53 protein-coding genes and 1 tRNA gene (1 of these 54 running past the window's edge) are annotated in these 55,925 nt (G+C 64.5%); 31 read left to right on the top strand and 23 right to left on the bottom strand.

The window, feature by feature from the left end:
• The 3 genes from YU9_RS0114325 to YU9_RS0114335 form a co-directional block, all read left to right on the top strand.
• On the top strand, positions 1–286 hold a 286-nt coding region (locus YU9_RS0114325; RefSeq protein ID WP_027573464.1), incomplete at its 5' end, for an IS630 family transposase.
• Between the two features lie 27 nt (positions 287–313).
• A complete protein-coding gene (locus tag YU9_RS49875) occupies positions 314–523 on the top strand; it encodes a hypothetical protein (RefSeq protein ID WP_036017280.1) in 210 nt (69 codons plus the stop codon).
• Between the two features lie 398 nt (positions 524–921).
• Entirely contained in the window at positions 922–2,067 is a 1,146-nt protein-coding gene (locus YU9_RS0114335) for a DUF3095 domain-containing protein (protein WP_027573466.1), read from the top strand.
• 142 nt (positions 2,068–2,209) lie between these two features.
• Here the strand turns inward: YU9_RS0114335 and YU9_RS0114340 are convergent, their stop codons facing one another.
• The 3 genes from YU9_RS0114340 to YU9_RS0114350 all read right to left on the bottom strand — a co-directional run bounded on the left by YU9_RS0114340 (position 2,210) and on the right by YU9_RS0114350 (position 4,746).
• On the bottom strand, positions 2,210–2,644 hold the full coding sequence (locus YU9_RS0114340) for a DUF2147 domain-containing protein (protein WP_027573467.1): 435 nt from the start codon (positions 2,642–2,644) through the stop codon (positions 2,210–2,212).
• Positions 2,645–2,751: 107 nt separating this feature from the next.
• The gene (locus YU9_RS0114345) at positions 2,752–4,137 is read right to left on the bottom strand and encodes an MATE family efflux transporter (RefSeq protein WP_027573468.1); all 1,386 of its coding nucleotides are present in this window, start codon (positions 4,135–4,137) and stop codon (positions 2,752–2,754) included.
• An 81-nt stretch (positions 4,138–4,218) separates the two neighbouring features.
• Positions 4,219–4,746, bottom strand: a complete 528-nt coding sequence (locus tag YU9_RS0114350) for a GNAT family N-acetyltransferase (RefSeq protein WP_027573469.1) — start codon at positions 4,744–4,746, stop codon at positions 4,219–4,221.
• A gap of 245 nt (positions 4,747–4,991) precedes the next feature.
• Here YU9_RS0114350 and YU9_RS0114355 point away from each other — a divergent pair, with 245 nt between their 5' ends.
• The 11 genes from YU9_RS0114355 to YU9_RS49000 all read left to right on the top strand — a co-directional run bounded on the left by YU9_RS0114355 (position 4,992) and on the right by YU9_RS49000 (position 13,171).
• Positions 4,992–5,588 carry a superoxide dismutase gene (locus tag YU9_RS0114355; RefSeq protein ID WP_027573470.1) on the top strand — a complete coding sequence of 199 codons (597 nt, stop codon included), beginning with the start codon at positions 4,992–4,994 and terminating at the stop codon, positions 5,586–5,588.
• A 266-nt stretch (positions 5,589–5,854) separates the two neighbouring features.
• Positions 5,855–6,466, top strand: coding sequence for a permease (locus YU9_RS0114360; protein ID WP_027573471.1), 612 nt, complete (start codon positions 5,855–5,857; stop codon positions 6,464–6,466).
• Positions 6,463–6,963, top strand: a complete 501-nt coding sequence (locus YU9_RS0114365; protein WP_027573472.1) for a hypothetical protein — start codon at positions 6,463–6,465, stop codon at positions 6,961–6,963. Before YU9_RS0114360 ends, YU9_RS0114365 begins: the two co-directional genes overlap by 4 nt.
• Positions 6,964–7,109: 146 nt before the next feature.
• Positions 7,110–7,364 (top strand): hypothetical protein, encoded by a 255-nt coding sequence (locus YU9_RS0114370; protein WP_027573473.1) that lies wholly within the window; start codon positions 7,110–7,112, stop codon positions 7,362–7,364.
• A gap of 2 nt (positions 7,365–7,366) precedes the next feature.
• The gene (locus YU9_RS0114375) at positions 7,367–8,122 is read left to right on the top strand and encodes a metal ABC transporter ATP-binding protein (protein WP_027573474.1); all 756 of its coding nucleotides are present in this window, start codon (positions 7,367–7,369) and stop codon (positions 8,120–8,122) included.
• Between the two features lie 6 nt (positions 8,123–8,128).
• Positions 8,129–8,998, top strand: a complete 870-nt coding sequence (locus tag YU9_RS0114380) for a metal ABC transporter permease (RefSeq protein WP_027573475.1) — start codon at positions 8,129–8,131, stop codon at positions 8,996–8,998.
• A 2-nt stretch (positions 8,999–9,000) separates the two neighbouring features.
• Positions 9,001–9,864: a metal ABC transporter solute-binding protein, Zn/Mn family gene (locus YU9_RS0114385; protein WP_027573476.1), complete on the top strand. Its 864-nt coding sequence runs from the start codon at positions 9,001–9,003 to the stop codon at positions 9,862–9,864.
• 55 nt (positions 9,865–9,919) lie between these two features.
• The gene (locus YU9_RS0114390) at positions 9,920–10,969 is read left to right on the top strand and encodes a GTP-binding protein (RefSeq protein ID WP_027573477.1); all 1,050 of its coding nucleotides are present in this window, start codon (positions 9,920–9,922) and stop codon (positions 10,967–10,969) included.
• Positions 10,969–11,988 (top strand): WD40 repeat domain-containing protein, encoded by a 1,020-nt coding sequence (locus YU9_RS0114395; protein WP_027573478.1) that lies wholly within the window; start codon positions 10,969–10,971, stop codon positions 11,986–11,988. The genes YU9_RS0114390 and YU9_RS0114395 overlap by 1 nt, the downstream gene beginning before the upstream one ends.
• A 30-nt stretch (positions 11,989–12,018) precedes the next feature.
• On the top strand, positions 12,019–12,735 hold the full coding sequence (locus YU9_RS0114400; protein ID WP_027573479.1) for an MgtC/SapB family protein: 717 nt from the start codon (positions 12,019–12,021) through the stop codon (positions 12,733–12,735).
• Between the two features lie 103 nt (positions 12,736–12,838).
• Positions 12,839–13,171 (top strand): hypothetical protein, encoded by a 333-nt coding sequence (locus tag YU9_RS49000; RefSeq protein ID WP_027573480.1) that lies wholly within the window; start codon positions 12,839–12,841, stop codon positions 13,169–13,171.
• 177 nt (positions 13,172–13,348) lie between these two features.
• On the opposite strand, the gene YU9_RS0114410 is transcribed toward YU9_RS49000, so the two are convergent.
• The 5 genes from YU9_RS0114410 to YU9_RS0114430 all read right to left on the bottom strand — a co-directional run bounded on the left by YU9_RS0114410 (position 13,349) and on the right by YU9_RS0114430 (position 18,195).
• Entirely contained in the window at positions 13,349–14,791 is a 1,443-nt protein-coding gene (locus tag YU9_RS0114410; RefSeq protein ID WP_027573481.1) for a homospermidine synthase, read from the bottom strand.
• A gap of 67 nt (positions 14,792–14,858) precedes the next feature.
• Positions 14,859–15,248, bottom strand: a complete 390-nt coding sequence (locus YU9_RS0114415; protein WP_027573482.1) for a RidA family protein — start codon at positions 15,246–15,248, stop codon at positions 14,859–14,861.
• Positions 15,249–15,395: 147 nt separating this feature from the next.
• Positions 15,396–15,983 (bottom strand): GNAT family N-acetyltransferase, encoded by a 588-nt coding sequence (locus YU9_RS0114420; RefSeq protein WP_027573483.1) that lies wholly within the window; start codon positions 15,981–15,983, stop codon positions 15,396–15,398.
• A 129-nt stretch (positions 15,984–16,112) separates the two neighbouring features.
• Positions 16,113–17,255, bottom strand: coding sequence for a type III PLP-dependent enzyme (locus tag YU9_RS0114425; protein ID WP_027573484.1), 1,143 nt, complete (start codon positions 17,253–17,255; stop codon positions 16,113–16,115).
• A gap of 685 nt (positions 17,256–17,940) precedes the next feature.
• On the bottom strand, positions 17,941–18,195 hold the full coding sequence (locus tag YU9_RS0114430) for a hypothetical protein (RefSeq protein WP_027573485.1): 255 nt from the start codon (positions 18,193–18,195) through the stop codon (positions 17,941–17,943).
• A 136-nt stretch (positions 18,196–18,331) separates the two neighbouring features.
• On the opposite strand from YU9_RS0114430, the gene YU9_RS0114435 reads away from it, so the two are divergent.
• The 4 genes from YU9_RS0114435 (at position 18,332) to YU9_RS0114450 (ending at position 22,825) form a co-directional block, all read left to right on the top strand.
• On the top strand, positions 18,332–20,413 hold the full coding sequence (locus YU9_RS0114435) for a M3 family metallopeptidase (RefSeq protein WP_027573486.1): 2,082 nt from the start codon (positions 18,332–18,334) through the stop codon (positions 20,411–20,413).
• Positions 20,413–21,051, top strand: a complete 639-nt coding sequence (locus YU9_RS0114440; RefSeq protein WP_027573487.1) for a DUF1007 family protein — start codon at positions 20,413–20,415, stop codon at positions 21,049–21,051. The genes YU9_RS0114435 and YU9_RS0114440 overlap by 1 nt, the downstream gene beginning before the upstream one ends.
• Positions 21,048–22,160, top strand: coding sequence for a nickel/cobalt transporter (locus YU9_RS0114445; protein ID WP_027573488.1), 1,113 nt, complete (start codon positions 21,048–21,050; stop codon positions 22,158–22,160). The genes YU9_RS0114440 and YU9_RS0114445 overlap by 4 nt, the downstream gene beginning before the upstream one ends.
• A gap of 227 nt (positions 22,161–22,387) precedes the next feature.
• Positions 22,388–22,825 (top strand): thioesterase family protein, encoded by a 438-nt coding sequence (locus tag YU9_RS0114450; protein ID WP_027573489.1) that lies wholly within the window; start codon positions 22,388–22,390, stop codon positions 22,823–22,825.
• A gap of 11 nt (positions 22,826–22,836) precedes the next feature.
• Here the strand turns inward: YU9_RS0114450 and YU9_RS0114455 are convergent, their stop codons facing one another.
• Complete coding sequence (locus tag YU9_RS0114455) at positions 22,837–23,235, bottom strand: MAPEG family protein (protein WP_027573490.1); 399 nt, start codon at positions 23,233–23,235, stop codon at positions 22,837–22,839.
• A gap of 82 nt (positions 23,236–23,317) precedes the next feature.
• On the opposite strand from YU9_RS0114455, the gene hemH reads away from it, so the two are divergent.
• From hemH to YU9_RS0114475, 4 genes are all read left to right on the top strand, one after another.
• Positions 23,318–24,355 carry a ferrochelatase gene (gene hemH / locus YU9_RS0114460; protein ID WP_027573491.1) on the top strand — a complete coding sequence of 346 codons (1,038 nt, stop codon included), beginning with the start codon at positions 23,318–23,320 and terminating at the stop codon, positions 24,353–24,355.
• Between the two features lie 10 nt (positions 24,356–24,365).
• Entirely contained in the window at positions 24,366–25,343 is a 978-nt protein-coding gene (locus tag YU9_RS0114465) for an ABC transporter substrate-binding protein (RefSeq protein ID WP_027573492.1), read from the top strand.
• A 242-nt stretch (positions 25,344–25,585) separates the two neighbouring features.
• Positions 25,586–26,584, top strand: coding sequence for an SPFH domain-containing protein (locus YU9_RS0114470; protein WP_027573493.1), 999 nt, complete (start codon positions 25,586–25,588; stop codon positions 26,582–26,584).
• Positions 26,585–26,609: 25 nt separating this feature from the next.
• Positions 26,610–27,053 carry an NfeD family protein gene (locus YU9_RS0114475; RefSeq protein WP_027573494.1) on the top strand — a complete coding sequence of 148 codons (444 nt, stop codon included), beginning with the start codon at positions 26,610–26,612 and terminating at the stop codon, positions 27,051–27,053.
• A gap of 183 nt (positions 27,054–27,236) precedes the next feature.
• Here YU9_RS0114475 and YU9_RS0114480 read toward each other — a convergent pair whose 3' ends face one another.
• Positions 27,237–27,554 (bottom strand): helix-turn-helix domain-containing protein, encoded by a 318-nt coding sequence (locus YU9_RS0114480; RefSeq protein WP_027573495.1) that lies wholly within the window; start codon positions 27,552–27,554, stop codon positions 27,237–27,239.
• Between the two features lie 86 nt (positions 27,555–27,640).
• Here YU9_RS0114480 and YU9_RS0114485 point away from each other — a divergent pair, with 86 nt between their 5' ends.
• Positions 27,641–28,192, top strand: a complete 552-nt coding sequence (locus YU9_RS0114485) for a carboxymuconolactone decarboxylase family protein (protein ID WP_027573496.1) — start codon at positions 27,641–27,643, stop codon at positions 28,190–28,192.
• Between the two features lie 108 nt (positions 28,193–28,300).
• On the opposite strand, the gene YU9_RS0114490 is transcribed toward YU9_RS0114485, so the two are convergent.
• Complete coding sequence (locus YU9_RS0114490) at positions 28,301–29,308, bottom strand: SIS domain-containing protein (protein WP_027573497.1); 1,008 nt, start codon at positions 29,306–29,308, stop codon at positions 28,301–28,303.
• 191 nt (positions 29,309–29,499) lie between these two features.
• Between YU9_RS0114490 and YU9_RS0114495 the strand changes: the two genes are divergently transcribed.
• Positions 29,500–31,242: an outer membrane beta-barrel protein gene (locus tag YU9_RS0114495; protein WP_027573498.1), complete on the top strand. Its 1,743-nt coding sequence runs from the start codon at positions 29,500–29,502 to the stop codon at positions 31,240–31,242.
• 203 nt (positions 31,243–31,445) lie between these two features.
• On the opposite strand, the gene YU9_RS0114500 is transcribed toward YU9_RS0114495, so the two are convergent.
• From YU9_RS0114500 to YU9_RS47675, 3 genes are all read right to left on the bottom strand, one after another.
• Entirely contained in the window at positions 31,446–32,897 is a 1,452-nt protein-coding gene (locus YU9_RS0114500) for a glutamate synthase subunit beta (protein ID WP_027573499.1), read from the bottom strand.
• Positions 32,898–33,052: 155 nt separating this feature from the next.
• Entirely contained in the window at positions 33,053–37,798 is a 4,746-nt protein-coding gene (gene gltB / locus YU9_RS0114505; RefSeq protein ID WP_027573500.1) for a glutamate synthase large subunit, read from the bottom strand.
• Positions 37,799–38,114: 316 nt separating this feature from the next.
• On the bottom strand, positions 38,115–38,291 hold the full coding sequence (locus tag YU9_RS47675) for a hypothetical protein (RefSeq protein WP_156951884.1): 177 nt from the start codon (positions 38,289–38,291) through the stop codon (positions 38,115–38,117).
• Between YU9_RS47675 and YU9_RS0114510 the strand changes: the two genes are divergently transcribed.
• Complete coding sequence (locus tag YU9_RS0114510) at positions 38,290–39,045, top strand: hypothetical protein (protein WP_027573501.1); 756 nt, start codon at positions 38,290–38,292, stop codon at positions 39,043–39,045. The two genes, YU9_RS47675 and YU9_RS0114510, sit on opposite strands and share 2 nt — an antisense overlap.
• 244 nt (positions 39,046–39,289) lie before the next feature.
• Here YU9_RS0114510 and YU9_RS0114515 read toward each other — a convergent pair whose 3' ends face one another.
• Positions 39,290–40,060 carry an alpha/beta fold hydrolase gene (locus YU9_RS0114515; protein ID WP_027573502.1) on the bottom strand — a complete coding sequence of 257 codons (771 nt, stop codon included), beginning with the start codon at positions 40,058–40,060 and terminating at the stop codon, positions 39,290–39,292.
• Between the two features lie 147 nt (positions 40,061–40,207).
• On the bottom strand, positions 40,208–40,669 hold the full coding sequence (locus tag YU9_RS0114525; RefSeq protein ID WP_027573503.1) for an Hsp20 family protein: 462 nt from the start codon (positions 40,667–40,669) through the stop codon (positions 40,208–40,210).
• 206 nt (positions 40,670–40,875) lie between these two features.
• On the opposite strand from YU9_RS0114525, the gene YU9_RS0114530 reads away from it, so the two are divergent.
• Positions 40,876–41,823, top strand: coding sequence for an alpha/beta fold hydrolase (locus tag YU9_RS0114530; RefSeq protein WP_027573504.1), 948 nt, complete (start codon positions 40,876–40,878; stop codon positions 41,821–41,823).
• 252 nt (positions 41,824–42,075) lie between these two features.
• Here the strand turns inward: YU9_RS0114530 and YU9_RS0114535 are convergent, their stop codons facing one another.
• Together YU9_RS0114535 and YU9_RS0114540 are read right to left on the bottom strand one after the other, a co-directional pair.
• Positions 42,076–44,886, bottom strand: a complete 2,811-nt coding sequence (locus YU9_RS0114535) for a di-heme-cytochrome C peroxidase (protein ID WP_027573505.1) — start codon at positions 44,884–44,886, stop codon at positions 42,076–42,078.
• A 185-nt stretch (positions 44,887–45,071) separates the two neighbouring features.
• Complete coding sequence (locus tag YU9_RS0114540) at positions 45,072–46,868, bottom strand: adenylate/guanylate cyclase domain-containing protein (RefSeq protein ID WP_027573506.1); 1,797 nt, start codon at positions 46,866–46,868, stop codon at positions 45,072–45,074.
• Positions 46,869–47,093: 225 nt separating this feature from the next.
• Here YU9_RS0114540 and YU9_RS0114545 point away from each other — a divergent pair, with 225 nt between their 5' ends.
• Positions 47,094–47,726: a LysE family translocator gene (locus YU9_RS0114545; RefSeq protein WP_027573507.1), complete on the top strand. Its 633-nt coding sequence runs from the start codon at positions 47,094–47,096 to the stop codon at positions 47,724–47,726.
• A gap of 5 nt (positions 47,727–47,731) precedes the next feature.
• On the opposite strand, the gene YU9_RS0114550 is transcribed toward YU9_RS0114545, so the two are convergent.
• On the bottom strand, positions 47,732–48,484 hold the full coding sequence (locus tag YU9_RS0114550; RefSeq protein WP_027573508.1) for a sulfite exporter TauE/SafE family protein: 753 nt from the start codon (positions 48,482–48,484) through the stop codon (positions 47,732–47,734).
• Positions 48,485–48,572: 88 nt separating this feature from the next.
• On the opposite strand from YU9_RS0114550, the gene YU9_RS0114555 reads away from it, so the two are divergent.
• On the top strand, positions 48,573–49,463 hold the full coding sequence (locus tag YU9_RS0114555; protein ID WP_027573509.1) for a LysR substrate-binding domain-containing protein: 891 nt from the start codon (positions 48,573–48,575) through the stop codon (positions 49,461–49,463).
• Positions 49,464–49,640: 177 nt separating this feature from the next.
• Here the strand turns inward: YU9_RS0114555 and YU9_RS0114560 are convergent, their stop codons facing one another.
• From YU9_RS0114560 to YU9_RS0114570, 3 genes are all read right to left on the bottom strand, one after another.
• On the bottom strand, positions 49,641–50,630 hold the full coding sequence (locus YU9_RS0114560; RefSeq protein WP_027573510.1) for a tripartite tricarboxylate transporter substrate binding protein: 990 nt from the start codon (positions 50,628–50,630) through the stop codon (positions 49,641–49,643).
• Between the two features lie 20 nt (positions 50,631–50,650).
• Positions 50,651–51,433 carry a histidinol-phosphatase gene (hisN, locus tag YU9_RS0114565; RefSeq protein WP_027573511.1) on the bottom strand — a complete coding sequence of 261 codons (783 nt, stop codon included), beginning with the start codon at positions 51,431–51,433 and terminating at the stop codon, positions 50,651–50,653.
• Positions 51,434–51,955: 522 nt separating this feature from the next.
• Positions 51,956–52,846, bottom strand: coding sequence for an N-formylglutamate amidohydrolase (locus YU9_RS0114570; RefSeq protein WP_027573512.1), 891 nt, complete (start codon positions 52,844–52,846; stop codon positions 51,956–51,958).
• 330 nt (positions 52,847–53,176) lie between these two features.
• On the opposite strand from YU9_RS0114570, the gene cpdR reads away from it, so the two are divergent.
• The 3 genes from cpdR (at position 53,177) to YU9_RS0114585 (ending at position 54,803) form a co-directional block, all read left to right on the top strand.
• Positions 53,177–53,536 carry a cell cycle two-component system response regulator CpdR gene (cpdR, locus tag YU9_RS0114575; protein WP_007597092.1) on the top strand — a complete coding sequence of 120 codons (360 nt, stop codon included), beginning with the start codon at positions 53,177–53,179 and terminating at the stop codon, positions 53,534–53,536.
• 72 nt (positions 53,537–53,608) lie between these two features.
• A tRNA-Val gene (locus tag YU9_RS0114580) sits at positions 53,609–53,683 on the top strand.
• A gap of 112 nt (positions 53,684–53,795) precedes the next feature.
• Entirely contained in the window at positions 53,796–54,803 is a 1,008-nt protein-coding gene (locus YU9_RS0114585) for a site-specific integrase (protein WP_027573513.1), read from the top strand.
• Between the two features lie 66 nt (positions 54,804–54,869).
• On the opposite strand, the gene YU9_RS0114590 is transcribed toward YU9_RS0114585, so the two are convergent.
• Positions 54,870–55,925 carry the 3' portion of a DEAD/DEAH box helicase family protein gene (locus YU9_RS0114590; protein ID WP_051380390.1) on the bottom strand. The gene runs 816 nt beyond the window's last position, so the window shows 1,056 of its 1,872 coding nt (coding positions 817–1,872); its start codon lies off the right edge, out of view; it ends in the stop codon at positions 54,870–54,872.

Below are 55,925 nucleotides of genomic sequence, written 5' to 3' on the forward strand. Positions count from 1 at the left end.
CGAAGGCGACATCGTCATTCTCGATAATCTTGGAAGCCACAAGTCGAAAACTGTCAGGCAAATGATCCAGGCTGCTGGCGCCAGGCTGTGGTACCTGCCGCCATACTCGCCCGACCTCAACCCGATCGAACAGGCATTCTCCAAGATCAAACACTGGATGCGGCAAGCTCAGAAGCGCACCATCGAGGACACTTGGCGCCACATCGGTCACCTCATCCAGGACATCCAGCCTCGCGAATGCGCCAACTACTTCGCCAACGCCGGTTATGCTTCCGTCAAAATGTGAAACGCTCTAATCGACAGGGAGCAGTCCATGACCACGCCAGACATGACCGCTTCGAATCAGGGCCACAAGGAGCAATCCCGTGCGAAGCCGGACGACGTCCATTGCCCGCCAATGACGCATCAGAATTCTGGCAGTCACGGACATGAAATGTACCCGCAGCAATTCGTTCGCCTGATCGGCTGCCATGATGCGTCTGTCGACACCTTGCGCAAGCGTCAAGACGAGAAGCTGCACTAATTTAGCTATCACGTCCGCTGCTTCGGCAGGTCCTTCGGCAGGTCGCTCGTGCGAAAATTCCGGCGGCCCTTCGGTGAGGCGGCGGACGCGGCGCTCGCGTTCGTCTGCCGGCAAGGCGGGATCGATGCCCGTGCGCCGGCGGACCGGAGGGGTGGAATCCTTGCTGCCGAAATCGGACACCTCGATCATCCGATGCAACACTTGGAGCTGAACAACGATAGCCGCTCTTCCCGGGCGGTCGTTTGATGCCGATCAATGACCCCGCCGCGGCATTGCAATGCGGCCGCATCTTGTTGTCCGGGGCCGTTTCGGCCAATGATCGAAAGGGGCGCCGGCCAGCGAACCCGGATCGATCCTGCCACGTATTTGTTTTGCATTCCAACCATCCGGCATTCCCGATGACCTCAGGCGAATCCTTCTATGGCGGCATTCCCGTCTTCCGAGGCTTCACCAGCTTGATGGATCCGGTGCTGTATTCGCCGCTGCCGGACGACTGGAGCATCGGCGTTGCCGATATCGTCGATTCGACCAAGGCGATCGCGGCGCAGCGATACAAGGCGGTCAACATGGCCGGTGCGGCCGTGATCGCGGCGGTGACCAATGCGCTGGAGGGACGGGAATTCCCCTTCGTGTTCGGCGGCGACGGCGCGAGCTTCGCGGTCGCGCCGGACGATGTCGAACTTGCCCGCGAGGCACTGGCCGCGACCGCGACCTGGGTGCGGGAAGATCTCGATCTGACCATGCGCGTCGCCCTGGTGCCTGTCAGCGTCATTCGCGCGCAAGGCCTTGACGTGCGCGTCGCCCGCTTCGGGCCATCGGCAAACCTGTCCTACGCGATGTTCTCGGGCGGAGGGCTTGCCTGGGCCGACGCCGCGATGAAGCGCGGCGAGTTTGCGGTCAAGGGGGCGCCCGCCGGCACGCAACCGGACCTCTCGGGCCTGTCGTGCCGTTTCGAAGTGATGCCGGCTGCGCGCGGCCTGATCCTGTCGGTGCTGGTAATGCCGGCGCGCGGCGTCGATCCGCACGCCTTCCGGAAGGTGATCGAGGACATCATCCATCTCGTCGAGCGCAGTCCGGATAGCGGCCGCCCGGTGCCTCCGCAGGGGCCGCCGCTGAAATGGCCGCCGCAGGGGGTGGAATTCGAAGCCCGCACCAGGCGCGGCGGTCCGCTGCTCGCGCGCAGGGCCAGCGTGCTGGCCTATACACTGTTCGCCTATCTGATCATGCGCTTCGACATCAAGATCGGCGGTTTCGTGCCCAGCCTCTACAAACGCCAGGTCGTCGAGAACTCGGACTTCCGCAAGTATGACGACGGTCTGCGCATGATTCTCGACTGCACCCCGCAGCTCGAGCGCGCGTTGAGCGATCGTCTCGCGGCCGCCGCGCGCGACGGCATCGTGCGCTACGGCCTCCACCGGCAGGATGCCGCGATGATGACCTGCTTCACGCCCTCGGCGCTGCGCAGCGACCATGTGCACTTCATCGACGGCGCGCGGGGCGGCTATGCCTCGGCCGCGACGGCGTTGAAGGCGATGACGGTTTGAGGGGCGGTTATGTCCCGGACGCGCTGCGTCGCGAAGCGACGCGGCGCCGAGCCGGGACCCAGTTTGCGGCCTCTGGGCCCCGGCTCTGCAACGCATCGCAAGAGCGCTGCGCCGCGTCCGGGGCACGAAGCGTTCGTGGACTTCAGCGCCCCGCGCGCGTCCAGGTCTCACCGCCGCAGAGCGCGCCGACGCAGCCTTCGACCCGCAGCGAATCCGCGCCAGTCAGGCTGATGCTGCTCGCATAGGTGCTGCCATCGTCGGCATTGTAGATCTGGCCCGACCATTTGTTCGGCCCCGCCGGCTCCATGCCGCTGAACAATGGCAAGCCGATCATCGGACGCCTGGCGAGTGCGGGATTGGGATTCTTGCTGTCGGTGGCGGGCTGGCCGGTTGAGGTGTCATAGGGCTCGCGCAGCCAGACGATATGGCCGCAGATGCCGCCGCCGCATTTGCTGATCTTGACGCGTGCATCAGCCGCCTGGGTCAGCCAGGTCCCGTCGGCGCTCTGCGCATGGGCGCTCGTTGCGCCAAGCAGTGCAGCCAGGAGGACGAAAGGAATCGCGAATCTGCCGAACATGGAGAGAGCCCCCGAAATGACGGCGCCTCCATAGCAGCCCGGCAGGATAGTGCAACGCTGGATGGAATCACATTCCTGCGTTTAATTGGCTGAATATTCGCCTGCGATCATTTGCCCCATCGCACGAAGGCGACCGAGGCCGCGGTCGACAGCCCGAACACGACCATGGCGCCGCCGACCAACGCGAACAACGTCCAGGCCGGCGCCTGCGCCATCATGAGACCGATCCCGCCGATCGCAACGATCAGCAGCCGTGCGGTGGAAGCGAGCACGGGGCCGCCGACGCGTGCGGCGCCTTGCGAGGAGAAGTACAGCGACACGCCCATGCCGAAGAACACGAAGGTCGGACCTGCCCAGTGGAAATAGCTGTGCGCGGCGGCGGTGACGCCGGGATCCCGCGTGAACAGCGCGACCCACAGCGACGGGGCAAGTGCGACGGCGAGCCCGATCAGGCCGACCGTGAGTCCGGAGGCCCCAGCCGCCGTCCAGGCCACATGCCGCGCGCGCGTCACATGTCCGGCGCCGATCGCGATGCCGACCATCGGCACCGAGGCGATGCCGAAGGCGAAGGTGATCGGGATCAGCAAGAACTCCAGCCGCGATCCGATGCCGTAGCCGGCCAGCATCTCGGTGCCGAAGGTCGCGAGGATCTTTGTGAAGATCAGAATGGTGAGCACGGTCTGGAGCGGCGATAGGCAGGCCACCGCGCCGACTTTGAGGATGTCCAGGAACATCGCGCGCTCGAAATGGAAGGCGCGGAAATCGAGCTGCAAGCGGCTCCGGCCGGACAGGAGATACCAGAGGAAGAAGATCGCGGCGCAGCTGAACGCGATCAGCTGGCCGCTTGCGACGCCCGGCATGCCGAATTGCGGCACTCCGAACAGGCCGAGCCCCAGCGTGCCGCCAAGCGCGATCTGGAGCACGCTCGCCCCGATCAGCGTCATCGAAGGCAGGCGCATGTCGCCGGTGCCGCGGATCACCGAGGCCAGCGTGTTGACGAGCCAGATCGCGACCGCGCCGGAGAACAGCACCTGCGAATAGCCGCAGGCTTCTTCGAGCACGCGCTCGCGGCCGCCGAGCAGCGCGAAGAAGGAGCGGCCGAAGACGAGCATCATCACCGTGAAGAACAGCCCGCCACAGAGGCCGATGATGGCGGCATGCAGCGCCAGCGTCGCGGCGCGGTCGTGATTCCCCGCACCGAGCGCGCGGCTGATCGCCGACGATACGCCGCCGCCCATCGCGCCCGCGCTCATCATCTGCGTCAGCATCGCGAACGGAAACACCAGCGCGATCGCGGCGAGCGGGATGGTGCCGAGCCGGCCGATATAGGAGGTCTCGGCCACCGCGACCAGCGTGCTGCCGACCATCGCGATCATGTTGGGGATCGCGAGCCGCAGCAGCGTCGGCAGGATCGGTGCGGTCAGGAGGCTGGCAATGGGGGAGGCGACCGGCGCGACCGGAGGGACGGCGTCTAAGGGAGCGTCGATCGTCATGTTCACCGGGCGGAATATTAAATGATGAGCGACATACTATAGGACGTCAGGCGACCCTCCCAGCCCTCGCTCACGCAGGGCTCACCAGGGCAGGCCGCATAGGTCGATGGTGCCCAGCGTCGGCGCCCGGACGATCTCGAAGACGTAGGGCGCCATGTCGTCGAAGCGGATCCGCCCCTCCGGCTGCTCGCAATAGACGTCACCTTTGAACGGCAGCCATTTGCGGGTCTCGTAAAATGCGAAATTGTGCGGCTCGCAGAACAGGAGCCCGAAGCGGACCGCCTCGTTGGCGCGCATGGTATGCACCGCCGCGTCGATCGCGATCGTCGCGTAGCCGCGGCCGCGCCGGTCCTCACGCGTGCAGACACCGCCGATGCCGCCGACGTGAACCTTCTGTCCATTCCAGGTGATGGTGCGGAAGTAGATGCCGACATGGCACACGAGGCCGTCCTCGGGCGTCTCGAGCAGCACACGCAGATCGGCATTGGCCCATTTGATGTGAGCCCAGGGCGGCTTTTCCGCCGCATCGTGTCCCCAGACCGCGCTGAGCAGCGGCTTTGCGATCGGCCACGAGGCGTCGCCGTTCAAAATGTCGATCTCGATGCTCATGGCTCTGTCTTTCGCAAATTCGGTGCATAGGGCATTCGTTCTGCCATAAGCACCTCAAAGGCAATGATATTTTGCATCAAGCCACCACGACCGCGCAGATGTCCGCGTGCTGCGACGATTTTATGCAATCGTGCCAAGCGTCCCCGTCACGCGTTTTCGAAATTCTGAGGTATTTAATGGCGGCGGAACCTTCTATAAGGGGTGACCGTTAGAACTCGTTCCCCACCAGTTGCGGACAAGAAGCCATGACCTTTACGCTCCCCCCACTCCCTTACGCCTATGACGCCCTCGGCCAGTACATGTCGAAGGAGACGCTGGAATATCACCACGACAAGCATCATCAGGCCTACGTCACCAACGGCAACAACGCGCTCAAGGGGACCGAATGGGAAGGCAAGTCCCTTGAAGAGATCGTCAAGGGCTCGTTCGGCAAGAACCCCGCGGTGTTCAACAATGCCGGCCAGCACTACAACCACATCCACTTCTGGAGCTGGATGAAGCCCAATGGCGGCGGCACCAAGCTGCCGGGCAAGCTCGAGAAGAAGATCAACGAGGACCTCGGCGGCTTCGAGAAGTTCAAGACCGACTTCCAGGCGGCCGGCGTCGGCCAGTTCGGCTCCGGCTGGTGCTGGCTCCAGGTCAAGAACGGCAAGCTCGAGATCTCCAAGACCCCCAACGGCGAGAATCCGCTGGTGCACGGCGCCACCCCGATCCTCGGCTGCGATGTCTGGGAGCATTCCTACTACATCGATTATCGCAACCGCCGGCCCGACTATCTCAAGGCGTTCGTGGAAAACCTCGTGAACTGGGAGTACGTGGAGTCCCTGTTCGAGAAGGCCTGAGTTCTCACCTCGTCATTCCGGGGCGATGCGCCAGCATTGAACCCGGAATCTCGAGATTTTCAGGTGCGCGACTGCGCACCAGGGTTCGGCTCTTCGAGCCGCCCCGGAATGACGGAAGTAAAAAGGGCGGTCGCAGGCGCGGCCGCCTTTTTGCTGTGCGGAATTGCCCTGCGCGGTGCGCGTATCGGCCTGTGATCGTTCCGTTTGCATCGGGTGGGCGGCGCCCTTAATCAGGACGGGCATCACCCTTGAGCCAACCCAGCCCGTTGTTAGAACCTTCCCCGAAAGACCCGGCGCCTGCCGAGGACGCGGAGTCCGAGCCGCGGCCGGGGCGTGTGCGCAAGCCGATCGGCTGGTCGACCATCATCATCGCGGCCCTGGTGGCGGTCAGCGCGGCGCTGGTCTGGCGGCGTGATGGCAGCGCGGGCGTTCTCGACATCCTCACCCACGATCTCTCGCTATTCTCAGGCATCCTGCCGCGCGTGCTGGCCGGCTGCCTGCTCGGCGCCTTCATCTCCGAGATCCTGCCGCACGAAAAAGTATCGCGCTCGCTCGGGCCGAAATCCGGTCTGATGGGCCTTCTGATCGGCACCGCCTTCGGCGCGATCTTGCCGGGTGGGCCCTTCACCGCCTATCCGGTGGCGAGCGCGCTGCTGGCGGTCGGCGCCGATTTCGGCGCCACCATCGCCATGGTCGTGAGCTGGACCCTGATCGGCTACGGCCGGGCGGTGGCCTGGGAAATCCCGATCATGGGCACCGATTTCACGCTGTGGCGGATCGTGATCTCGCTGCCGCTGCCGGTGCTCGCCGGCGCGCTCGGCCGCTTCGTCTATGTCAGGCTCTATCCGAAGCCGCTCGCGAAGGACGACGAGAGTTGAGTGCGGCGCTTCTGATCGACATCCTGCTATGGGGCTCGGTGCTCGGCGTCGGCCTGATCGCGTTCCGCCGCGGCCCGCCGGTGTTCAAGGCATCCCTGCGCGAAGGCTCGATGGACTTCATCAACATCGTGCCGCGGATCGCGCTGGGGGTGATCGGCTCCGGCTATATCGCTGCGATCATCCCGCAGGAGGTGATCACCGGCTGGCTCGGTCCGGACAGCGGCTGGCTTGGGGTCGTGACTGCCGTGGTCGCCGGCGCGGCCACGCCCGGCGGCCCCGTGATCGGCTTCTCCATCGGCACCGTGGCGCTGAAGTCGGGTGGTGGGGTGCCCCAGGTGGTCGCCTATGTCGTCGCTTGGGCGCTGTTCGCCTTCCAGCGGGTGATTTTGTGGGAGATACCGTTCATGCCGGCGCGTTTCGTCTGGTTCCGCTGCGCCGTCTCGGTGCCGTTCCCGTTCGTCGCGGCCGCCATCGCTATGGTGGTCGGCAAGCCTTGACCGTCTAGTCGCATTGGGGCGTCATTCCGGGGCGATGCAAAGCATCGAACCTGGAATCTCGAGATTCCGGAGTCGGCTTTTCGAGCCGTCCCGGAATGACACCCTCGGCCGTGGACAGGGGTAATGTTATAATATAACATTCTGGAATGGTTCCCGCCGTGTCCCACGCCCATCATCACGACCATGCTCATGGCCATTCCCATGACCATGGCCATTCCCATGACCACGGGCATTCGCATGGCCACGACCACACCCATGCCCATGTCCACGGTGCGGCCTCGCCGCATCCGGCCCAGGCGGCGCCCTGGTCGATCTTGCGCATGACCATGGCGGGGCGGCTCGCGGCCGCGCTCGCGGTTTGCGCCGTGCTCTGGGGCATCGTCTTCCTGGCGATGAGGTGACCATGGCACAGCTAGCCTTTCACAATGTCACGCTCGGCTATGACCGGCATCCGGCCGTGCATCATCTCAGCGGCGAGGTCGCGTCGGGTGCGCTGGTCGCCGTGATCGGTCCGAACGGCGCCGGCAAGTCGACGCTGCTGCGCGGCATCGTCGGCATCCTCAAGCCGCTCGACGGCAGCATCCATCTCGGCGGGCTCGACAGCAGAGACATCGCCTATCTGCCGCAAAGCGCAGAGATCGACCGCAGCTTCCCGATCTCGGTGTTCGATTTCGTCAGCACCGGGCTGTGGCGCGGGGCCGGCCTGTTCGGCGGCATCGGCAAGGCCGCGCGCGAAAAGATACTTCGTTCGATCGCGTCCGTTGGCCTCAGCGGTTTCGAGAACCGCCCGATCGGGACGCTCTCCGGCGGCCAAATGCAGCGCGTGCTGTTTGCGCGTGTGCTGCTTCAGGACGCGAGCCTGATCGTGCTGGACGAGCCGTTCAACGCCATTGACAGCAAGACCACGGCCGATCTGCTCGCCCTGGTGAAGCGCTGGCACGGCGAGGGCCGCACCGTGCTCGCCGCGCTGCACGACCTGGAGATGGTGCAAAACCATTTCACGGAGACGCTGGTGCTGGCGCGGGGCCCAGTCGCGTGGGGCCCGACGGCGGAGGTGCTGACGCCCGAAAATCTGATGGTCGCGATGCGGATGTGCGAGGCCTTCGACGACACCGCCGCGGCCTGCGCGGCCGATGACATCAGTTCGCGGGCCGCGTGATCGCAGATGGCCTATGACGTGCTGATCGGTCCGTTCACCGAATTCGAGTTCATGCGGCGGGCGCTCGCCGCCGTGATCGCGCTGGCGCTGGCCGGCGCGCCGATCGGCGTGTTCCTGATGCTGCGGCGGATGAGCCTCGTCGGCGATGCCATGGCGCATGCGATCCTGCCCGGCGCGGCCGTCGGATTCCTGCTGTCGGGCCTCAATCTGTTCGCGATGACGGCCGGCGGCCTGATCGCCGGCTTTGCCGTCGCGATCCTCGCCGGCGTGGTGGCGCGATCGACCGGGCTGAAGGAGGACGCTTCGCTCGCGACCTTCTATCTGGCCTCTCTCGCGCTCGGCGTCACCATCGTTTCGATCAAGGGCACCAATATCGACCTCTTGCACGTGCTGTTCGGCAACATCCTGGCAATGGACGATCAGACCCTGCTGGTGGTGGCTTTCAACGCCACGATCACGCTGCTGGTGCTCGCGGTGATCTACCGCCCGCTGGTGATCGAGAGTGTCGATCCCCTGTTCCTGCGCACCGTCAGCCGCGCGGGGGGGCCTGCGCATCTCGCCTTCCTCGCGCTCGTCGTCATCAATCTCGTCAACGGATTTCAGGCGCTCGGCACGCTGCTTGCAGTCGGCCTCATGATATTGCCGGCCGGCATCGCGCGGTTCTGGTCGCGTGATCTCACCGCGATGATCTGCATCGCCGTTGTCGCCGCCGCGGTCTCGGGCTATGCGGGCCTCGTGCTGTCGTTCCAGACCCGCGTGCCATCGGGGCCCGCGATCATTCTCGTGGCGACTGTGCTCTACGTGGTCTCCGTCCTGTTCGGCCGCATCGGCGGTATCGTCCGGCAGCTGTTTCCCGGCCGGCATCTGGAAGCCTGACGATGCGGCTCATCCTGCTGTGTGCACTGCTGCTGATCGCCTCGCCGCTACATGCAGCGGAGCGGCTCAATGTCGTTGCGAGCTTCTCGATTCTCGGCGATTTCGTCCGCAACGTCGGTGGCGACCGCATCAATCTGACCACGCTGGTCGGTGCCGACAGCGACGTCCACGTCTACACGCCTGCACCAAGCGATGCGAAGCGAGTCGCAGAGGCGAAGCTCGTCATCGTCAACGGGCTTGGGCTGGAGGGCTGGCTGCCGCGCCTCGTGCAATCCGCGGGGAGCAAGGCGCAGGTGGTCACGGCAAGCGCCGGCATCGCTCCGCTGAAATTGGGCTCGGCCGCAGACCCGCATGCCTGGCAGTCCATCCCCAACGCCAAGATCTACGTCACCGACATCACCAATGCGCTGGCCGCGGCTGCTCCTGACGACGCGGAGTTCTTCCGCGCCCAGGCCAGGACCTATTTGGAGAAGCTCGAAACCCTCGACCGTGAGGTCCGCGAGGCCGCGGCAAAAATCCCACCCGAGCGGCGCAAGGTGATCTCCACCCACGATGCCTTCGGCTATTTTTCCGCCGAATACGGTATCCAGTTCATCGCCCCCCTCGGCGTCTCCACGGAAACCGAACCGAGCGCGCGCGACATCGCCGCCATTATCGGCCAGATCAAGGCCCAGAAGATTCCGGCCGTGTTCCTGGAAAATATCAGCGATGACCGCCTGATCCGACGGATCGCGGCGGAGACCGGGGCAAAGGTCGGCGGGACCCTGATTTCGGACGGTTTGACCGGCGAAAAGGGGCCTGCACCCACTTACATTGACATGGTCAGGCACAATATAAAGGCCCTGACCAGCGCGCTTGACCATTAGGGCAGGGGCCACCCCGCCTCGCGTCGCGCGGAAAAAGCCCGAAGTCGGAGTTGTTATGTCTGAAGCGACCTCCCAAAAGATTCCCGTGACCGTCCTGACCGGCTATCTCGGTGCCGGCAAGACCACGCTCTTGAACCGCATCCTGTCGGAAAACCACGGCAAGAAATACGCCGTCATCGTCAACGAATTCGGCGAGATCGGGATCGACAACGACCTCATCATCGGCGCCGATGAGGAAGTGTTCGAGATGAACAATGGTTGCATCTGCTGCACCGTGCGCGGCGACCTCGTCCGCATCATGGACGGCCTGATGAAGCGCAAGGGCAAGTTCGACGCCATCATCGTCGAGACCACCGGTCTCGCTGATCCGGCGCCGGTCGCTCAGACCTTCTTCGTCGACGAGGACGTGCAGAAGAACGCGCGGCTCGACGCGGTGGTCACGGTCGCCGATGCAAAGTGGCTGTCCGACCGTTTGAAGGATGCACCCGAGGCCAAGAACCAGATCGCCTTTGCCGACGTCATCGTGCTGAACAAGACCGACCTCGTCAACAAGGGCGAGCTCGCTGAGGTCGAGGCCCGCATTCGCGGCATCAACCCCTATGCGAAACTCCACCGCACCGAGCGCTGCTCGGTGGCGCTGGCCGACGTGCTCGACCGCGGCGCGTTCGACCTCGACCGCATCCTCGACATCGAGCCGGATTTCCTGGAGGCCGACGATCATGATCACGACCATGATCATCACCAGCATCACGGCCACGACCATCATCACCATGATCACGGCAACGGCCTGAAGCATTATCACGACGAGGAGATGCAGTCGCTCTCGCTGAGGACCGACAAGCCGCTCGATCCCAACGTGTTCATGCCCTGGCTGCAGAACCTGGTGCAGGTCGAAGGCGGCAAGATCCTGCGCTCCAAGGGCATCCTCGCCTTCCACGACGACGACGACCGCTACGTCTTCCAGGGCGTCCATATGATGCTGGAGGGCAACCACCAGCGGAAGTGGAAGGACGGCGAGCCGCGCGAGAGCCGCCTCGTTTTCATCGGCCGCGAATTGCCGGAGGAGGCGATCCGCAAGGGTTTCGAGAGCTGCATCGTCTCGTGATGAAAGAGTTTACGCCGTCCCCGGATTCCGCCTCGATCGTCTCCGTCACCGACCGAGTCAAGCCTGTTACGCTCGGCATGGCCGTGACCTCGGTGCACTTCCTTGGCCCTCGCGCCGCCTTTGTCGGCGGCGAGGAGAACGTTGCGTTCGTCGACGCCAATGGTGAGATCACCACGGTCGCCGTGCACAGCGGCGGCATTCTCTCGACCGCCTTCGACGGCAAGCGCCTCGTGATGGGCGGCGACGACGGCAAGGTCGTGTCGCTCGATGCCAAGGGCGAGGTGACGCTGCTCGCCACCGATCCCAAGCGGCGCTGGATCGACGCGGTGGCGCTGCACGCCGACGGCGCCTTTGCTTGGTCCGCCGGCAAGACGGCGACCGTCAAGAGCGGCAAGGCCGAGGAGAAGTCGATCGAGGTGCCCTCGACCGTCGGCGGACTTGCGTTCGCGCCGAAGGGCCTGCGGCTCGCGATCGCGCATTACAACGGCGTGACGCTGTGGTTTCCGAACATGGAGGGTTCGGCCGAATTCCTGCCTTGGGCCGGCTCGCATCACGCGGTCACCTTCAGCCCCGACAACAAATTCCTGGTCACCGCGATGCACGAGCCGGCGCTGCATGGCTGGCGGCTCGCCGACAACAGGCACATGCGCATGACCGGCTATCCCGGCCGTGTCCGCTCGCTGTCCTGGAGCGTGGGCGGCAAGGGATTGGCGACTTCGGGCGCCGACACCGTCATCATATGGCCGTTCGGCAGCAAGGACGGTCCGATGGGCAAGGAGCCCGCGATGCTCGCCCCGCTGCAGGCGCGCGTATCCGTGGTCGCCTGCCATCCCAAGAACGACATCCTCGCCGCCGGCTACAGCGACGGCACCGTGCTGATGGTGCGGCTGGAGGACGGCGCGGAGATCCTGGTGCGCCGTAATGGCACGTCGCCCGTGGCCGCGCTCGCCTGGAACGCCAAAGGCACGCTGCTGGCCTTTGCTGATGAAAATGGGGACGGCGGCCTGCTGGAGCTTTAATCTGTCACCGTTCCGGCCGTATAGGGAACCATGCGGTTTCTCACGACCTTCCAGCTTGCCGATTTCGCCGATACGCTGGTCAGCCTGACCACGGCCTTCGTGCTGGGCACGCTGATCGGTGCCGAGCGTCGATACCGCCAGCGCACGGCGGGCCTGCGCACCAACGTGCTGGTCGCGGTCGGTGCCGCCGCTTTTGTCGATCTTGCCATGCATCTGGATGGCGCGGATGGCGCGGTGCGGGTGATTTCCTACGTCGTCTCCGGCATCGGCTTTCTCGGCGCTGGTGTCATCATGAAGCAGGGCATGGACGTGCGCGGGCTCAACACCGCGGCGACGCTGTGGGCCTCGGCCGCGGTCGGCTCCTGCGCCGGCGCCGACATGGTCGCGCAGGCGGCCGCACTGACCGTGTTCGTCATCGCCGGCAACACCATGCTGCGCCCGCTGGTCAACGCGATCAACCGCATCCCACTCAACGAGAAGGCGCTGGAGGCAACCTACTATTTCAAGCTCGCGGTTGCGGCCGACGCTCTTCCGGACATGCGCGACCGGCTCGTCGAGAAGCTCGAGGTTGCGAAATATTCGGTGGCCGATATCGATGTGGCCGAAATCGGCGACGACATTCTGGAGATCGCCGCAAAGCTGGTCGCGACCGCGGTCGACCCGAACGAGCTGAACGCGGTGGCGACCGATCTTCAGCATCTGCCGGGCGTGCGCCACGCCACGTGGGAAGTCAGCACGACGGAGTGAGGGCGGCGTTTTGGCGCGCAAGGGGTTTGGGTTCCCGCCTCTTCGGTCCGGGAACCGGCACGCCCCAGTTTCGTTGATCCCGCGGACAAAGGCGGTGATCGATATGCCCGGCCGAGATGACAAACGCAGACTGAAGCTCGATCTGACAATTGCCGCTGCGCTGTTCGCAGCAGGCGTCGTGGTGTCGGTGATATCGCTCGCACAAATCCGCGCCGAAAGCCGGCTGGAGCTGGCACAGGCGACGCCACCGCTCCAGGGCACCCCGTCCGACGATCAAAGTAAGACACCCGCGGAGTCCAAGCCCGGCGGCGACCGGCCCACCACGCCGGCCCCCGAACCGGCGCGGCCGGATCCCCAGACGCAGGGCGCGGCGACCAAGCCTGCATTGCCGCAGGCGCCGCCTGAGAAGATCGCGCCGCCGATTGAGAAGAAGTAGCTCCTCTCTCCACACTCGGTGTCATTGCCCGCGAAGGCGGGCAATCCAGTATTCCAGAGACCGCAGTGATTGAACCGAGAAGCCGCGGCGTACTGGATGCCCCGCCTGCGCGGGGCATGACAGCGGAGGGTGGGATGGCCAGGCAGTCACCCGATAGCCGGTAGGCAGAGGCCCGCCTCACCGCACCAAGATATTACGGAACTGCCAGGGATCGCTCGTGTCGATATCCTCCGGAAACAGTCCCGGACGATCCGTCAGTGGCGTCCAGTCGGTGTAGAAACCCTTGACCGGGCCGAGATACGGCAGCTGGATTTCCAAGAGCCGATCGAAATCCATCTCGTCGGCTTCGACGATGCCTTCGTTCGGATTCTCCAGCGCCCACACCATGCCGCCGAGCACGGCGGAGGTCACCTGCAGGCCGGTGGCGTTCTGATAGGGCGCAAGCTCGCGGGTCTCCTCGATCGAGAGCTGCGAGCCGTACCAATAGGCATTCTTGTCATGGCCGAACAGCAGCACGCCGAGCTCGTCGATGCCGTCGACGATCTCGTTCTCGTCGAGGATGTGGTGCTTCTCCTGCATCTTCCCGGCGCGGCCGAACATCTCATGCAGCGACAGCACGGCATCGTCAGCCGGGTGGTAGGCATAGTGGCAGGTCGGCCGGTAGATCGCCTTGCCCGACGCGTCGCGCACGGTGAAATAATCGGCGATCGAGATCGACTCGTTGTGGGTGACGAGGAAGCCATATTGCGCGCCGCGGGTCGGGCACCAGGTGCGCACGCGCGTATTGGCCCCGGGCTGCATCAGATAGATGGCGGCGCCGCAGCCGGCTTCATGGGTGTGTGCATTCTCGGGCATCCATTTCTCGTGGGTGCCCCAGCCGAGCTCGGATGGCTGCATGCCTTCCGACAGGAAACCTTCGACCGACCAGGTGTTGACGAAGACATCAGGCTCCTTCGGCTTCTTGGAGCGCTGAGTGTCGCGTTCGGCGATGTGGATGCCCTTGATGCCGGCCTGCCGCATCAAATCCGCCCATTCGGCCTTGGTCTTAGGCCTGGGGGCGTTGAGCTTCAGATCGGCGGCAACATTGAGCAGCGCCTGCTTGACGAAGAAGGAGACCATGCCGGGATTGGCGCCACAGCAGGAGACGGCCGTGGTCGAGCCCGCAGGGCGGGCCTTCTTGGCCGCCAGCGTCACCTCGCGCAGCGCGTAGTTGGAGCGCGCTTCCGGGCCCTTCGAGGAATCGAAATAGAAGCCGAGCCAGGGCTCGTTGACGGTGTCGATGTAGAGAGCACCGAGCTCGTTGCAGAGCTCCATGATGTCGGTCGAGCCGGTATCGACCGAGAGGTTGACGCAAAAGCCCTGGCCGCCGCCCTCGGTGAGCAGCGGGGTCAGCACCTCGCGATAATTGTCCTTGGTCAGGCCCTTCTGGATGAAGCGGACATTGTGCTTCTCGCAAAGCGCCTTGCGGCCTTCGTCCTTGGGGTCGAGCACGGTGATGCGCGACTTGTCGTAGTCGAGGTGCCGCTCGATCAACGGCAGCGTGCCTTTGCCGATGGAGCCGAAGCCGACCATGACGATGGGGCCGGTGATCTTCGCGTAGATCTGCGAGGGAGGGCTCATGGGATGGTTTCTCCGGAACGTGCTGGCGGACAAAGGGTGAGGGTTGGATCAGGCGCTGCGGCGCTTGTCAGATGCTGCGGCGCTTGGCGGTGACTTCGATCTCGACCTTCATCTCGGGCTTGGCGAGGGCGGAGACGACCAGCAAGGTCGCGGCCGGCCTGATGTCACCGAGAACCTCGCCACAGACGGTGAAGTGGGCGTCGATGTAGCTGGCGTCGGTGACGTAGTAGGTCGCACGGACGATATCGGCCATCTCGAATCCGCCCTCCTTCAGGGCGGCTTCGATGGTCTTGAAGCAGTTGCGTGACTGGCTCGTGACATCGGCCGGCATCGTCATCGTCGTGTAGTCATAGCCGGTGGTTCCCGCGACGAAGGCGAACTCGCCGTCGATCACGGCGCGGCTATAGCCGACGGTCTTCTCGAGGGGAGAGCCGGTGGAGATCAGGCGGCGGGACATAGTGGTGGGCCTCGACCGAAGGGGTGTTTCGCGGGGTTAAAGGGCGTTTCCGGCGCCTGCGCAACCCCCAAGGAAAGAGCGTGGCGCAGGCGCAGCGGGGCGTTGCCGCTCAATGCGGCTTTCGGTCTTCGCTATCAGAGCGATCCGTCAGGCCGCATGCGCCTGGAGGGCGCGAACCGACCTCCGTTTGGGCAAGGCCGCGCCGGTCGGGACGATCATCCCGGCGGCGCCATCGAGCGCACCTTCCGCAAGTTCGATCGCCAACAGGCGATCGCGCTCGAACGGGCCGGGCAACGAGAGCTCGGCCGTCTTCTCGGCCGAGAAGCCGAAGCGGGCGTAATAGGGGGCATCGCCGAGCAGGATCACCGCGGCATGCCCGCGCGCCCGGGCGGCAGCCAGCGCTTGATGCATCAGCGCGGCGCCGATCCCGAGCTCGCGGCAGGCAGGGTCCACCGCCAGCGGTCCGAGGACCAGAGCGGGCCTGCCTCCGGCGCTGACATGCCACAGCCGCACGGTTCCCACGAGCGTGCCCTCGCGCAGCGCCGACAGGGCAAGGCCTGTGGCGGGCGCGCGTCCGTCGCGCAGGCGCTGGCAGGTGCGGCCGTGGCGGGTCTCGCCAAAGCAGGCATCGAGCAGCGCTTCACGCGTCGCGACGTCGGCAGCACGTTCCGCACGGATCACGAACGGCGCGGCTTTCGAGGTGAGGGCGATCTGTGGCTTCCGTGGAGCAGTCATGGCACGTCAGTCCCCGCTTGAATCCGTACGCCAAGGGCACGCGGATTCGAGCGTCGTCAGAATGGCAATGTCGGGGAGGAGCCGGCGGACCGGCTCCCGGGTTCGTCAGGCCTCAGACAGAGAGGCGGATCAGATGTGATACGTCTTCAGCGGCGGAATGCCGTTGAACGCCACCGACGAGTAGGTCGACGTATAGGCCCCGGTGCCTTCGATCAGCACCTTGTCGCCGATCTCGAGCGTCACGGGGAGCGGATACGGGCTCTTCTCGTACAGCACGTCGGCGCTGTCGCAGGTGGGACCTGCGAGCACGCACGGCGTCATGTCCGCGCCGTCGTGACGGGTGCGGATGGCGTAGCGGATCGACTCGTCCATGGTCTCGGCGAGACCGCCGAACTTGCCGATGTCGAGATAGACCCAGCGCACCTCGTCCTCGTCGCTCTTCTTCGAGATGAGCACGACCTCGGATTCGATGATGCCGGCGTTGCCCACCATGCCGCGGCCCGGCTCGATGATGGTCTCCGGGATCTGGTTGCCGAAGTGCTTGCGCAGCGCGCGGAAGATCGAGCGGCCGTAGGTGACGACCGGCGGCACGTCCTTCAGGTACTTGGTCGGGAAGCCGCCGCCCATGTTGACCATGGACAGGTTGATGCCGCGCTCGGCGCAGTCGCGGAACACCTGCGAGGCCATCGCCAGCGCACGGTCCCAGGCCTTCACCTTGCGCTGCTGCGAGCCGACATGGAAGGAGATGCCGCACGGCTCAAGCCCCAGACGCTTGGCGAGGTCGAGCACCTCGACCGCCATTTCCGGGTCGCAGCCGAACTTGCGCGACAGCGGCCACTCGGCGCCGGCGCAGTCATAGAGGATGCGGCAGAACACCTTCGCAGCCGGGGCGGCACGGGCGACCTTCTCGACCTCGGCGGCGCAATCGACCGCGAACAGCCGAATGCCGAGCGCGAAGGCGCGCGCGATGTCGCGCTCCTTCTTGATCGTGTTGCCGAAGGAGATGCGGTCGGGCGTCGCACCCGCGGCCAGCGCCATCTCGATCTCGGCGACGGTCGCGGTGTCGAAGCAGGAGCCCATGGACGCGAGCAGGGCCAGCACTTCCGGCGCCGGGTTCGCCTTGACGGCGTAGAACACGCGGCTGTCGGGCAGCGCCTTGGCGAAGCTCTGGTAATTGTCGCGCACGACCTCGAGGTCGACGACGAGGCACGGCTCGGTGTCGAGGCCATCCTTGCGGCGGTTGCGCAGGAATTCCTGGATACGTTCGGTCATGGCACTCTCCCAAACGGCCCAGCGACGGGCCCGTTCAAAACATGACGTCGGATAAGAGTGCTCTGGCCGGATCGCGCGATGGAGGCGCGACGAAGCCATAAGACTCAAACCAGACTGTGCTGCCGTGGATTGGTTGGGAGTATTCCCGCCCGCACACCTGGCAATGAAGGACAAGCCTTTTCAGTAGCCCGCGCCGGCGTTGGACTGCCGGTAGAGACCAAAAAAGCCCGATCCGTCGTTGCTTTAAGTCGCGTCCCCCGTTGAGAGCGGGGTGCGCCGGTTCGCCTCCGGCTGCCAGTCACGGTTGCAAAGAGCGAAGTCACCTTCGACATGGCATCTCTTTGAGAGAGATGCTGGGCGCTCCGGGTTTGCTTCGTCGTCTGACCTTCGGTCTTGCGACATCAGGTCTTCGACTTCTGCACTTCCGAAGAGCCCCTCGGCTTCTTCACCCTTTGGCGGCTGTCCGGCCTCTTGTCCGGATACCTACCGACTGACACACGACCACAGGCACGTGCGAAATTGGGCAAGTCCGCACATAAGCGTTTTGACTCTGCTTCGCAAGAATTTTTTTAGGCTGCGGACAGAATTGCCTAACGTCTGCTTGCGCGCTGTTGCGCGAGCGACGCGGAAGATGAACGCGCGTTAAGTTTTCGCTGTGCTGCGCGTTGCTGGCGCGCGAGAAGCGTCAGCGGCGCTTCGTGAAGGGCTCGACGCGTTGAGCGCCGCGGATGAACGCGGTCATCACGAGCACGCCGAGTGTGAACAGCACGGCCTGGAGGATGTGCGCGCCTTGGTCGCCGAGCCCGAGCAGGATCGCGAGCGCCCAGCCGCCGGCGAAGGCTGCGCCGAACACCTCAGCGCCGATCAGGATGGCGGCGCTGACGACGGTGATGACACTGGGCCAGACGATCTGGCGGGAAGAGGAAGAAGGCGCGTTCATGGGGCTCAGAGGTCCTGACTTCGAGGGCCGCAATCTCCCCGAAAAGGCGGCCGGGAGCAAGGGCAAATGGCCCAAAAAAGCCCCATCGCGTGCTATAGCTGGCCGCAACAATCGAGCCACGAAAACCGGATTTGTGATGTCAGAATCCCGCCAAATTATGGACGCCGAGACGAACCCGCTGCTGAAGGCCTGGGTGACGCCGTTTGCGACCCCGCCCTTCGACGAGATCCAGCCGGAGCACTTCCTCCCGGCGTTCAAGCAGGCCTTTGCCGATCACGCCGCCGAGATCGCGGCGATCACCAATGATCCGGCGGCGCCCGACTTCGCCAACACCATCACGGCGCTGGAGCGCTCGGGCAAGCTGCTGAGCAAGGTCGCGGCGGTCTTCTACGACCTCGTCTCGGCGCATTCCAACCCGGCCATCCTGGAGATCGACAAGGAGGTCTCCTTGCGGATGGCGCGGCACTGGAATCCGATCATGATGAACGCGGTGCTGTTCGGCCGCATCGCCCAGCTGCACGAGAACCGCGTCAATCTTGGGCTCACGCCCGAGCAGCTGCGCCTCTTGGAGCGCACCTACACCCGATTCCACCGCGCCGGCGCCGGTCTCTCCGAAGAGGCCAAGGCGCGAATGGCCGAGATCAACGAGAGGCTCGCCCAGCTCGGCACCAGCTTCAGCCACCATCTGCTCGGCGACGAGCAGGACTGGTTCATGGAGCTCGGGGAGGCCGACCGCCAGGGCCTGCCGGAGAGCTTCGTCGCTGGCGCCAAGGCTGCGGCAGAAGAAAGCGGCATGGCAGGCAAGGCCATCGTCACGTTGTCGCGCTCCCCGGTCGAACAATTCCTGAAGAGCTCTGCCCGGCGTGACCTCCGCGAGAAGGTCTACAAAGCCTTCATCGCGCGTGGCGACAACGGCAACGCCAACGACAACAACGGAACCATTGTCGAGATTCTGAAGCTGCGCGAGGAGAGCGCCAAGCTCTTGGGCTACCCGACTTTCGCCGCCTACCGGCTCGAAGACTCCATGGCCAAGACGCCGGAAGCGGTGCGGGGCCTTTTGGAGCGGGTCTGGAAGCCGGCGAGGGCGCGGGCACTCGCCGACCGCGACGAGATGCAGGCGCTGATTACGGCCGAGGGCGGCAATTTCAAGCTCGCGCCCTGGGACTGGCGCTTTTACGCCGAGAAGCTGCGCCTTCAGCGCGCCAATTTCGACGACGCCGCGATCAAGCCCTATCTTTCGCTCGACCACATGATTGCCGCCGCCTTCGACTGCGCCACGCGCCTGTTCGGCATCACCTTCGAGGAGCGCAAGGACGTTCCGGTCTGGCACCCCGACGTCCGGGTCTGGGAGGTGAAGGGGCCGGACGGCAAGCACAAGGCGCTGTTCTATGGCGACTACTTCGCCCGGCCGTCGAAGCGCTCCGGCGCCTGGATGACCTCGCTGCGCGACCAGCAGAAGCTCGACGGCGACGTCGCGCCGCTGGTTCTCAACATCTGCAATTTCGCCAAGGGCGCCGACGGCGAGCCTTCGCTGCTGTCGCCCGACGATGCCCGCACTCTGTTCCACGAATTCGGCCACGGCCTGCATGGCATGCTCTCCAACGTGACCTATCCCTCGCTGTCGGGCACCTCCGTATTCACCGATTTCGTCGAGCTGCCGTCCCAGCTCTACGAGCACTGGCAGGAGCGGCCCGAGGTGCTGCAAAAGTTCGCCCGCCACTACCAGACCGGCGAGCCGCTGCCGGACGACCTGCTCCAGCGCTTCCTTGCCGCGCGGAAATTCAACCAGGGTTTTGCTACGGTCGAGTTCGTCTCCTCGGCGCTGATCGATCTCGAGTTCCATACCCAGCCGGCATCGGCCGCAGAGGACGTGCGTGCGTTCGAGAGACGCGAGCTGGAGAAGATCGGCATGCCCGAGGAGATCGCGCTGCGTCACCGGCCCACGCAGTTCGGTCACATCTTCACCGGCGACCACTACGCTGCCGGTTACTACAGCTACATGTGGTCGGAGGTGATGGACGCCGACGCCTTCGGCGCCTTCGAGGAGGCCGGCGACATCTTCGATCCTGCGGTGGCCAAGCGCCTGCACGACGACATCTACTCTTCCGGCGGATCGATCGATCCGGAGGCCGCTTACGAGGCCTTCCGCGGCCGCCCGCCCGAGCCGGACGCGCTGCTGCGCCGCCGCGGCCTGCTCGAAACGGCGAAGGCCGCCTGATGGGCATGCGCGCTCTGTTCGGATGGCTGCTCGCCGCTGGCCTCACGCTCGCTTCGGGTGCGGCGCAGGCGCATCCGCATGTCTGGATCACCGCCACCAGCGAGCTGCTCTACGCCGCGGACGGCAGCATTACGGGCGTGCGCCACGCCTGGACCTTCGACGACATGTTCTCGGCCTATGCGGTGCAGGGGCTCGAGAGCAAGACCAAGGGCGCCTACACAAGCGAGGAGCTCAAGCCGCTGGCACAGACCAACGTCGAGTCGCTCAAGGAATATGCCTACTTCACCTTTGCGCGAGCCGACGGCAAGAAGGAGCGATTCCAGGAGCCGGTCGACTACTTCCTCGACTACAAGGACACGGTGCTGACCCTCCACTTCACGCTGCCGCTGAAGAACCCGGTCAAGCCCAAGCAGCTGGTGCTGGAAGTGTTCGACCGCTCGTTCTTCATCGACTTCCAGATGGCCAAGGACAGTCCAGTCAAGCTGGTCGGTGCGCCCGCGGGCTGCCAGATGAAGCTGGAACGGCCGAACGACGGCACCGCGAGTGCGCAGAAGCTGAACGAGCAGACCTTCCTGAACGGCGAGAACTCGAATTTCGGCATGATGTTCGCCAACAAGATCACGGTGGATTGCCCTTGAAGCCGCAACTCTCCCTGCTCGCGCGCGGGCTGCTCGCTGGCGCCGCCATTGTCCTTGTGCTCGGCATGGCCGACGCCGCGCTCCACGATCTGCTCGCGCAAAATCCGTTTGGCGCGCCGCGACCCGCGCAGGCAGCCGAACCCGAGGCCAGCGGCCTCATCGGCTGGCTGTTGGCAAAACAGTCGGAATTCTATCGCCAGATGTCGGCGACGATCCGGGCCGCGAAATCCGACGGCTCGGCCGTGTGGACACTGCTGTTCATCTCGTTTGCCTACGGCATCTTTCACGCCGCTGGTCCCGGCCATGGCAAGGCGGTGATCGCCTCTTATCTAGTCGCCAATCGCGAGACCGCGCGCCGCGGCATCGCGCTGTCCTTTGCCTCCGCCCTGATGCAGTCGCTGGTCGCGATCCTCATCGTCGGTATCTCGGCCTGGGTGCTGAACGCGACGGCGAAAACCATGTGCAAGGCGGAAGGCGTGATCGAGATCGCGAGCTATGCCCTGATTGCAGCGTTCGGACTGCGCCTGGTTTGGGTCAAGGGCGGCGCCTTCATCCGCGCGCTCCAGACGACCCAGCCGGTGCCGGCGATTGCGGGCCTGCCGCACAATCGTGATCACCATCATGATGATGCTCATGACCATCACGGCCACGATCATCATCACCACGATCACAGTCACGCTCACGCCCATCACCACCACGAGCAAGCTCACGTTCATGACGAGCATTGCGGCCACTCCCATGGCCCCACCCCCAGCGAGCTCGCCGGCCCCGGCGGCTGGCGGCGCGGCTTTGCGGCGATCCTCACCGTCGGCATCCGTCCCTGCTCCGGCGCCATCCTGATGCTGGTGTTCGCGCTCGCCCAGGGCCTGTTCTGGGCCGGCATCGCCGCCACCTTCCTGATGGGGCTCGGCACCGCCATCACGGTCGCGGCGATCGCAGTCGTCGCCGTCTCCGCGAAGGACATCGCCGCTCGCCTCAGCGCCGGCCGCGACGGCGGCGGCGCGCTGTTCATGCGCGGCATCGAATTCGGCGCCGCCGGCCTGGTCCTGCTGTTCGGCGTCGGCCTCTTGTTCGGCTACATCGCGGCTGAACGGACGACGTGTTTTTGAAGGCAAGCTCTCGTGCCCCGGACGCAGCGCAGCGTCCCCTCGACGATGCGCTGCAGAGCCGGGGCCCATCTTTTCCGTACAATCGCGTGGCGCGCTCTGGGTCCCGGCTCTGCGAAGCAGCGCAAGAGCGCTGCACCGCGTCCGGGACACGAGAGCCCGCCCTTTGCGAACTCCCTCCGGTCAGCTATTCAGGTACCAAAACCAACAAGAACGGTCGGGGGAATTCGATGTCGCGCGAAAACTTCTGGTTCTTCCATCCATTCCGGGTGCGCTATTCTGAGATCGATGGGCAGGGCGTCGTCTTCAACGCGCATTACCTGACCTATTTCGACACCAGCATCACCGAATATTTCCGCGCGCTCGGCTTCGACCAATATGCCGACGCGCAGGCGAGCGGCATCGATTTTCACGTTGTCAAGTCTGTCATCGAGTACAAGGCGCCGGTCCGCTTCGACTGGGAGCTTGACGTTGGCGTGCGCGTGGCACGGATTGGCAATTCGAGCCTTGTCTTCGAGCTTGCCATCTTCCTGAAAGGCGGCACTGACGCGCTGGTGACCGGCGAGATCGTCTGGGTCTACACGGACCAGAAGACCCATCGCCCGGTCACGATCCCGGCATCAATGCGGGCGCTGATCGCGACACGGGAGCGTCATCTGGCGGCTTGAGGCCGCCACCCTCACACCGGCAGAAACCGCTTCAATGCCGGCATGAAGAAGATCCCGAGATTGATCGCAAAGCCGATGGTCCAGAGGATCGAGCGCAGCGTCGGGCGGTTGCCGAGATAGGTCAGCACATAGGCGATCCGCACGATCAGGAACAGCGCCGCGAGCTCGTCGATCAGCCGCTGCGGCGAGTCCCTGAATTCGGCGAGCAGCACCGCGAAGGCGAAGAACGGGAAGGTCTCGATGCCGTTCTGGTGGGCGCCGAGAGCGCGTTGTGAGAGGGCGTCCTCGTAGAACGCGGGGTCGCGCGGCCGGGAATTGTCGAAGCGGCGAAACCTGATCCATTTGATCGAGGCGATCGTGGACAGATAAAGCAGCAGCGCCCCGAATACGCACCATTCCGCGAGCGTCATCATCCCTCCCCCGCTTGGGTGCGACCCTACCGAAACCGCCCTCATCTTGACAAGTTCGGACCAACGCGCGACCCACAGAGCCATGACCAGCGTCGTCCCCATCGAGACTGCGAAACCGGCCGCGAAACCCGCCCTGCCGCATGTGGGCGTGCTCCTGATCAATCTCGGAACGCCTGACACCGCGGATGCCCCCGGCGTGCGCGTCTACCTCAAGGAGTTTCTCAGTGACGCCCGCGTCATCGAGGACCAGGGCCTGATCTGGAAGCTGGTGCTGAACGGGATCATCCTGCGCAGCCGTCCCCGCACCAAGGCCCTCGATTACCGGAAGATCTGGAACAATGAGCGGAACGAGTCGCCGCTGAAAACCATCACGCGCTCGCAAAGCGACAAGCTCGCAGCCGCCTTGTCGGACCGCGACCATGTCGTTGTCGATTGGGCGATGCGCTACGGCAATCCCTCGATCAAATCCGGCATCGACGCGCTGATCGCAAAAGGCTGTGAGCGCATCCTGGCCGTGCCGCTCTATCCGCAATATTCCGCCTCGACCTCGGCGACCGTCTGCGACGAGGTGTTCCGCGTGCTGGCGCAGCTTCGCAACCAGCCAACGCTGCGGGTGACGCCGCCCTACTATGACGAGGCGGCCTATATCGAGGCGCTCGCGACCTCGATCGAGACGCATCTGGCGACGCTGTCCTTTAAGCCGGAGCTGATCGTGGCGTCCTTTCACGGCATGCCGAAATCCTATGTCGACAAGGGCGACCCCTATCAGCAGCACTGCATCGCAACGACAGAGGCGCTGCGCCGCCGGCTCGGCTTGGACGAGACAAAGCTGCTGCTGACCTTCCAGTCCCGCTTCGGCAATGACGAATGGCTCCAGCCCTACACCGACAAGACCATGGAGCGGCTCGCCAAGGAAGGCGTGCGGCGGATCGCGGTGGTGACGCCGGGCTTTTCCGCCGATTGCCTGGAGACGCTGGAGGAGATCGCGCAGGAGAATGCCGAGATCTTCAAGCACAATGGTGGCGAAGAGTTTTTCGCGATCCCGTGCCTCAACGACAGCGCATCAGGCATGGACGTGATCTGCAGCCTGGTGCTGCGTGAGCTTCAGGGCTGGATCTGAGGGGCGCCCCATGAATCGCCGCGAGTGCCTGGCGCTTCTTGAGATGATCGTGGCGCTGCCGGCTCCGGTACTGGGGCAGCAGCCGGACACGGCGCGGCGGCTCGGTGTGCTCTCGGTCACGGCCGCCGATGACGCGATCGGGCAGGCGCGCAGCATGATCCTGGTCGAGGCGCTCGCGGGCCAGGGCTGGAAGGAGCGCGACAACCTCAAGATCGATTGGCGCAGCGGCGGCGGCGACCGCGCTCGCATCGCGCAGCTTGCGGACGAGCTGATCGCGCTCAAGCCCGATATCCTGCTCGCGGTCGGCACGCCCTCGGTGGAGGAGCTGCGCCGGCGCACCGCGACGATCCCGATCGTGTTCGCCGTCGTCACCGATCCCGTCAGCCAGGGCTTTGTCGAAAACCTCGCGCATCCCGGCGGTAACATCACCGGCTTCACCGATTACGACGGCCCCTTGGCCGGCAAATGGCTGGAGATGCTGACCCAGGTCACACCGCCCGTCCGCCGCGTGCTCGTCGTCTACAATCCCGCCACCGCGCCATTCGCGCCCCTGATGATGCGCACGATCGAGGACGCCGCTCGGACACTGCGCCTGACGGTCGAGCCCGCGCCCGTCCATGACGCCGCCTCGATCGGGGCATTGGCTTCGCGGCAAGACGGCGCCATCCTGGTCCTGCCGGACTTCTTCACCATGGCCAACCGCGCGCAACTGCTCTCGGCGATCGCACAGGCGCGCGTGCCCGCGGTGTTCTGGAGCCGGACCTTCGTCGACGAGGGCGGGCTGATGTCCTACAGCACCGACAGCGCCGAGCAGCTCCGGCGTGCGGCTTCCTACATCGATCGCATTCTGAAGGGCGCGCACGCGGCCGACCTCCCGGTCCAGAACCCCACCAAGTTCGAGCTGGTGATCAACCTCAAGGCGGCCAGCGCGCTTGGCGTCATGCTTTCCCCAGGCCTGCTCGCAATTGCGAATGACGTGATCGAATGAAGCCGCCCGTGGCTGACGCCTGGCCCGCATTCGTTAATTTCCGCCGCTAGGTCTGCGCCTCCACGCTTTCAAGAGCCGCTCGCAAATACATATCGAGATCGTTCTCTCCTTCGACGCCTTGTGCAGAATTGCGCCGATGCCGACGTGAATTGCGACCGCTGAACCAGTAGGATTGTGATCCCGACCAATGACAGCGCCGGAAAGGACTTTTTCCCGACTTCTTTTCCCGGCTTGGAGGACATATGAGCGGTTTCGACATTTTCGCGATTGTTCTGGTATTGCTCGTCATCGTCACGCTGGTGGCCGGCGTGAAGACGGTGCCGCAGGGCTATGACTGGACCATCGAACGGTTCGGCAAATACACCCAGACGCTCAGCCCCGGGCTCAATCTGATCGTGCCCTATTTCGATCGCGTCGGACGTAAGATCAACATGATGGAGCAGGTGATCGACATCCCCGAGCAGGAGGTGATCACCAAGGACAACGCCACCGTGACGGTGGACGGCGTCGCGTTTTATCAGGTGTTTGACGCCGCGAAGGCGAGCTACGAGGTCGCCAATCTCAACCAGGCGATCACCGTCCTGACCATGACCAACATCCGCTCGGTGATGGGCTCGATGGACCTCGACCAGGTGCTGTCGCATCGCGACGAGATCAACGAACGCCTGTTGCGCGTCGTCGATGCCGCGGTCTCGCCGTGGGGCGTCAAGGTCAACCGCATCGAGATCAAGGACATCGTGCCGCCCGCCGACCTCGTCGAGGCCATGGGCAGGCAGATGAAGGCCGAGCGCGTCAAGCGCGCCGACATACTCGCCGCCGAAGGCCAGCGCCAGTCGGAGATCCTGCGCGCCGAGGGCGCCAAGCAGGGCCAGATCCTCCAGGCCGAAGGCCGCCGCGAGGCCGCCTTCCGCGATGCCGAGGCGCGCGAGCGTCTGGCCGAGGCCGAGGCGAAAGCGACCCAGGCGGTGTCGGAGGCCATCTCCAAGGGCGACGTCGCCGCGTTGAACTATTTTATCGCCGATAAATATATCAAGGCGTTCGGCCAGTTCGCGGATGCGCCGAACCAGAAGATCATCATGTTGCCGGTGGAAGCCGTGAGCATGCTGGGCTCGCTCGCCGGCATCGGCGAGATCGCCAAGGCGACGTTCGGCGAGAGTGCTGCATCCGCAGTCGCTGCCGCGCGCCGCGGCGGATCGGTCCCGTCGTCGGGCCCGACGCCGCCCGCGGTGCCGCCGCAGTAACGGGGTATTTTGCAGAGGTCGTGTCATGACCGACATGTTCGTATCGCTGGGCAACTGGAATTGGCTGATCTTCGGCTTCATCCTGATGGCGCTGGAGGTGCTGGCGCCGGGCATCTTCCTGTTCTGGCTCGGCCTCGCTGCGCTGCTCGTCGGCTTGATCTCGTTCGCTGTTGCCATCTCCTGGCAGATCCAGCTCGTGATGTTCGCGATCTTTGCAGCAGCAGCCGTGCCGGTGTGGCGCCGCCTCGCCAAGCCGAAGCCGGACGCGAGCACGAGCCCATTTCTCAACAAGCGCGCCGAGGCCTTGCTCGGCCGTGAGTTCACGCTGGAGAAGCCGATCATCGACGGTTCAGGCACCGTCCGGATCGGCGACACGGTCTGGCGCGTGGCTGAGCCCGATACGCCGGCCGGCACGCGGGTCAAGGTGGTGCAGGTCGACGGCGCGAATCTGACGGTCGCGGCGGCGTGATTCTTTCTTCCCCTCTCCCCCTGTGTGGGAGAGGGTGGCTCGCCGCGTAGCGGCGAGACGGGTGAGGGGTATCTCTCCTCAAACGCGATGCTAGTCGGGGAGAGATACCCTCATCCGGCGCTTCGCGCGCCAACTTCTCCCACAAGGGACGGAAGAAAGGAGCATGCGGCATGCTTTCAGATTTTACCTCTTCCACCTCTCCGCAAACCTGTGCAGCGGCATGAACGTCTCGTACAATTCCCGCCCCAGCGGCGTCAGTCCGTAACCTCCACCGTCACCCAGCTCCACGAAGCCTGCCTCGCGCAGTTCGGTCAGCCGCGCTTGCAGCACCGTGGGCGAGGCCTCATCGCAGGCGGTGCGCAGGGCGCGCGAGGTGAGCGGCTCTTCGCGCAGCTCCCACAATATCCGCAGGCTCCAGCGCCGGCCGAGCAGGTCGAGCAATGCCATGATCGGCCGCGAGCCGCGGACGCTGCGTGTCGTGGAGCCAGCCTGTTTCGCCATCGTCGCCCCTTGCGTCGTGCTACAAATAATGTAGCGTGCTGCTGCTACTATAAATGTAGCAAAGGAGCCGGCCCATGTCTTCCGCCATGTCCGAAGCCACACCGCGCATCGCCCCGCTCATGCCCCCTTATCCCCCGAAGATCCAGGCGCAGTTCGACCGCATCATGCGCGGCGCGCCGCCGCTGGCGCTGTTTCGGGTGATGGCGGGCCACAGCCGCGCCTGGGACAAGTTTCGCGCCGGCGGCCTGCTCGATGCCGGCCCGGTCTCCTTGCGTACACGCGAGATCGTGATCAATCGCACCTGTGCGCTGAACAGATGCGAATACGAATGGGGCGTGCATGTCGCGATCTTTGCCGGGCCGGCAGAGCTCACCGAGGACGAAGTGCGTGCGACGGTGCAGGGCGATGCAGCATCAGCATGCTGGTCGCCGGCCGAGCAGGCGCTGATTGCAGCCCTTGATGCGTTGCATCATCGCGCGACATTCACGGACGAGGAGTTCGCGGCGCTGTCGGCGCATTACGACGAGGCGCAGATTCTGGAGATCATGCTCCTGTGCGGCTTCTATCGCACGGTGTCGTATCTGGCGAACGGGCTACGGCTGCCGCTGGAGGAGAACGCCGCGCGGTTTCCGGCGTAGCCTAGCTGTCATTCCGGGGCACGCGAAGCGTGAACCCGGAATCTCGAGATTCTCAGGTGCGCGAGTGCGCACCATAGTTCGATGCTTCGCATCGCCCCGGAATGACGATTAAGCCACCCCCGCGCGCAGCAGATCGTGCAGATGCACGATGCCCACCACCTTGCTCGCCTCGGTCACCAGCAGCGTCGTGATCTTGCGGGTGTTCAGCACCTCGATCATCTCGGTCGCGAGCATCGAGGGCGGCACGGTCTTCGGCTGCTTCGTCATGATCTCGTCGACCGTCACCGTCAAAAGGTCGGGCCGCATGTGACGGCGCAGATCGCCGTCGGTGATGATGCCGACAGCCTCGCCTGCATCGTTGACGATGCAGACGCAGCCGAGCCCCTTGGCCGACATCTCGACCACGGCCTCCGACATCTGGGTGCCTTCAGGCTTGAGCGGGATCTCCGCGCCCGTGCGCATGTAGTCGCGCACGAATTTCAGCATCGCGCCCAGCTTGCCGCCGGGGTGGAAATGCGCGAACTCCAGCGCGGTGAAGCCGCGGCCTTCGAGCAGCGCGATCGCGATGGCGTCGCCGATCGCGGCCTGCATCAGGGTCGAGGTGGTCGGCGCCAGATTGTGCGGGCAGGCCTCGCGCGCCTTCGGCAGCTCGATCACGAGATCGGCGGCCTGGCCGAGCGAGGACGCCGCATTCGACGTCACCGCGATCATGGGGATCGCGAACCGCGCCGAATAGTTCACGAGGTTCTTCATCTCCGGCTGCTCGCCGGACCAGGACAGCGCCATGATGACGTCGTCGGTGGTGATCATGCCGAGATCGCCATGGCCGGCTTCGGCGGCGTGCACGAAGAAGGCGGGCGTGCCGGTCGAGGCCAGCGTCGCGGCGATCTTGCGCCCCATATGGCCTGACTTGCCGAGACCGGTGACGATGACGCGGCCCTTGGCCTGCCGGATCAGCTCGACGGCCTTGGCGAAGGTCGCGCCGAGCGGGCCGCGCAGGGCGGCGGCGAGCGCGTTGATGCCGCCGCTCTCCGTCTCCAGCGTGCGGAGCGCGGATTCGACGCTTGTCGGAATGGGGCCGGATGATGCGGTCATCAGCGGTTTCGAGCTCGGCATGGTCTGGTCCAGGGAGGAGGGGTGTTGGCCCGTTGGCGCCTGCTTAGCACGCCCCGGTCAGCGAGGCGACGAGAGCGCCAACACCCTCAACGGGTCATTAACCATAATTGTTTTAACTCCATTAACGATGGTTCCCGCCAGCCGGCGGGGGCGATCGTAAAAGTGTTTGATTTCGTTGGGGTAATTCTATCGTGGGGTCGTCTCCAGGCAGGAGCCGGAGCAAACGCGCGCAGTTCCTGCGCGCGGCTTTGCCATGCTTGACGCTGACGGCCCTCGGAAGCGGCCCTGCGGCCGCCCAGAGCCTCACGCCCGACCTGTTCAATCCCAACCGCGGCGGCTTTGCCTCGCCCGACACGTTGCCGACGCGCCGCACGGCGGGCGTGCCGCAGGCGCCGTCGGATGCGTTGCCGGCGCTGCCCGATCCCAATGCCGATCCGCGCAAGGCCCGCGAGAGGCCGGCGACCTCGCGCGTCGGTCAGGTCCCGACTTACGGCCTGCCCGCCGCCACCGGCGCCAACAGCTCCGGCTACGACTCGCTCAACCGCAAACGGCAGCAGCCAAAGCTATATCCTGGCCAGCCGAAGCCGAAGCGTCCCGTCGGCCCCGGTTCGCCGCAGCCACCAGTAACGCCGGTCACGACGCTGGGCCCGCCGCGCATCGCGCCGCCGCCGTCCGAGACCGCGCACAAGACGCCGGTAGCCCCGGCGATGGCCGGCAGCGTGCCCGGCCAGCCACTGCGCCGCCGTCTCAAGCTCGATGAGGATCCGTTCGGCGCGGTCGGCGATTATGCCGGCAGCTTCCTGATCAAGGGCGCGCTCGAGCTCTCCACCGGTTACGACACCAATCCGACGCGCCTCAACAAGCCGGTCGGTTCGCCGGTCTATGTGGTCGCGCCCGATCTCCTCGTGGTGTCCGATTGGGAGCGCCACGCGCTGGTCGCCGATTTGCGCGGCTCGTTCTCGGGCTACACCAACGACATGCCGGCGACGATCAACGGCTTCGCCTCGCCGTCGCCGGTCGAGGCCAATCGTCCCGATTTCACCGGCCATGTCGATGGCCGGCTCGACGTCACCCGCGATTTCAAGCTGACCTCGCAGCTGCGCCTGCGGCTCGCCACCGACAATCCCGGCAGCCCGAACGTGCAGGCCGGCCTGCAGAAATATCCTGTTTACGCCGCCTACGGCACTACGATCGGCTTCGACCAGACCTTCAATCGCTTCCAGGTCGCCGCCGGCGCCACGGTCGATCGCACCGCCTACACGGATTCGAAACTCACCGACGGCTCGACCTTCAGCAACAATGATCGCGACTTCAATCAGTATGGTGGGGTCGGACGCTTCTCCTACGATCTGAAGCCGGGCCTGAAGCCCTTCGTCGAGATCCAGGGCGACACCCGTGTCCACGACTTGGCCGCCGACCGCAACGGCTACTTCCGCGATTCGAACGGCGGCTATGCCAAGGTCGGCTCGTCCTTCGAATTCTCGCGCATCCTCACCGGCGAGATCTCGCTCGGCTATTCCGCGCGCAGCTACACCGACCCGCGCCTCAGCCAGCTCTCCGGCTTCCTCACCACGGGCTCGCTGATTTGGAACGCCAGCGGCCTCACCACGGTGAAATTCTTCACCGACACGCAGATCGCCGAGACCACGATCCCCGGCTCCTCCGGCGTTCTGGTGCGCACCTACTCCGCCGAAGTCGACCACGACTTCCGCCGCTGGCTCACCGCCGTCGGCAAGTTCACCTACGGCACGCTCGACTACCAGGGCCAGAACCGCAACGACAAGACCTACTCGTTCGAAAGCAACCTGATCTACAAGCTCAACCGCAACATCTGGATCAAGGGCACGCTGCGGCACGACATCCTGGATTCGAACCAGGCGGGATCGAGCTCGCAGGGGACGGTGGTGATGTTGGGGGTGAGGCTGCAGAATTGAGGGTGACGCGGAGCCGCGTTTGAGCGCATGCGGCTTCGTTGGCTCCGCTCTCGCTACGCACTCAGCTGTCATGCCCCGGCTTGACCGGGGCATCCAGTACGCCGCGGCCCTTTCCGCATACGTTTGGTGTCTCTGGAATACTGGATCGCCCGGTCAAGCCGGGCGATGACACCGTTTGCTGATTTGGCGGCGGAGCAGAAAACTTACCGCGGCAGATCCGTCTTCCCCATCAGGAACGTATCGATCGACCTTGCGCACAGCCGGCCCTCGCGGATGGCCCACACCACCAGCGACTGGCCTCTCCGCATATCGCCGGCGGTGAACACGTTCGGGCGCGAGGTCTGGTAGTCGAGCGTGTTGGCCTTGACGTTGCCGCGCGGGTCGAGCTCGACCGCGAGCATTCTCAGGAGGCCCTCATGCACGGGGTGGACGAAGCCCATGGCGAGCAGGACGAGCTCGGCGTCGAGCTCGAACTCGGTGCCGGCGATCGGCTTGAACTTGTCGTCGACGCGCACGCAATGCAGCTTCTTGACCTTCCCGTTCTCGCCGGTGAACTTCTGGGTCAGCACGGCGTATTCGCGGATCGCGCCTTCGGCCTGGCTGGAGGACGTGCGCATCTTCAGCGGCCAGTTCGGCCAGGTCAGGCCCTTGTTCTCGCGCTCGGGCGGAGCGGGCATGATCTCGAGCTGGGTCACCGAGAGCGCGCCTTGGCGCAGCGAGGTGCCGATGCAGTCCGAGCCGGTGTCGCCGCCGCCGATGACGACGACATGGCTGCCGCCGGCCAAAATCTCCTGGACGCCGCCGAGCGGCTCCTCGGAGACGCGGCGGTTCTGCTGCGGCAGGAAGTCCATGGCGTAGTGAATCCCGGCGAGCTCGCGGCCGGGGATCGGCAGGTCGCGCGGGGCTTCCGCGCCGCCGGTCAGCGCCACGGCGTCATAGTCGTTGAGCAGCTCGCGCGGATCGACATTGCCTTCAGCGCCGACATGGCTGTTGTAGTGGAAGGTAACGCCTTCGGCTTCCATCTGCGCCACACGGCGGTCGATGACGCCCTTCTCCATCTTGAAGTCGGGGATGCCGTAACGCAGCAGGCCGCCGGCCTTGGCGTACTTCTCGAACAGGTGCACGTCGTGGCCGGCGCGTGCCAGCTGCTGCGCGCAGGCCATGCCGGCCGGACCGGAGCCGATCACCGCGACTTTCTTGCCGGTCTTCTCTGCGGCCACTTCCGGCTTCAGCCAGCCATTGTCCCAGGCGCGATCGACGATCGCGCATTCGATGGTCTTGATGGTGACGGGGTTGTCGTCGATGTTGAGCGTGCAGGACGCTTCGCACGGCGCCGGGCAAATGCGGCCCGTGAACTCCGGGAAATTGTTGGTCGAGTGCAGATTGCGCGACGCTTCTTCCCAATTGCCTTGATAGACGAGGTCGTTCCAGTCGGGGATCTGGTTGTTGACCGGGCAGCCAGGCGTTCCGGGCGCGACCGAGCCGGTGCCGTGGCAATAGGGAATGCCGCAGTTCATGCAGCGCGCGGCCTGATCGCGCACTTCCTTCTCGGAGAGCGGAACGACGAATTCCTTGTAATGCTTCACGCGCTCGCCGACCGGGGTGTACTTGCGGTCGTGCCGTTCGATTTCCAGAAAACCCGTGATCTTGCCCATTAAACCCGAAGTCCCTGCCGCTTAGTCGTTTGTTCTCTCATTCCTCATCCTGAGGAGCGGCGCACTCTTCGCGCCGCGTCTCGAAGGATAGAGGCCCGGATGGTGACCTCATGGTTCGAGACGCGCTTCGCGCTCCTCACCATGAGGGCTTTTTCTTACGCCCCGATCGCGATTTTCGGCTCGGCGTCCGCGTTGGCGGCCAGTTCGCGCAGCGCGCGCCGGTACTCGACCGGCATCACCTTGCGGAACTTCGGCAGCCATTCCTTCCAATTGGCGAGGATCTCGGCGGCGCGCTTGGAGCCGGTTGCTTTGGCATGGCGCGTGATCAGCACGTGCAGCCGCTCGACGTCGGAGGCGAGCAGGTTCTTGAACACGTCGACCCGGCCGTGCGCTTCGAGGTCGCCGGAGGCGTGATAGGTGTCGGCGTTGATCATCTCCTCCGACAGCACGGGTTCGAGCTCGACCATGCTGAGGTTGCACAGCTTGTCGAAGTCGCCGGCCTCGTCCAGCACATAGGCGATGCCGCCGGACATACCGGCCGCGAAGTTGCGCCCGGTCTTGCCGAGCACGACCACGATGCCGCCGGTCATGTATTCGCAGCAATGATCGCCCGCGCCCTCGACCACCGCGACGGCACCGGAATTGCGCACGGCGAAGCGTTCGCCGGCGATGCCGCGGAAGTAGCATTCGCCGTCGATCGCGCCGTACATCACGGTGTTGCCGACGATGATGCTCTCTTCTGGCACGATCGCCGAGTTCCTCGGCGGCTTGACGATGATCTTGCCGCCGGAGAGACCCTTGCCGACATAGTCGTTGCCTTCGCCTTCGAGCTCGAAGGTGACGCCGTGGGCGAGCCAGGCGCCGAAGGCCTGGCCGGCGGTGCCCTTGAGGCTGACATGGATGGTGTCATGCGGCAGGCCGGCATGGCCGTAGATTTTAGCGACCGCGCCCGACAGCATCGCACCGGCGGAGCGGTTGGTGCTGTTGATCACGGCCTCGATCTTCACCGGCGCCCCGCGGTCGAGCGCAGGCGTGGCCTGCTCGATCAGCGTGCGGTCGAGCACCGCCTCCAGATGATGGTTCTGGCGCTCGGAGTGATAGATCTTCTGGCCCTTCTCTTCCTTCTGCTTGACGAAGAGCTTGGAGAAATCAAGCCCCTTGGCCTTCCAGTGCGCGACCAGCTTGGTCTGGTCGAGCAGTTGAACCTGGCCGACCATCTCGTTGAAGGTGCGGAAGCCGAGCGAGGCCATGATCTCGCGGACTTCCTCAGCGACGAAGAAGAAGTAGTTGATCACGTGCTCGGGCTGGCCGGTGAAGCGCTTGCGCAGCACCGGGTCTTGCGTGGCGACGCCGACCGGGCAGGTGTTGAGATGGCACTTGCGCATCATGATGCAGCCGGCCGCGATCAGCGGCGCGGTGGCGAAGCCGAACTCGTCGGCCCCGAGCAGCGCGCCGATCACGACGTCACGGCCGGTGCGGAAGCCGCCGTCGACCTGGACCACGATGCGGCTGCGCAGCCGCTCGCGCACCAGCGTCTGGTGGGTTTCGGCAAGTCCGATCTCCCACGGCGAGCCGGCATGCTTGATCGAGGTCAGCGGCGAAGCGCCAGTGCCGCCCTCGAAGCCCGCGATGGTGACATGGTCGGCGCGCGCCTTGGCGACGCCCGCGGCGACCGTGCCGACGCCGATCTCGGAGACGAGCTTGACCGAGACGTCGCCGGTGGGGTTGACGTTCTTGAGGTCGTAGATGAGCTGCGCCAGGTCCTCGATCGAGTAGATGTCGTGGTGCGGCGGCGGCGAGATCAGGCCGACGCCCGGCGTCGAGTGCCGGACTCTTGCGATGGTCGCGTCGACCTTGTGGCCAGGCAGCTGGCCGCCTTCGCCGGGCTTGGCGCCCTGCGCCATCTTGATCTGCATCATGTCGGAGTTGACGAGATACTCCGTGGTGACGCCGAAGCGGCCCGAGGCGACCTGCTTGATCGCCGAGCGCATGGAATCGCCGTTCGGCATCGGCTTGAAGCGGTCGGCTTCCTCGCCGCCTTCACCGGTGTTCGACTTGCCGCCGATCCGGTTCATGGCGATCGCGAGCGTGGTGTGCGCCTCGCGCGAGATCGAGCCGAAGCTCATCGCACCCGTGGCGAAACGCTTGACGATATCCTTGGCCGGCTCGACCTGGTCGAGCGGGATCGGCTTGCACTTCTCCTCCTCGGCGCTCTTGATCCGGAACAGGCCGCGCAGCGTCAAAAGACGCTCCGACTGCTCGTTGAGGATTTTTGCGAAGGCGCGGTAGCGCTCCTGCGAATTGCCGCGCGCGGCGTGCTGCAGCAGCGACACCGATTCCGCGGTCCAGGCATGGTCCTCGCCGCGGCTGCGATAGGCATATTCGCCGCCGACATCGAGCGCGCTCTTGTAGACCTGCGCCTCGCCGAACGCGTCGGCATGACGGCGCACGGCTTCCTCGGCGATCTCGGCAAGGCCCACGCCCTCGACGCGGGTGTGCGTGCCGGCGAAGAACTTGGCGACGAAGTCCGCCTTGAGACCGACCGCGTCGAAAATCTGCGCGCCGCAATAGGACTGGTAGGTCGAGATGCCCATCTTGGACATCACCTTGAGCAGGCCCTTGCCGATCGACTTGATGTAGCGCTTGACGATCTCGTAGTCGTCGAGCGAGCTGGGCAGGCGGTCCTTCATCGCGATGATGGTTTCGAACGCGAGGTACGGATTGATCGCTTCGGCGCCGTAGCCGGCCAGGCACGCGAAGTGATGCACTTCGCGCGGCTCGCCGGATTCGACGACGAGACCGACCGAGGTGCGCAGTCCGACGCGGATCAGATGATGATGCACGGCGGCGCAGGCCAGCAGTGCCGGGATCGGCACGCGGTCGGTGCCGACCATGCGGTCCGAAAGGATGATGATGTTGACGCCCTCGCGCACCGCGCTTTCAGCGCGCGCGCAGAGCTCGTCCAGCACCTGGTCCATGCCGGCAGCCCCAAGCCCGGCGTGGAAGGTCGTATCCAGCGTGCGCGACTTGAAGTGCGTGTCGGCCACCTCCGAGATCGAGCGGATCTTTTCCAGGTCCGCGTCGGTCAGGATCGGCTGGCGCACTTCGAGGCGCTTGGTCGTGGCCATGCCCTGCAGGTCGAACAGGTTCGGCCGCGGTCCGATGATGGAGACGAGGCTCATCACCAGCTCCTCGCGGATCGGGTCGATCGGCGGGTTGGTGACCTGCGCGAAGTTCTGCTTGAAATAGGTGAACAGCGGCTTGGCCTTGTCCGACAGCGCCGAGATCGGCGTGTCGTTGCCCATCGAGCCCGCGGCTTCCTCGCCGGTGGCCGCCATCGGCGTCATCAGGATGGTGATGTCTTCCTGGCTGTAGCCGAACGCCTGCTGGCGATCGAGCAGCGACAGGTTGGAGCGCACGCCGGTGGTCGGAACCTTCGGCAGCTCTTCGAGCACGATCTGGGTCCGTTCCAGCCACTCCTTGTACGGATGGCTCTTGGCGAGCTCGGCCTTGATCTCGTCGTCCGGAATCAGACGGCCCTGCTCGAGGTCGACCAGCAGCATCTTGCCGGGCTGCAGGCGCCACTTGGTGATGATCTGGTCCTCGGGGATCGTCAGCACGCCCATCTCGGACGCCATCACGATGCGGTCGTCCTTGGTGACGAGATAGCGCGCCGGCCGCAATCCGTTGCGGTCGAGCGTGGCGCCGATCTGGCGGCCGTCGGTGAAGGCGATCGCGGCGGGCCCGTCCCACGGCTCCATCAGCGCGGCATGATATTCGTAGAAGGCGCGGCGCTTCTCATCCATCAAGGGATTGCCGGCCCACGCCTCCGGAATCATCATCATCACGGCATGCGGCAGCGAGTAGCCACCCTGCACCAGGAATTCGAGCGCGTTGTCGAAGCAGGCGGTGTCCGACTGTCCCTCGTAGGAGATCGGCCAGAGCCGGTTGATGTCCTTGCCGTAGAGCTCGGAGCTCACCGAGGCCTGGCGCGCCGCCATCCAGTTGGTGTTGCCGCGCAACGTATTGATCTCGCCGTTATGCGCGATCATGCGGTACGGGTGCGCCAGCGACCACGCCGGGAAGGTGTTGGTCGAGAAGCGCTGGTGCACCAGCGCGAGCGCGCTCTCAAAGTCCTTCTCGTGCAGGTCGGGATAGTACTTGCCGAGCTGGTCGGCGAGGAACATGCCCTTGTAGATCACGGTGCGGCAGGACATCGAGCACGGGTAATAGCCGGCGAGGCCGCGATCGCGGCGCTGGTAGATCGCCTGCGAGATCGACTTGCGCAGGATGTAGAGCCGGCGCTCGAACTCGTCCTCGGTCTTGGCGACGCCGTTGCGGCCGATGAACACCTGCATGCAGGAGGGCTCGGTCGGTTTCACGGTGACGCCGAGCGAGGAATTGTCGGTCGGCACGTCGCGCCAGCCGAGCAGGGTCAGACCCTCTTCCTTGATCTGGTCGGCGATGATGCTCTTGATGACGTTGCGCCAAGCGGTGTCGCGCGGCATGAACAGCGCGCCGATGGCGTATTCGCCGGGCGCCGGCAGCGCAAAGCCGAGCTCCTTGGCCTTGCGGCTGAAGAAGGCGTGCGGGATCTGCACCAGGATGCCGGCGCCGTCACCGGCGCGCGGGTCGGCGCCGACGGCGCCGCGATGCTCGAGATTGCAGAGGATGCTCAGCGCGTCCGAGACGATCTCGTGCGACTTCTTGCCCTTGATGTTGGCGATGAAGCCGACGCCGCAAGAGTCCTTCTCCAGGCTCGGATCGTACAGACCTTCGGCTTTGGGGCGCGAATTGTGCTCTTGAATCGGTGAGGTGATCGGATCGGTCGTTTTCGAGGCGACCGTCGCCGACAGCTCTTCTGCCACGATGTTTGCGCGCTCGAATTGCGACCCGTTCATTGTTCCTGTCCTCTCCATGCGGCAAGCTGCCTCACCGCCATCTTCGGCGCACCTTGGGCGTTCCGCGGCACCCGCCTCTGGGTCACCGCTCGTCCGCTGCGAGCCGCATTTTCTTAAATTCAGGCCTAGGCGTTCTTCGTCCCCGAGAACGGCTTTGCCTGGTACCTTGCCGGCGCTCGAGAGCACCAGTTCTCGCTGCAATCCCTATGCCGGAACCGCAAGCAAAATTGAGACAGTCTTCCTGTCCTAACCATCACCTTGCCAAATTTTTGTCTAGCACACAAGCGCGCGAAAGTCCCGATTCCCCATATGTCAATCAATCGCTTTCCAAAAGTTGCGCAGCCCCGGTTTTGAAGCAAACGCGCCCTGATCCGGCCCCGCGGGCGCCGAAATCCCGAATGAAGCTTCGGATCAACCCTTCGGACGGCGCGCCACGCCGCAAGAAGCGAAAGAGGGCGGCCACCGAGGGGCCTGACAGGAGCGTCTCGATCATGAAGTTTTTCACAGGATGTGTGGCGGCCGTCGCGCTGGCGCTGGCTGCAACAGCGGGGCACGCCCAGGTTCCCGCGAGCGGTATCACGAGAGGGGCCGTTGTCGCGGTGTCGGATTTCGACGGACCCTACGCCCCGCCGGAGGCCGCCCCGCCGCCGCGTTACGGTTATGGCTACGGCTACGAGGAAGGTGGTCCGGCGCAAGTCTTGTTGCCGTCAACGGAGGTTTACGCGGTGCTGCGCGAAAACGGCTTCTCGCCGCTCGGCATCCCACGCCTGCGCGGCAACGTCTACACCATCGCGGTGATCGACCCTCGCGGCGACGATGGCCGGCTGGTGATCGACGCCCGTGACGGGCGGATCATCCGCTTCATGCCCGCCGCCGACGCCTATGGCATGGCGCCCGCCTATGACGAACCCGCGGTCGCGCCTTACGGGCCGCAAAGCGCCCTGCCGCCGCCGACCGTGATCCGCAGCGGCCCGCCGCGCCCGCCAGCGTCGATCCCGCATGTGGCAAGCCGCGCTGTGCCGCTGCCCAAGGCCGCGCCGCGGCGCGGCGAGACGCCGGTCGTGGCCGCCAAGCCAGCCGAGCCTGTGACGCAGCAGGCTCAAGCGCCGAAGGCACAAGCCCCGCAGCAGATAGCCGCCGCGCAGGCCAAGCCGGCTGAGGTCGCTGCGCCCACGGTCGGTCAGGCCAAGCCTGCCCCGACAATCCTCCCGACACAGGAGATGCCAGCCGCGCAGGGGCTGGACTAGCACTGAGAGTTTGATGCGGGCGCGCCAGCTACACCGACGCCGTCGTCCCCGCGAAGGCAAGGGACCCATACCGCGTGATCTATCGGTGGGGATGAGGTGCGAGTACCAGGCTCCTAGTCATCGCCAAACCGCTCCCTGGGGTTATGGGTCCCCGCCTTCGCGGGGACGACATCGGGGAGAGAGTTGGCCAAAATAAAAGGCGCCGGAGCAATTCAGGCGCCTTCTGCATTTCAGCGATCGCCGCTCAGCTTCGCGAATACCCCGCCGCCTCCAGGATCAAATTCGCCACCTCCTTCGGACGCGACACCAGCGAGAGGTGGCCGGCATCGAGCTCCACTGTGGTGGCGTTCATGCGCTTGGCGAGGAAACGTTCGAAATCGGGGTTGATGGTGTAGTCGTTCTTCGACACCGCGTACCAGCTCGGCTTGGAGCGCCACGCCGCCTCCGTGGTGCGGCCGGCGAAGATCGAGGCCGCCGTCGGCCATTGCACGGCGAAGAGCTCTCTGGCCTGTTCCGGCTTCACGCCATTGGCGAAGTACTTCAGGAAGGCGTCTTCCGAGAGCTTGGTGTAGCCGTCGCGCTCGACGATGCCCGCGCGCGCGGGCCCGGTCGGAAACTGCTTCGACAGTGCCACGAAATCCTCGTTCGCATCGGGCGCGCGTGCGGCGATGTAGACGAGCCCAGTGACTTTCGGGTCGGTGCCGACTTGGCTGATCACGGTGCCTCCCCAGGAATGCGCGACCAGCACGGTCGGACCATCCTGCTCGGCTAGCGCGCGCTTGGTCGCCTCGACGGACTCCGCAAGTGACGACAGCGGATTCTGCACGGCGGTGACATGCAGGCCTGCAGCCTGCAGGATCGGGATCACCTCCGACCAGCTCGAGCCGTCGGCCCAGGCGCCGTGCACCAGCACGACGTTCTTCGCCTTCACCGTCTGCGGTGTCTGCGCATGAGCAAGGCCGAGGGGAGCCGCCAAAAGGCTCGCGGCGACAAAAAGGCTGCGCCAGAGTGACATGATCTTCTCCGTCTTGTTTGGGTTCGATGCCCAAAGGACGGAGGGAGAGATGGCACCGTTACGCATCTTCACCGCTCTGTGATGCGATGCACAACAAAAAACGCCCCGGGGCACCGGGGCGTTTTGGCAACCTGGAAGTCGCTTGGCTTAGGCGGCTTGCGCCGAGTTCTCGATCACCTGCGCCTTTGCGCCGGCGTTGATCGCGATCTGGCGCGGCTTCTTGGCCTCGGGAATCTCGCGTACGAGGTCGACGTGAAGCAGCCCGTTCTCGAGCGAAGCGTCCTTCACCTGCACGAAATCGGCAAGCTGGAAGTCGCGCTCGAAAGCACGCGCGGCGATGCCGCGGTAGAGCACTTCGGACGTCGAGTTCTCATTGGCGACTTTCTCGCCCTTGATCGTCAGCGTGTTTTCCTTCGCGACGATGGAGAGCTCGTCCTTGGCGAAGCCCGAGACCGCAACGGTGATGCGGTAGGCGTTCTCGCCGGTGCGCTCGATGTTGTAAGGGGGGTAACCGGGACTGCCGTCCGAACTGGCCTGATCGAGCAGGTTGAAGAGGCGGTCGAAGCCGACGGTGGAACGATAAAACGGGGTGAGATCGTAGCTACGCATGGTCAAGTCCTCCATTGAGCGACTGTTGAGTAACCCGCCCGCCAATCGGGCCGGGCTTTCGTCTGTGTGCAGCCTGATGTTCCGGTTCCGAAACACTGGTAGCGGCCTGCACGAAAATGATATGGGTGGAACGAGACGGCGTTCAAGAGGGCGGCATTTGCGCCTTTTCGGCGCTTTAGCCCCTTGATTTGCAGTACTTCCCGCCTATGACGCTGGTCTCGATCCCGTCCAATCCCGTCCCCGAAAACGTCGTCAGCGGCACCATCAAGACACCCGATGGCGCCGAGCTGCGCTTTGCGCGGTGGGCGCCGCCAGCGAACCGCAAGGGCACCGTCTGCGTCTTCACAGGGCGCAGCGAGCAGATCGAGAAATATTTTGAGACCGTGCGCGACCTGCGCGATCGCGGCTTTGCGGTGGCGATGATCGACTGGCGCGGCCAGGGCCATTCCTCGCGGCGGCTGCGCGATCCGCGCAAGGGCTATGTGCGCGACTTTGCCGATTTCGAGATCGACGTCGAGACCTTCGTACAGCAGGTGGTGCTGCCGGATTGCCCGCCGCCCTTCTTCGCTCTCGCCCACTCCATGGGCGGCACGGTGCTGCTGCGGGTGGCGCATGCCGGCAAGCGCTGGTTCGACCGCATGGTGCTGTCGGCGCCGATGATCGACCTGCCCGGGCGCACCACCTCGTTCCCGGTGCGTGCGCTGCTCAAGACGATGCGCCTGCTCGGGCAGGGCGGCCGCTACGTTCCTGGCGGCAGTGACCGCCTCACCGGGCTCGATCCCTTCATCAACAATCCCCTGACCAGCGATCCGGTGCGCTATGCGCGCAATGCCGCGATCCTGGAGGAAGACCCGACGCTTGGACTTGCGTCACCGACGGTCGCCTGGGCCGACACCGCCTTCCGCGCGATGCACACCTTCAAGCGCGTGAACTACCCCTCGCAGATCCGCCAGCCGATCCTGATGCTGGCGGCGTCCAACGATACCGTGGTCTCGACCGCGGCGATCGAGGAGTTCGCCTATCACTTGCGCGCCGGCTCTCATCTCGTGATCGCCGGCTCCAAGCACGAGATCCTCCAGGAGCAGGACCGCTACCGCTCCCAGTTCTGGGCCGCCTTCGACGCCTTCGTGCCGGGCACGCCGCTGTTCAAGTGAGGCGGTCCGCTCCCTCGCCCCGCCTGCGTGGAGGTGAGAGTGAGTCTCTCCGGGAAGGTGACAGTAGGATTCGCGGAGAGTCCTCATTCTTCGTCATTGCGAGCGCAGCGAAGCAATCCAGTCTGTCTCCGCGGAAAGACTCTGGATTGCTTCGCTGCGCTCGCAATGACGGTGTGGATGTATCCCGGCCTCTCCCGCATCCGCCTTCGCTGAAGCTTCGGCGGACAGGAGCGGGGAGAGGTGAACGGCAGCTCACAGCGTCTTCAGATATTCGATCAGATCGTAGCGCTCCTGATCCTTGAGCACGCGGCCGATGGTGCCGTCCTTGCCGGGGCCCGGCGTGCCGTCGAACGAGTGGCCGGCATTGCTGTTGCCGAACAGCTCGGTGCCATCAGACGCCCGCGTCGAGAAGCGCGATTGCCCGGTCTTGCAGCTCTCGCCGTCGGAGACCGCGAAGCCGACCTGCTTCGGATCGTAGTCGCGACCACCACCCATGCAGAACGATTTGGGGCGCTCGGCCGCGGGGCTCAGCATCCAGAAGAGCGAGGGCACCGATCCGTTGTGCAGGTAAGGCGCGGTGGCCCAGACGCCGTTGAGCGGGCGCGCGCGATACCAGGGCCCCGGCTCCTTCTTGTCGGGCGGCTGCGGACCCGGATTGGGGCAGTTCTTGCGCTCACCCCACCAGGCCTGCTGAACCTTCGGGTCGATCTTGGCATCGTCCATCGCCTTGCGGGCGACGATGTCGACCAGCACCATCAGCCCAAGCGAGTACGGCATGTCGGTTGAAGAAATATTCGGCAGATTGCAGCTCCACCAGGCATTGAGTTTCTGCGAGGGATCGAGCTTGAGAAAGCCCGGTACCTGAACCGTCCGTGTCTCTAGCACGCTGGCCTGAGCGGGATCGGTCCCCATGCCTTTGACGCTCTTCTGGACCTCGTTCAGGAATTTGTCGGCGCCGATGGTCTCCCAGCGCGACGAGGACCAGATGCTCTGATCCGGAAACTCGGCGTCGAACACGGGATCGTTGACCGGCCCGAGATGGCATTCGGTGCAGAGTTGCGCGTAAAGCTTGCGGCCGTTCTTGACGCGGTCGCCATCGATCTTCCAGGCGTCATCGCCGAAGATGTCCGACGGCCATTTCGGCGATGTCAGTCCGGAGAGCTGCTTTTTCGGATAGGGCGCCGCCCCCTTGAGCAGATCCTCGATCCAGTTCAGATTCTTGATATCCATCGACGAGCGGAACAGCGTGTCCTTGGGCGAATTGTCGGACAGGTTGAGCAGCGCGGTCACGCCCAGCGCTTCGCCGGCGTTGCGGATCAGCGGCTGTTCGATGGACGCGTCATATTGCGCGTATTTGAGCCACGGCACGGTCCAGATCGGCGGGAAGCTGACCGGCGCGTCCTTGGCGTGCAGATTTTTCTCGAAGCCGCTGAGGCCGCTGAGCGCCATGTCCTGGGCGAACACCTGATTGCCGATGCGGTTGAGCGCGTCGAGACGGCCGTATCCTTCCTCCGTGTCCTGCTGCTGCTCTTGCCGCTTCGTCTTCTCGTTGAACCTCGTCTTGCCCTCGATGGTTTTCGCGTAGGTCTTCTCCCAGTCGACCAGGAACGTGCTGATCGCACTCAGCTTCTGCTTCAGCGCATCGCGGTCCGCATCGCTGGCGGAGGTGCCGAGCACGCGGTCGGCGAAGCGCGTAAAGCGACCCGGCACGATGAGTGTATAGGCGATCGACAGGCCGGTCGTGATCTCGAGCTTTCTCAGGTCGGTCATCGCCGGGCCGCCGTCGAAGCGGACGTCGATGCCCTTGTAGTGGATCTGGCCGGTGTGGCAGGCGGCGCAGGTCAGGCCGATCCGGTCCTCACCGACCTGGCCCGTCGCAGGATCGGGGACGCCGGTCATGCGCGCGAAGCCGACGGGCAGGCCGTCGACGTTTTCGGCCTGGGCACCCCAGTTCACCGGCGGATCCCAGAGCCGCGCCGGCACCGGCTTCGTCTTGTCATAGACGTTGGCATAGCCGAACCGGCGCAGCGTGGCGTCATCGGTGTTGATCGTCTGCGGGCTCGGGATGAAGCCGAAGCGCTGCAGATGCTCGCTGTCATGCAGCATCCCCGGCTTTGCGAAGAAATGAAGCCGCGGCTGCTCGAGCGCCATGAACCAGCGATAGGGCACCGGGAAGGTCGCGGTGCCCTGGCTGGCATGATGAAACCAGTGCCGATCCTCCAGCGCCCAATTCTGCTCGAGCCAGTACGCGGCCCGGGGTTCGACGTGCGCCGGCAATGGCGGCGCCACCAGGTCGCCGAGGATGCCTGGCAGCATCGGCTGGAATTGATCCGGAAAGCGCAGCGCCACGACCCCAAAGACGAGGAGCGCGGCGACGAGCCCGCCGGCTGCGCGCAAGATCAGCGAGGGCGGGGTGACGGGCTGGCTGACGACTCGCTGGGTGATCCTTTCAGGGAATTTGCGCTCGTTGAACAATGTCCTCACCTCGGCCACGCTGAGATAGCGGTCATCACCCTGACCCTTGCCCATGATCTTGAGCAGGATCGGCCATTCGAACTTCATCAGGATCGGGTAGTACCAGCGCGCTTGCTTGCCGGCGCGCTTGAGATTGTCCTTCATGAAGGTCTGGATTTGCGAGGCGTTGAGGCCGGTCTCGGTGCCGCCGCCATCGGGATCGTCATAGGAGCCGCCGAAGCTGGCGAGCCGCGCGATCTCGTCCTCGTTGACGCGCCCGTCGACACCGAGGATGCGCGAGCCGGCACCGAGCTTGTCGAGCGGGCCGCCGCGCAGCCTATCGAGCTGCGCGCCCCAGAAGATGCTTTGCAGGATGTGACAGGCGCCGTTGGCGATCAGCGCGACGCCGCGGACCTGGATGCGGGCCGATACCTTCTTCAGCCCCGTCTCGCCGCTTGCATTCGCGATGGTCTGTGACAGCGTCCGGAGCGGGACGGTCCCGCCATCGACGAAGCCTTCGCCGACGAGGCCGCGCAGGAATGGACAGGGATTGTTCGGCGAGACCTGGATCGAGGGGTCGAAGGGCGGCTTCGAAGCGCGGTCATGCATGGCCCAAATCCTGAAAGCAGCGAATCGCAAAAAAAAGACGCGCCGATCAAGCGCGGAAAGTCCTAACAAACCGACAGCAGATTATACTACTTCAGCGTGCAATGAAGTGTGGCTGATTTCACTGTCGTGTCAACAACAGCGGGCGCAAGCCGCTTGCCGCGAAGGGCGGGACCGCGGCGGGCTCGTCAGGATTCGGCGGCGCGCTTGAGGTCGCTCTGGACCAGGGTCAGCTTGCCGAGCGGCACGCCTGCCTTCAGCAGCCCGTCGCGGTAATGGGCGATGTCCTCGGGCCGCTTCCAGTGGAAATTGCGCAAGTGCCTGTCGACGTTTAGCGCTGGATAGTTTGCCATCAGCACGCGGGCGGCTTCGCTCGCCTCGTCGCTTCGCCCCAGCTGCGCCAGCGCCGCGGCGCGGATCGCCAGCGCCTGCATGTGATTCGGGTTGATGTAGAGCTGCTCGCGGGCCCATGACAGCGTCGCGTCATATTGGCGCAGAAGATAATGACTGAAGGCGTTCAGCGCCGCCCATTGGTAGCGCGGGTCGCTGTTGTCGCGCTGCGCGGCCATCGAGAACAGCTCGATCGCCTCGCGGTGCTCGCCGATGACGAAATGGCAGATGCCGAGCACGCCGCGTGCGCCATTGTCGTAGGGATTGAGCGCGACCGCGCGCTTGGCGGCGTCCATCGCCGCCTCGTAATGCCCTTCCATCGCGTGGGCCCAGGACAGGATCGAGAACGCGAAGGAGGACCGTGGGTCGAGCCGGACGCTGGTTTCGGCGAGGTTCATCGCCTCGGCCCACATCTCGCGCGTGCCCTTGACCCAGCCGAACTGGATGCTCTGGATCTGGATCGTGGCGAGGTAGGCGTGTGCGATCGACAGCTTGGGATCGAGCCGGATGGCCTCACGGAACAGGTCGACGGCGGCGGCCAGATCCTCCTTGGTCTGGCGGTAATAATGCGACAGCCCCTTGAGGAAGCGGTCCCAGGCGCTCACGTCGGTCGAGAGCCGCGCCGGCGCCGAGGCCTCGGCCCGGACGATCTCGGTGGCGATGGCGGCGGACAGGTTGGTCGTGATCTCGTCCTGCATCGCGAACAGGTCGCCGATGTCGCGGTCGTAGCGGCCGGTCCAGAGCTGCTCGCCGGTCTCCGGCGCGATCAGCTCGGCGGTGACGCGGATCTTGGCGCCGGCGCGCCGCACCGAGCCCTGGATCAGATAGGTGGCGTCGATCTCGCGCGCGATCAGCCGCGTGCTCGTATTCTTGCCCTTGAAGGCGAAGGTCGAGTTGCGGCTCAGCACCCGATAGAAGGACTGCAGCGACAGCGCGTGGATCAGGTCCTCGGTGAGGCCATCGGAGAAATATTCATCCTGGGCGTCGCTGAGATTGGCAAAGGGCAGCACGCCGACGATCGCGGTGCGGTACTGCTGCGACAGGGCCGAGGCCTCCCGGAGCTCGGGGGCAAGCGCCGGCGCGCCCTCGGGCGTCCAGGTAAAGACCCCGACCGCATCCTTGATGTTCTTGAAGCGATGGTTGCCGGCATCGGTCAGCGGCACGGTGAGATGCTTGCTCGCCTCGCGGTAGGCCTTGGCCGAGATCGCGAAGCCGCCGGGGCTCGCCACCGATTCCAGGCGGACGGCGATGTTGACATCATCACCGAAGACCTCGTCCTCGTCGGCGATGACGTCGCCCATGTGAATGCCGAGCCGAAACTGCATGGCGCGGTCGGCCGGCAGATGACGGTTGCGCTCCGCCATGAGCGTCTGCATCGCGATCGCCGCCTCGGTGGCGCTAACGATCGAGGGGAACTCGAGCAGGAAGCCATCGCCGGTGTTCTTCACGACGCGGCCGCCGTGATTGAGGATGATGGGATGGATCGCGCTGCGATGGGCCTTGAAGGCGGCATGGGTGCCGGCCTCGTCGCTGCCCATCATGCGCGAATAGCCGGCGACATCGGCGCAGACGATGGCAGCCAGACGTCTTTCCATATCCGCAAAGCTCCAAGGGAGAGGGGACCGGCCACGGCGTGGCAGTCGCCTCGAATCCCGCATTTCAAGAACCCTGCCTTTATAAAGCAGATGAGGCCAAGCGGAAGCACGATCCGCATTGCAAATTCGAGGTAAATCCTAAGCAATCCCGGCGGTGGACGGGGACGGGCGAACCGACTAAGCGGAACCAGGATCGCCCGGACGGGGCGGCGGGAGGCAGCTTGCATGCTGGGCATTCACGAAATCGGGCTTTTCATCCTGTCGGGCGTGCTGCTCAACATCACGCCGGGGCCGGATTCGGTCTATGTGATCGGCCGCAGCATGCAGATGGGCTGGCGAGGCGGCGCCGCTGCCGCCTTGGGCATCAGTTGCGGCTGTTTTGTCCATGTCGCGGGCGCGGCGATCGGGCTTTCGGCCCTGCTGATGGCCTCGTCCACCGCCTTCTCGATCCTGAAGCTGGTCGGCGCGGCCTATCTCGTCGTGACCGGGCTTCAGATGCTGTGGTCGCGCCCGGTGCTGGCGTCGGCGATCGACGAGCCGATGCGGAGCTCATTGCGGCGGGTCTTCCTCCAGGGCGTCTTCACCAACGCGCTCAATCCCAAGGTCGCGCTGTTCTTCCTGGCCTTCCTGCCGCAATTCGTCGCAGCCGATGCGCCGCACAAGCCGCTCGCCTTCCTGACGCTCGGCCTGATCTTCATCTTTACGGGGACGCTGTGGTGCTTGGTGCTCGCCGCATTCGCCGCCAAGGCCGCGCACCGGCTGCGTCAGTCTGAGGGGGCGATCGCCTGGGTCAATCGCGCGCTTGGCGGCCTCTTTATCTATCTCGGCATCCGCGTCGCCATGCTGGAGACGCGGTAGCTCGTTCAGGCGAACTCCTTCGCCAGCGCGCTGCCGGCGAGATAGAGGCCGAGCAAGATCATCGCGATCAGGAACCAGCGGCGAAACGCTTCGGCCGGCATCCGCGCCCGCACCGATTGGCCGATGAACATGCCGGCAAAGGCCATGGCGAGGCCGACGGCGCCCGGCACGGCATTGGCCGGCGTCAGCAATCCGACGGCGGTCAGGTTGAACGCGAGCGCCAGCGTCGCCGTGGTGAAAAACACCCCGAGCGCCTGCACCAGCTCGTCCTTTTCCATGCCGATCGCCTGCATGAACGGCATCGAGGGGATCACCTGCACGCCGGTCGAGGCCGAGATCACGCCGGTGATGACGCCGACCACGCCGCCGACCCACTTCTCGTTCCCAGGCGCGACGCGGAAGTGGAATTTGTTCAGGCCGATCACGGCGTAGACGACGAGCAGGGCGCCGAGCACGATCGTGCCGTAGCGCGCATGAGGCCCGGTCAGCGCGCCGGCATTGAGCCAGCAGCCGACCACGGTGCCGATCATCAGCGGCCACAGCCGCCGCAGGATGTCGCGCAAGTACGGGCCGACGAAGGTCTGCCAGATGTTGGTGATGATGGCCGGCACGATCACGATGGCAATGGCGCGGCTCGGGGCCATGCTCACCGCGAGCAGGCCCATGGACACCGTCGGCAGGCCGAGCCCGACCACGCCCTTGACGAATCCGGCAAGCAGGAAGACGGCGGCGATGAGGATGAGCATCGGGTCGATCATATCTGCACATTGACCGATACGGCGATCGGGCACAATCTGGAGGTTACGGAGAAAGCCTTCGTTGCAAACGAAGGCTGAGGAGACTGCCATGCGCTTCGACCTCGTCGACCTCCAGCTTTTCATCGCGGTTGCCGACCAGCGCAGCATCACCCGCGGCGCGGAGCGGTCGCATCTGGCCTTGGCCTCGGCCAGCGCGCGCATCAAGGGACTCGAGGACGCGCTCGGCGTCGCACTGCTCAAGCGGGGACGCCGCGGCGTCGAGTTGACCGTGGCCGGTGAGAGCCTGCTCGATCATGCGCGGCTGGTCATCCACCAGATCGACGCCATGCGCGGCGATCTCGCCGGCTTTGCCAGCGGGGTGCGCGCGAGCGTGCATTTCCTCGCCAACACGTCAGGCCTGTCGGAGCACCTGCCGAAGGCGCTCGCCGGCTTCCTGCGTGAGCATCGCGACGTCGCCATCGACATCGAGGAGCGCGAGAGCACCGATATCGCGGCGGCGATCACCGCAGGTGCCGCCGATCTCGGCTTCGCCGCCGAGCACGCGCTTCCGGACCATATCGAACGCTTCCCCTTCAGCGAGGATCGCCTGACGCTGGTGACCTCGCGCCGCGGCCCGTTCGCCGGCCGCCGCCAGATCGATTTCCAGGAGGCGGGCTCTTGCGAGTTCGTCGGGCTCACCAGCGCCACCGCGCTCCAGATGCACATCTCCAAGCACGCCGCGCGGCTCGGCATGCGCCCGCATTTCCGCGCGCGTCTGCGCGATTTCGACGCGATCTGCCAGATGGTCGCGGCCGATGTCGGCGTAGCCCTCGTGCCCGAGGCCGCCGCCCGCCGCTGCGCCAAGACCATGCCGCTCGCCATGGTTCGCCTGCGTGATACCTGGGCCAACCGTCGCCTCGTGATCTGCGCGCGAAGCTTCAAGGCGCTACCAAAGCCGGCCAAGATGCTGGTGGAGCATCTCAGGGCTGAAGCGGTGTGAGCTCTTGCTTACCCTCCCCTGGAGGGGGAGGGTCGGCTCACATTGAGCGAAGCGAAATGTGAGACGGGGTGGGGTGAAGATCTCTCCGCGTCGAACACTGCCCGAGTGGAGAGATCACCCCACCCCGCTCGCGCTGCGCGCGATCGACCCTCCCCCTCCAGGGGAGGGTAAGCAAGACTACTTCGCCGTCTCCACTCCGGCGTCCTTGATCACCTTCGCCCACTTCCTGGTCTCGTCCGCGATAAACTGGCGAAAATGCTCCGGCTCGTCGCCGATCAGCGTCGCGCCCTGTGCGGCAAGCTTCTCCTTCACCGCGGGATCTGCCATGGCCTTGGTCGCGAGGCCATGCACCGCCGCGACGATCTCCTTCGGCGTGCCCTTTGGCGCCACCATGCCGTACCAGTTTTCGATGCGCAGATCGGGAAAGCCCGCTTCGGCGGTGGTCGGCACCTCGGGCGCGGTGGGGGCGCGTTCGGACGAGCCCATCGCGATCGGCCGCAGCGCGCCGGCCTTGACCTGCGGCAGCAGCGCGGGGAGATCGAGAAACGCCATCTGCACCTGGTGGCCGAGCAGGTCGTTCACGGCCGGCGCCGCGCCGCGATAGGGCACGTGCACGATGTCGATCTTGGCCGTGAGCTTGAACAATTCACCGGCGAGGTGCGGCAGGCTGCCGGGGCCGGTGGAGGCGAAATTGAGTTTTCCCGGCTGCGCTTTGGCCAGCGCAATCAGTTCGTCCATGTCTTTTGCCGGTACGTTGCTCGCGACGACAAGCATTTCCGGCACGGTCGCAACCAGCGTCACCGGGGCGAGATCGGCCTGCGTGTCATAAGCGACCTTCTCCATGCTCGGGCTGATCGCGAGCGCGCCGGCTGAGGAGATCGCGATGGTGTAGCCGTCGGGCGGGGCCTTCGAAACCGCATCCGTGCCGAGCACGCCGCCCTGGCCGCCGCGGTTGTCGATCAGCACCGGCTGTCCTGAGAGTTCCGACATGCGCTGGCCGATCACCCGGGCGATGATGTCGTTGGGGCCGCCGGCCGGGAACGGCACGATCAGCTTGATCGGCTTGGCCGGAAAATTCTGTGCCGATGCCAATGACGGCAGCAGCAGAAAGAATCCCAGGAACAATTTCAAGAGCAATTCAACGAGCAGCCTGCGTGAGATGGTCATGCAAGCGCTCCGCTCGCTTGTTATTGGTTCAAAAGCCTCAAGGCTTCTTCGTGAACCCTGGCGTCACCGGCTGCGATGATGCGGCCGCCGCCCTGGGCCGGCTTGCCTTCCCACGTGGTGACGACGCCGCCGGCGCCGGTCACGATCGGAATCAGCGCTGCGATGTCGTAGGACTTCAGCTCGGTCTCGACCACGAGGTCGACGTGGCCGGCCGCCAGCATGCAGTAGGAGTAGCAGTCGCCGCCATAGCGCGACAGCCGCGCGGCCCGCTCGATGCGGCCGAAGATGGCGCGGTCGCTCTCGTTCATCAGCAGCGGGCTGGTGGTGTAGGTCGTGGCTTCCGACAGCGAGGCGCAGCGGCGGACCTGGAGGCGGCGCTCGCCGGAGGGCCCTTTATAGTGGGCCGAACCATTGTCGCCGGAAAAGCGCTCGCCGATGAAGGGCTGGTGCATCATGCCGAACACCGGCGTGCCCTTGTGCAGCAGGGCGATCAGCGTGCCCCAGATCGGAAAGCCGCCGATGAAGGACTTGGTGCCGTCGATGGGGTCGAGCACCCAGACATAGTCGGCGTCCTCGCGCTCGTTGCCGAATTCCTCGCCGACGATGCCGTGCTGGGGGAAGTTGGCCTTGATCAGCCGCCGCATCACCGCCTCCGCGGCGCGGTCGGCCTCCGTCACAGGGTCGAAATCCTTGGTCTTGCTCTTGTCGTCGATCGACAGCGAGGTGCGGAAGAACGGCAGGATGGTTTCGCCGGCGGCGGTGGCTAGCCGTCCGATGAAGGCGGAGAAGTCGATCACCGTCACGGTGAGTTCCTCAAAGCGAAAGTCAGTGTGAAGCTCGCTTCTGCCTAGCTCAAATCGCCTCCCGCGTGCAGCGCTGTCTTGATTTGCACCCTGGTATTTTGGATGCCGGGAATGGCTGCCCAAGTCAGTCATCTGCTGGCCAAATATCGATCACAGAGTTGAAAACTTAGTTCCGAAGCTGCCTTGTTCGTATGCAAATGACAATCAACCCATTGAAATTCCTTATCAAAGAAACTGAATCTGGGTTTCTCTTAAAGCAACTGAGCCATGTGCGTATTGCATGGGAATCGGCGCAAAAGCCCTTGCACTTTGTGCGGCGCGGCCGCATATTGTTGCGGTGCGGTAGCGCTTTGCGTTACCGCTGCCCTCCTTGGGCGTTTCCTCCCTAGACTTGGGCCGCTTCTTCATCAGAAGCGGCCCTTTTTTCTTGGCGCCTCTGTTTTCATTTCAAGGCGCGCAAGCTTGCGAAGCGAAGACGCATTCGCGTCAATCGCAACAACATGATCGAAAGAAGAGCGGAGCCTATTCCGCCGCGGCCTGGAACGGGCCGAGATCGGTGAACGGAATCGTGGTTGCCAGCACGTCGGCGAGAATGCCGAAGTCGGAGGCCACTTGCACAAAGCGTGCACTCCGCTCGCGCCGCCGCTCGTCCATGTAGATCGCGCGATTGAGCTCGAGCTGCACCGCGTGCAGGCCGCTTGCGGGATTGCCGTAGTGTTCGGTGATGAAACCGCCGGCATAGGGCTTGTTACGGCCGATCGAATAGCCGAGGCCTGACAAGGTTTCCTCGACGCGATCGGGAAGCAGCGGCGTACAGCTCGTGCCGTAGCGGTCGCCGATCACGATGTCGGGCCGGCGCGGTTCGTCTCTGCTGACGCCGACCGAGGGCATCGAGTGGCAGTCGACCAGCACCACGGTGCCGAACATCTGATGCACCTTGTTAATGAGCCGGCGTAGCGCGCGATGGTAGGGCTTGTAGAGCGTCTCGATCCGCCCCAGCGCATCGTCGACCAGGATGCGATCGCGATAGATCTCCTGGCCGTCGCCGACCACGCGCGGAATGGTGCCGAGGCCGCCGGCGACCCGCATCGAGCGGGTGTTGGCAAAGCTCGGCAGCCGGCCGCTGAACATGCGGGGGTCGAGCTCATAGGGCTCGCGGTTGACGTCGACATAGGAGCGGGGAAAGTTGACCCGCACCGTGGGAAAGCCGCGCTCGCTCAAATGGCCGATCAGCTCGTCCATGAACGAGTCTTCCGAGCGCCGCAACGTCGGCAGGTCGATCCGCGACGCCGCCAGGAATTCGTCCGGATAGGTCGAGCCGGAATGGGGCGAGTTGAAGATGACAGGCGCGCGCCATTCGGCGGGCTCGAAGATCTCGAAGGCTGGCGACATGTCGCCGTCAAACCGGGTCATCTTCTCAGGCTTCGTCCCTTCGCGCCGGGATCTGGCAGGGACCAGATCGCATTGATTCGGCCGATCGAGCGGCTCTTATGTGTCGTCATTGTCCGGAATCGCAACCATTCTGCCAAGCGAAAAGATGTGAAGGACGCTGGAACATGTCTTAACCGTGCAGGTACCGCGGCGGGGATCAGTCGATCCGGCTCGATTGATTCGGAGCCCATTCCGGTTCACAAAGAGCCGGCAGCGCAGCCGGCCCAAGGTTAAGATTTTCACCCCAAATTTACCCTCTGTCGGGCTTAGTGACCTCTGCTGATATCCTCTGGGGATTCGACGTTTCCTGCCATGCCAAAGATCCTGCTCGCCGAAGACGACAACGACATGCGCCGTTTCCTGGTCAAGGCGCTGGAAAACGCCGGTTTTCAGGTCTCGTCCCACGACAATGGCATGGCCGCCTATCAGCGGCTGCGGGAAGAGCCGTTCGAGATGCTGCTCACCGACATCGTGATGCCGGAGATGGACGGCATCGAGCTCGCCCGGCGGGCCTCGGAACTCGACCCTGATATCAAGATCATGTTCATCACCGGCTTCGCCGCGGTCGCCCTGAACTCGGATTCGGACGCCCCCAAGAACGCCAAGGTGCTGTCCAAGCCCGTGCACCTGCGCGAATTGGTCAGTGAAGTGAACAAGATGCTGGCGGCCTAAATCGGCCCCTTCCGTCCTTGCGCCGGCTCCCCTGAGCCGTTATAGGGACCCCACCGATGAAAATGACCTCTAGGGCACGTAGCTCAGCGGGAGAGCACTACCTTGACATGGTAGGGGTCACAGGTTCGATCCCTGTCGTGCCCACCATCTACGTAAAGACTTGATCTAACGTAGATTTCCGTCGTTTCGTCCGGTCCTCCGAAAATCCTCGACGTCTCTGCTGGTCCCAAATTGGTCCCACTCAGCAGGAGACGTTTGGATGGCAACCATCCGCAAGCGCAGAGGCAAATGGCAGGTGCGTGTTCGCCGCGACGGCGTGGCCCTGACCAAAACCTTCACCGTCAAACAAGACGCCCAAACATGGGCGCGGCAGACAGAGGCGAAAGCAGAGCGGCGAGAGCTGCCTCCCGACATCAAGAAGCTTGCACAAATCACCTTGGCTGATTTGGTCACGCGGTACAGGGACGAGGTTACGGTCCGCAAGAAGGGCGCGGAAATGGAGACCACGATCCTCGATGCTTTTCTTCGTCACCCAATTTGCAAGAAGCGGCTTTGCGACCTAACGACGGCAGACTTCGCGCGGTATCGCGATGAGCGATTAAAGGTGGTCAAGAACAACACACTTCGGCGACAGCTCAACCCTGTACAGAATATGTTCAATATCGCTCGCAAGGAATGGGAGGTTCCGATGCCGAGTAACCCGGTCGCCGCGCTGAACCTCAAGAATGAGGATGACGAACGTGAGCGCCGGATCGATGACGATGAATGGGGCCGCCTGATTGAAGCTGTGGGGGCTGCTCGCAACCCGCTGATCGAGCCGATGATGAGGCTCGGCAAGGACACCGGCATGCGTCGGAGCGAGATACTGCGTATCGTCGTCAAGCATGTCAGCACCAATAGGCGGGAGCTGTACGTGCCACCGGGTAAGAACAACAAAGCTCGTACCATCGTTCTCACGCAGGCTGCCGTCATCATTCTCGCCAAGTTGATGGAACAAGCAAGTCAGGATGGACGCCTGTTTCCCATCTCAAAGGAAGCCGCAAAGTGTGCATGGCGTCGGATCAGGACGCGAGCGGGTCTCGACGGTCAGGACCTGCGCTTTCATGACCTGAGGCATGAGGCCATCAGCCGGTTCTTTGAAATGGGCCTCACCCTGCCAGAAGTCGCCAGCCAGAGCGGGCACAAGGACGCGAGGATGTTGCTGCGTTACGGCCATGCGATGCGGTCGAAGATCAAGACGAAACTGGACGAGCAGGGGCAGGCATAGGCTCGAAAAAATCGCAGCGTTGGACGAGGAGAGGGTGCCGTCTAGCTACTGAGTGGACCAAGCTCCTCATGCTGCCAATGAATCGTTGCGGACAAACCGCCCTGGATTGCCCCGGCCCTTCCCGACCACGAACGTGAAGCCAGTGTCCTTCATCGCCTTCCGTATGAGAGGGTTTGAGAGATAACGGCTCTTGTTCTTCTGGAACGAGATGCCCGTCAGCCGCTCAAGCTCGATGGTCGTGATTTCCTGCGCATCCGTGCTGTAGAGGAGCGACATCAATCCCTTTGCGCCTCCATCCCTTTTTGTCCCCGGTTTGCTTTGGCTGACCAGCTTGGCACCGGGGAACGTCCGGTCCTTGTGTTGTATCAGCCGGTCAAACTCTGCCGTAACGTAAAGGCGCTGCTCGCCGCAGACGCCATTGCCGTCAATGTTTCTCGCGTTGCCCCGCATCGCGAGCTGCTTCATATGCCGACAAAGATGACCTTCGCGTATCCAACGTAGTTGGCTGCTTCTCGGGTTAGGCGTTTGAAAGGGAGCGAGGGCAGACGCTGTCGCCTGTTCCTCCCTCAGCCCCAAACTGGTGCCGACCATCGCTCGTTTAGGGACGTGGAATTCACCGAACAGGAATACAGCGGTCGCGTCTTTCCAGCGGTTCGATCCTATTCCCGACCCCCAATGGATGAAGCACACGTTTCGCCCGTCGAGATCGAAGGGATTGGAGAATTCCCGGTGATCATTCGGGAGGTATTCGTGATCCAATAGCCCTTTGTGGACTACGGCCAGCACCCCCTCACCGAGCTGACTGTTCTGTCTGATGGTTTCCATGATCCACCGGGCATACGGTTTCGCCAGTTTTGCTTGTTTGATAATCTCACTGACGGTGTGTCCTTTGGGTAAGTCCGGCTCGATGTGCGTGATCGTAAGTTTGCTGAAATCAACCTGCGGTACCGGCACGGGTTTTCGATTGTTGACAAGAAGTGAGACCCCGTCGATGTCTGCCGTAGCATCGAGCAGTATTGTCCCCGGTCTCAGCGGCATGTTCATCTCGTAGCCGACGAACCTTGCTCCCTTTCCGTACTCGTCGTAGCGGGATAAGAAGGCGAAGCCTTTTGCCAGCGCTCG

The organism is Bradyrhizobium sp. WSM1743 (assembly GCF_000473065.1).
In the GTDB taxonomy this organism is placed as follows: Bacteria; Pseudomonadota; Alphaproteobacteria; order Rhizobiales; family Xanthobacteraceae; genus Bradyrhizobium.

What these genes read in the sequence shown, in the direction of transcription:
- YU9_RS49875 (WP_036017280.1), top strand. Translation starts at nt 314, where the DNA reads ATGACCACGCCAGACATGACCGCTTCGAATCAGGGCCACAAGGAGCAA.
- YU9_RS0114335 (WP_027573466.1), top strand. Translation starts at nt 922, where the DNA reads ATGACCTCAGGCGAATCCTTCTATGGCGGCATTCCCGTCTTCCGAGGC.
- YU9_RS0114340 (WP_027573467.1), bottom strand. Translation starts at nt 2,644, where the DNA reads ATGTTCGGCAGATTCGCGATTCCTTTCGTCCTCCTGGCTGCACTGCTT.
- YU9_RS0114345 (WP_027573468.1), bottom strand. Translation starts at nt 4,137, where the DNA reads ATGACGATCGACGCTCCCTTAGACGCCGTCCCTCCGGTCGCGCCGGTC.
- YU9_RS0114350 (WP_027573469.1), bottom strand. Translation starts at nt 4,746, where the DNA reads ATGAGCATCGAGATCGACATTTTGAACGGCGACGCCTCGTGGCCGATC.
- YU9_RS0114355 (WP_027573470.1), top strand. Translation starts at nt 4,992, where the DNA reads ATGACCTTTACGCTCCCCCCACTCCCTTACGCCTATGACGCCCTCGGC.
- YU9_RS0114370 (WP_027573473.1), top strand. Translation starts at nt 7,110, where the DNA reads ATGGTTCCCGCCGTGTCCCACGCCCATCATCACGACCATGCTCATGGC.
- YU9_RS0114375 (WP_027573474.1), top strand. Translation starts at nt 7,367, where the DNA reads ATGGCACAGCTAGCCTTTCACAATGTCACGCTCGGCTATGACCGGCAT.
- YU9_RS0114380 (WP_027573475.1), top strand. Translation starts at nt 8,129, where the DNA reads ATGGCCTATGACGTGCTGATCGGTCCGTTCACCGAATTCGAGTTCATG.
- YU9_RS0114385 (WP_027573476.1), top strand. Translation starts at nt 9,001, where the DNA reads ATGCGGCTCATCCTGCTGTGTGCACTGCTGCTGATCGCCTCGCCGCTA.
- YU9_RS0114390 (WP_027573477.1), top strand. Translation starts at nt 9,920, where the DNA reads ATGTCTGAAGCGACCTCCCAAAAGATTCCCGTGACCGTCCTGACCGGC.
- YU9_RS0114395 (WP_027573478.1), top strand. Translation starts at nt 10,969, where the DNA reads ATGAAAGAGTTTACGCCGTCCCCGGATTCCGCCTCGATCGTCTCCGTC.
- YU9_RS0114400 (WP_027573479.1), top strand. Translation starts at nt 12,019, where the DNA reads ATGCGGTTTCTCACGACCTTCCAGCTTGCCGATTTCGCCGATACGCTG.
- YU9_RS49000 (WP_027573480.1), top strand. Translation starts at nt 12,839, where the DNA reads ATGCCCGGCCGAGATGACAAACGCAGACTGAAGCTCGATCTGACAATT.
- YU9_RS0114410 (WP_027573481.1), bottom strand. Translation starts at nt 14,791, where the DNA reads ATGAGCCCTCCCTCGCAGATCTACGCGAAGATCACCGGCCCCATCGTC.
- YU9_RS0114415 (WP_027573482.1), bottom strand. Translation starts at nt 15,248, where the DNA reads ATGTCCCGCCGCCTGATCTCCACCGGCTCTCCCCTCGAGAAGACCGTC.
- YU9_RS0114420 (WP_027573483.1), bottom strand. Translation starts at nt 15,983, where the DNA reads ATGACTGCTCCACGGAAGCCACAGATCGCCCTCACCTCGAAAGCCGCG.
- YU9_RS0114425 (WP_027573484.1), bottom strand. Translation starts at nt 17,255, where the DNA reads ATGACCGAACGTATCCAGGAATTCCTGCGCAACCGCCGCAAGGATGGC.
- YU9_RS0114430 (WP_027573485.1), bottom strand. Translation starts at nt 18,195, where the DNA reads ATGAACGCGCCTTCTTCCTCTTCCCGCCAGATCGTCTGGCCCAGTGTC.
- YU9_RS0114435 (WP_027573486.1), top strand. Translation starts at nt 18,332, where the DNA reads ATGTCAGAATCCCGCCAAATTATGGACGCCGAGACGAACCCGCTGCTG.
- YU9_RS0114440 (WP_027573487.1), top strand. Translation starts at nt 20,413, where the DNA reads ATGGGCATGCGCGCTCTGTTCGGATGGCTGCTCGCCGCTGGCCTCACG.
- YU9_RS0114450 (WP_027573489.1), top strand. Translation starts at nt 22,388, where the DNA reads ATGTCGCGCGAAAACTTCTGGTTCTTCCATCCATTCCGGGTGCGCTAT.
- YU9_RS0114455 (WP_027573490.1), bottom strand. Translation starts at nt 23,235, where the DNA reads ATGACGCTCGCGGAATGGTGCGTATTCGGGGCGCTGCTGCTTTATCTG.
- hemH (WP_027573491.1), top strand. Translation starts at nt 23,318, where the DNA reads ATGACCAGCGTCGTCCCCATCGAGACTGCGAAACCGGCCGCGAAACCC.
- YU9_RS0114465 (WP_027573492.1), top strand. Translation starts at nt 24,366, where the DNA reads ATGAATCGCCGCGAGTGCCTGGCGCTTCTTGAGATGATCGTGGCGCTG.
- YU9_RS0114470 (WP_027573493.1), top strand. Translation starts at nt 25,586, where the DNA reads ATGAGCGGTTTCGACATTTTCGCGATTGTTCTGGTATTGCTCGTCATC.
- YU9_RS0114475 (WP_027573494.1), top strand. Translation starts at nt 26,610, where the DNA reads ATGACCGACATGTTCGTATCGCTGGGCAACTGGAATTGGCTGATCTTC.
- YU9_RS0114480 (WP_027573495.1), bottom strand. Translation starts at nt 27,554, where the DNA reads ATGGCGAAACAGGCTGGCTCCACGACACGCAGCGTCCGCGGCTCGCGG.
- YU9_RS0114485 (WP_027573496.1), top strand. Translation starts at nt 27,641, where the DNA reads ATGTCCGAAGCCACACCGCGCATCGCCCCGCTCATGCCCCCTTATCCC.
- YU9_RS0114490 (WP_027573497.1), bottom strand. Translation starts at nt 29,308, where the DNA reads ATGCCGAGCTCGAAACCGCTGATGACCGCATCATCCGGCCCCATTCCG.
- YU9_RS0114500 (WP_027573499.1), bottom strand. Translation starts at nt 32,897, where the DNA reads ATGGGCAAGATCACGGGTTTTCTGGAAATCGAACGGCACGACCGCAAG.
- gltB (WP_027573500.1), bottom strand. Translation starts at nt 37,798, where the DNA reads ATGAACGGGTCGCAATTCGAGCGCGCAAACATCGTGGCAGAAGAGCTG.
- YU9_RS0114510 (WP_027573501.1), top strand. Translation starts at nt 38,290, where the DNA reads ATGAAGTTTTTCACAGGATGTGTGGCGGCCGTCGCGCTGGCGCTGGCT.
- YU9_RS47675 (WP_156951884.1), bottom strand. Translation starts at nt 38,291, where the DNA reads ATGATCGAGACGCTCCTGTCAGGCCCCTCGGTGGCCGCCCTCTTTCGC.
- YU9_RS0114515 (WP_027573502.1), bottom strand. Translation starts at nt 40,060, where the DNA reads ATGTCACTCTGGCGCAGCCTTTTTGTCGCCGCGAGCCTTTTGGCGGCT.
- YU9_RS0114525 (WP_027573503.1), bottom strand. Translation starts at nt 40,669, where the DNA reads ATGCGTAGCTACGATCTCACCCCGTTTTATCGTTCCACCGTCGGCTTC.
- YU9_RS0114530 (WP_027573504.1), top strand. Translation starts at nt 40,876, where the DNA reads ATGACGCTGGTCTCGATCCCGTCCAATCCCGTCCCCGAAAACGTCGTC.
- YU9_RS0114535 (WP_027573505.1), bottom strand. Translation starts at nt 44,886, where the DNA reads ATGCATGACCGCGCTTCGAAGCCGCCCTTCGACCCCTCGATCCAGGTC.
- YU9_RS0114540 (WP_027573506.1), bottom strand. Translation starts at nt 46,868, where the DNA reads ATGGAAAGACGTCTGGCTGCCATCGTCTGCGCCGATGTCGCCGGCTAT.
- YU9_RS0114545 (WP_027573507.1), top strand. Translation starts at nt 47,094, where the DNA reads ATGCTGGGCATTCACGAAATCGGGCTTTTCATCCTGTCGGGCGTGCTG.
- YU9_RS0114550 (WP_027573508.1), bottom strand. Translation starts at nt 48,484, where the DNA reads ATGATCGACCCGATGCTCATCCTCATCGCCGCCGTCTTCCTGCTTGCC.
- YU9_RS0114555 (WP_027573509.1), top strand. Translation starts at nt 48,573, where the DNA reads ATGCGCTTCGACCTCGTCGACCTCCAGCTTTTCATCGCGGTTGCCGAC.
- YU9_RS0114560 (WP_027573510.1), bottom strand. Translation starts at nt 50,630, where the DNA reads ATGACCATCTCACGCAGGCTGCTCGTTGAATTGCTCTTGAAATTGTTC.
- YU9_RS0114570 (WP_027573512.1), bottom strand. Translation starts at nt 52,846, where the DNA reads ATGACCCGGTTTGACGGCGACATGTCGCCAGCCTTCGAGATCTTCGAG.
- cpdR (WP_007597092.1), top strand. Translation starts at nt 53,177, where the DNA reads ATGCCAAAGATCCTGCTCGCCGAAGACGACAACGACATGCGCCGTTTC.
- YU9_RS0114585 (WP_027573513.1), top strand. Translation starts at nt 53,796, where the DNA reads ATGGCAACCATCCGCAAGCGCAGAGGCAAATGGCAGGTGCGTGTTCGC.